This is a genomic window from Lacrimispora sp. (assembly GCF_047605665.1).
Lineage (GTDB): Bacteria > Bacillota > Clostridia > Lachnospirales > Lachnospiraceae > Lacrimispora.
The window spans coordinates 115,343-173,013 of sequence record NZ_JASGFH010000004.1; the positions used below are offsets into that span (position 1 = coordinate 115,343).

Sequence of the window (57,671 nt, forward strand, 5' to 3'; positions counted from 1 at the left end):
CATATGTACCTCCTGTTGTTCTCTGTAAAATATTATTGTCCTTTGGTTTAAAGCTGCTCCGTAAGTTGGCATCTAGTAACTTCTTTCAATCGAAAAAAAATGGGTTTTGCAACTATTTAAATTAATAAAAGAATAGAACCTTTCAGCAAATTCGTTTGGTTCACTTGATTCTGCAAATCTTTTTGCATCATCCATTGTTTCAAAAATCGTAGAGTCTGCCCATATATCACCGTCAACAAGCAGATCAAACGAAATATAGCCTTTTTGCTTAGAGATATGCTCGGTGCTTAACTTTTCTACCGCAAGTAAAAAATCTGAAACAGACACTCCCTTTTTTAGCTTGTAAGAATTGAAAAAGACTGTTTTAGACATCGTTAAATTTCCTCCCTCAAAATTGACGTTACATTCAACAAATCAGAGTATGAATTCGGCTCTGTCCGGTTGTTTGGCAATGGCAGCATTTAAGTACTTCATGGCAATCCTCCCTATCAGCACGATCAAATAGTGTATTAAATGCAGGATATCTGTCACGCAATCTGTATAATTCTGCATTGGCGGCAAAGGGGATAGTCTTCAATAAAACTGCTTATCCTGTTTTTCATTTTATCGAAGCTCTCTCCGTAGAAATAAAGTGCAGTTTCCGTGCTTCCTTCAAAATAACTGAACATTTCTCCACAGTCTGACAATATTTTTTCCAATTCTTCCATCACATAGTTTACATCACAAGATTCATACACCTCTTTTGGCAAATCGCTTCCGTTTAAATAAAGCGCAAGACCTTCCAGTTGACCTACATTTATTTTATCCCGCTGAAAGCGGTCTTTTTCTGACAAGGTGTCTTCATCAATCATTAAGTAACTTCCCTTGGGAATAGGGATACTGTTAACAAAGCCAATGAAATCCTCTATTAAATCTTCCTTCAGGCTGATTTCGATATCGCAATCTTCCACTTCTCCGTCTTTACCAAGCGCCGTGCCTCCGCCGACAATTTCGCCCATCCGATATTTCTTTAATGTTTTATCTAGGTCATATTCGTATACATCCCCTCTGTCTATCGGCTGAAGCCTTGCGTTCAAATGCAGTGTGATATGCACCATGCCTTCTGTCTTCTTTTGAACTGTCTTTTTTTGAACGGTCCTGCTGCCGGAAAACAAAACATAATCATCAGGATTAACCCCTGGGTGGCATAGCTCCATATCCCATGGAAGGTTAAACGGACTGTTCTCCAAATCCCGGACTTCATCGGTTGCTTTGATCCGATCCTCTAAACTCTGATCGACCTCCTTATACTGCCGGAGCCAATATTCGTAACCGGTCAAATAGCTTTCGTTCATTTCATCCCATGAGCGAAAGTGCTTCTGAAGCTTTTTGGCAATAACAATGGCCATTCCAATGGAGCGTTCAAAAGGTATATACCCACAGGCATACCCTCGTATACAGAGCATGATTGCACGGCAATAATCATATGCAATGATGGTGGGCCGTTTCTTTTCCTGTGACATCTCCCGGATTATCTGCATCTTTTGGATTATATTCTCTTGATACTCACTGTCCTCCTCATGAAGTTCCCTTTGAATCTCTTCATCAAATTTCTCTTTTGGCAGCTCCATAAGCTCCTTGCGCGACATCACTTCATCGAAAAAGCAATGCAGTCCGCCTTCCCCGGATTTATCTTCAATCTGCTCCAAAAGCTCTGCTGTACCTCTTATGCCCCACCATACTTTTAATGAAGTTCTCTCTAATTTCCTGTTAAATAGCTGAAAGGGCATCTTGCGGGCGCCGTAACTGAAAATATCCCCGCCGTTTTCCATGATAATTCCGGCGTATGTACCATTTAACCATAGCATTGTGTCTGTCATTTTAATTTTTTTGCTCATACTGTTCTTTCCCATACTCCTTGCATATTCTGTCAATGATTCAGTTGCAAAGTATAGCATAGATAAACAGCCACTGCATCACGTTTTCAATTTCTCGCATGATAACAGCAAAAACTCGAATGACGGTTCGTTTTTAGGGGTTAGACATTTTTTGAATTTATGTTAAAATAGGCATGAAGCTTAACTGGCTGTTTATGGCATATATGATTTTTCAGCCCAGCGGGAAATGTTTTTAAAGAGGGAATTGATTATGACGATGGCGAAAATTGCGATTTGTGATGATGAGCCCGTATTTGCGCATCAGATCAAAGAGCTGGTCGACAATATACTGACGGAAAGGAATATATCCTATTCAGTCAACAGCTTTCTTTCCGGAGAGGAATTATGTAGTGAGCTTGAAAACGGGGCTTCCTATGATATCGCTTTTCTGGATATAAAAATGGGAGGTATGAGCGGCATTGATACGGCAGATAAAATAAGGCATCATTTTCAGATAAAGCAAACCATTCTGATATTTATATCCTCTTATGACCAGCATGCCAAAGACGTATTTCGCTTCAACACATTCCGGTTTCTGTCAAAACCGATCTGCCCTGAGCTCTTTAAGGAAGGTTTGCTGGGTTCCATGGAATTGCTCCATGGGCAGCAGAAAAAAACGTACACTTTTAAAGATATTTCCACAGGACAGGTGAAGCTGCCCCTGGAAGAAATCTACTACTTTGAAATAGCCAAAGGCCATAAAATCAATGTGATCGCAGTGGATGAAACATACAGTTTCTATGGCAGATTAATCGATGTATGCGAACCTCTGGAACATTCCGGTTTTTTATTAATACACCACTCCTACCTGGTAAATTACGATCACATCCGCTGTATATCTTATAACGAGGTTATAATGGCGAATAAAAAGAAACTGTTAATCAGCGGGCCCAAAAGAAAAGAAGTCAGAAAGAAATATCTGGACCTAAGAAGCGAGGGGAATGAGTCCAAATGGCCATAATCATTATATATCTTGTGTCAAATATGATCAGGACCTATACAATTTATACTTTTATTGACACGTTTCTCAAAAAAAAGCGTGTTTCAAATCAGAGAGTATTCCTTGCTTATGCGGCCTATTACCTTATCGTCATTTCGTTTAATATAAGCGGAATGCTCTCTTCGTCAAATGCTGTCATTATTCCGGCTTTAAACATAGCGGTTAATTTAATTATGGGATTTTTAATGGGCTTCCTGTATAAAACACCGCTTTATAAAAAACTGATTGCGACTTCTTTTATCTACATACTGGGCATTGCCATCGAAGACTGTACAGCGGCATCCATCAGCCTTTTATTTAAGGCATCTGTTTTTACTGTAATCAGTGAAACTAATTTTATGATAATAGGAATTTCTTTTTCTACACTGCTGAATTTGATTCTCGTAACATTCATCAACCGTTCACTGTTTCAGCATTCAAATTCTGATGATGCGGAATTGCCTGCTTCTTATTGGCTTGCTATCTTCTTAGTTCCTACCGGGAGCACCTACATTTTACATGCCCTGAACACACAGATTTCCGGCAATCAAGCCAGCTTTTTAACCTTGAGCATCATAATCATACTGTTTGCAATCAATTTCCTGGTCTTTTATTTGTACAATAAACTGATGAAAGAAGAATCCTTAAGATATGAGAATATTCTGCTCGCCCAGCAAAATGACGCCTATCAGAACCAGGTAAAATTAATACAGGAATTTCAGACAAGCATACGCGAACAGCGCCATGATATGAACAACCACTTTTGCGCCATCAAAGGATTGGCCATGCAGCAGAAGGAAGAGGACTTGATGGAATATATCGACAGTCTCATTGATGCCACTCAAATGCCGAAGGCCGGGATAAACTGTAAAGACGCAGTCATTGATGCCATGATTAACAGCAAACTGTATCTGGCCGCACAGCAGCACACAAAAATGGAAGTCTCCGTCAATCTGCCCAGCACACTTCCTATCAATCAAATGGACTTAACCATCATCCTGGGCAATTTGCTCGATAATGCTTTGGAAGCCTGCATAAAGCTCCCTGCCAAAGAGCGTTTCGTACACATTGCGATCAACTCTAAACACGATGTGCTTACCATTGATGTTACGAATACTTACAATACACAGGATATTGACATACGTGACGGCAAAGTGTATTCCACGAAAAAAGATAAAATCTGGCATGGCATTGGTTTGAATAATGTAAAACGTGCAGTGGAAAAATATAACGGAATTCTGGAATATAATACGTATGAGAAAAATGAAAACGACTTCTTTTCTGCAAAAATAATGCTGTATTTATCATCAGGTTCATAAGATGATTTCGCTTTATCGATTAAAGCAGAATTCACGGGGCCTTTACAAAAAGCAGAGGATGCTACTCCATCACTTTATTTCCGTGATCTTTCAGCATCCTCTGCTTTTTTATTTTTTTCTTTATTCCAGATAAGCGATCAGCTTCTGGCCGTCTTCTGATACGTCAATGACGATCACATTTCCGGCCCGCACTTCATCTCCTAAGATGATTCTGGCTGCCAGGGTTTCCACATGCTTTTGTAAATAGCGCTTTAACGGCCGGGCGCCGTAAACCGGATCATAGCCGCGTTCCACTACAAATTCCTTAGCCTGGTCGGTCAGCTCTATTCTCAGCTCCCGATCTTCCACCCGTTTATTCAAGTCTGCAAGAAGCAGGTCAATGATTCCTGCAATGTTTTCTTTATCAAGGGGCTTGAACAGGATCATTTCATCAAGACGGTTTAAGAATTCCGGGCGGAAATGGTTTCTTAAATCATTCATGACCATCGCCTCCGCGTCTTCCCTGATGTTTCCTGCGTCATCAATTCCTGTCAGCAGGTATTGGGAGCCGATGTTGGAAGTCATAATGATGATAGTATTTTTAAAGTCAACGGTCTTTCCCGAAGAATCCGTAATACGTCCGTCGTCAAGAACCTGGAGCAGCACGTTAAACACATCGGGATGGGCCTTTTCCACCTCATCAAAAAGCACTACGGAATAGGGCTTTCTCCTGACTGCTTCCGTCAACTGGCCGCCCTCGTCATAGCCCACATATCCTGGAGGCGCTCCGATGAGCCTGGAGACAGAGTGTTTCTCCATATATTCGCTCATGTCGATTCTGACAATGTTATTTTCATCGTCAAAGAGGCTTTCTGCAAGAGCCTTGGCAAGCTCCGTCTTTCCCACACCAGTAGGCCCTAAAAACAGGAAGGAGCCGATGGGCTTTGTGGGGTCCTTGATTCCTGCCTTGGAGCGGATGATGGCTTCCGTCACCTTCTGCACCGCCTCATCCTGGCCGATAATCCGTTTATGAAGCTCTCCATCCAGGTGAAGGGTCTTATTTCTTTCCCCTTCCGTCAGCCTGGTGACAGGAATTCCCGTCCATTTGGACACGATTCTGGAAATCTCATCTTCTGTCACGCTTTCATGGACCAGGCTTAAATCCTGATTCTTAATCCGCTCCTCTTCCTCTGCCAGCTCCTTTTGAAGCTGGGGAAGCTTTCCGTATTGCAACTCTGCGGCACGGTTTAAATCGTACTTTTGCTGGGCCGCCTGGATTTCCCGGTTCATGGCTTCGATTTCTTCCCTCAGAGTGGATAAGCGGTCTACAGAAGCCTTTTCATTTTCCCACTGGGCTTTCTGGGAGGCGAATTCATCGTGAAGCTCTGCCAGCTCTTTTTGAAGCTCTGCCAGACGGTCCTGGCTTAAACGGTCCGTTTCTTTCTTCAAAGCGGCCTCTTCAATTTCCATCTGCATAATGCGTCTGGACATTTCATCCAGCTCCGCAGGCATGGAATCCAGCTCTGTCTTAATCATGGCGCAGGCCTCATCCACCAGGTCAATGGCCTTATCCGGCAGAAAACGCTCGCTGATGTAGCGGTCAGACAGGACAGCCGCCGATACTAAGGCGGAATCCGTGATTTTCACGCCGTGGTAGACTTCATACCTCTCTTTCAGTCCCCTCAATATAGAAATGGTGTCCTCCACAGAAGGTTCATCTACCATAACCGGCTGGAACCGCCGCTCCAAAGCCTGATCCTTTTCAATATACTGGCGGTACTCGTCAAGTGTGGTGGCACCGATGCAGTGAAGCTCGCCTCTTGCCAGCATGGGCTTTAACATATTTCCCGCATCCATGGACCCTTCTGTCTTGCCGGCTCCTACAATGGTGTGTAGCTCATCGATAAACAGGACGATCTGGCCGTCGCTTTTCTTCACTTCATCGAGAACCGCTTTCAGACGCTCTTCAAATTCACCCCGGTACTTGGCGCCTGCCAGCAGTGCACCCATGTCGAGTGCAAAGAGCTTTTTATCCTTTAATCCCTCCGGCACATCGCCCCGGACAATACGCTGGGCCAGACCTTCTACTACAGCAGTCTTACCCACTCCGGGCTCACCGATGAGAACCGGGTTGTTTTTCGTCTTTCTGGAAAGAATCCGGACTACATTGCGGATTTCACTGTCACGGCCAATGACCGGGTCCAGTTTCTGTTCCCTGGCCCGTTCCACCATGTCGTAGCCATACTTGGTCAGGGTGTCATAGGTGGCCTCCGGGTTGTCGTTTACCACACGCTGATTTCCCCTGACCGTAGACAATGCGGTCAGAAAGCTTTCCCTGGTAATGCCGTAAAGCCGAAACAATTCCTTCAAAGCCCTGGACGGCTGCTTTAGCATGGCAAGAAACAGATGCTCTACGGAAACGTACTCATCTCCCATGGCCTTTGCCTCATCTTCAGCGCTGATTAAGACCTTATTTAAATCATTGCTGATATAGAGGCTGCCTCCGCTCACCTTTGGCAGCTTTTCAATGGCACCTGTCACTTCATTGAGGAACTGCTCTTTTTGTATATTCATTTTAGTGATCAGTTTTAAAATCAGGCTGTCTTCAATGGTCAGAAGGCTGTAAAGCATGTGTTCCTGCTCGATCTGCTGGTTTCCGTACTCATAGGCAAGCTTCTCACACCTCTGGACGGCTTCCACAGACTTTTGCGTAAATTTATTGATATTCATGAGAGTACCCTCCTTTTTTCTGTTCCATGTACTTCCATTATTTTGTTTGTTCTATATGTAATATAACAAACATTTTTTCTTGTGTCAAGATAATTTTTAATAAATATTACGGTTCTCTTTTGTCAGCGATCTTCCGGTTTTCTACCGGTCAGATCGGCGGTGTATCTGCTGCCGCGGCATAAATTCAAGAAAAAAAGCCCGGCTGCTGGTAGTATACCAGTAACCTGGCACTTAAATCCCTTATTTCTGCATGATATGGATGGCAAAACCGCCAAACTCTCCGTCCAGGTAAACATTTTTCAAGCTTCCTTCATCGGTATAGGCGGCTGTGTCCATGTTGAAGGAAAAACCCTTCTCTTTCAATTCTTCTGCAGCAGCGGCCAGATCGGCTGTACGCATGGCAATATGGCCGTTTGTACCCAGGAAGGGAGCCTTCATGCATTCAAAATAGGGCCCGCCAAATTCCGACTTCTGTCCGTGGCGGGGTTCCAGATTAAACATCATGCTCAGAAGCTGTGCCAGCTTTTGCGCTTCCTCTGCATTTGGGGTATTGATACCGATATGTTCCAGCTCAAACTGATTCTTCATAATCATACCTCTTTCTCTATAATTCAAATCATGGTTTCATTTTTGCGCCAGTGACAAGCCGGACAAACATGCAGGCATGTTCTGTGGGCGACGGCCGCGGAAGCGAGGCGAAACCTGCAAAGCGCATTTCGTCCCGCTTTCCATGCACTTACATGGGGAACATAATCAGTGCACCGGCTGTCAAAGCGAGCAAACGGATGAAATACATGGGAATGGTGAATTTCCAAAATTCCGTGAGTTTGTAGTTTCCAACCCCCATGACCATGGCTGGCATACCGTCAATTGGCAGGAAATGACCGCACCAGCCGGAGATGACGATTGCAACCGCAGCAGCAACAGGGTTTAAGCCCAGGCTCGTGCAGGTGGCAATGGCGAGAGGTGCGAATACATAAACGGTGCCAATGGTGGAACCGGTAAGGGTTGCCAGGACACTGGTGAGGATGCAAAAGGAAAACACCAGAACAAAAGGATTGATACCGCTGCCCAGCATATTGGCTACTGTCTGACCCACAAGATTTGTCAGGCCGGTGTTTCCCAGGGCGTCGGCAATACCGATAACGCCTGCGGACATCAAGATAATGGGGGAACAGATCGCATCGCGGATCTCCTTGAAGTTCATCACGCCGATGATCAGCAAAACGGCAACAGACAGGCCGGGAATGGCATAACCGGCATCTCCGATGGTGCTTTGCAGAATCATTCCCACAACAGCCGCCACGAAGACAATATATGTAGTATGCTCTTTCCATTTGGGGAATGTGACAGCAGCAGTTCCCTGAGCCGCAGCATCCTCGCTGGCCTCTGCGATGGGATGGTCGGGCAGCGCTTTATAGGCAATCAGACACCTGAACAGAAAGCCCATGGAAAGGATGAAGTTGACCGCAGTGAATTTCACCATGGAGACCTCGGCAAGTGCGCCGGCGCTGTTAAGAACCGCCAGAACGATACCGTACTGCAAAGCCACATTCAAGGGAATCAAGGGATGATTGGCGGCAAATCCCGCGGTCATCACCACCTTGGAAGGAGGCAGCTTTTTATTATAGGGAAGGGTGGAGAGCAGGCCAATGGTCAAAACGTAGTATGCCGTGGAGCCGGTGCCAAACAGGCTGCATCCCAGCATGACGATCAGGATCAGCATCAAATAGGCCTTGAAACCGCCCTTACTCGCCATATTGTACATGGCGTTCTTGAAGGTGGCGATAAAACTGGTCTTTTGCAGAGCGGCCATGATCGCCATAAAGGATGCCAGCATGACGATGGTGGAGTTGGAAAAACCTGCAAAAGCGGTCTTAATATCAGCCACACCGAAAAGAACCAGAAGCAGACACGCGAGCAAAGGCGGCGCACCGAAAGGCAGTTTGTCTGTCATGACCAGAATGACCATGAATACAGTGATTGCAAGAGCAATAATCATTGGAAGTGTCATTTTTGTTTTCCTCCTTGTTTCTTAACAGTTAGTACTGCGTGCAGATCTTTGCCTTTTTGCACAATCCAGTACGGCTTTCACTTCTCTAAATTATATAGAAAGCTGTGTCGGGCAGCAAGAAAAGCAGCCGTCCCAGATGTTCTATTTAGAAACGGGTTCAAAATATTTTAAAAAGATTCGCAAAGATATGTTGATTTTTGAAACGTCACTGAGAAAATCGGGCAATTTTGTTTCAAATCAAAACACTCATAGAGAGCAAAGCCCTGATGCCGGAACCTTCTTGTTATATCGAAAAGGCGGGACAACAGCCCCGCCTGAAAGGGCCCGGCGGGTAGATTATGCCTTGCGGCCGTTCACCATGCGAACGGCGTAATCAACAGCATTGACAAGACTCAGTTCGTTGCTGGTGCCTTTTCCGGCCAGCGCAAAGCCGGTGCCGTGGTCCACACTGGTGCGGATGATCGGCAGTCCCAGTGTAACGTTGACCCCCTCGACGGCCTTCCACGCCTGTTTTTCGCGGTCATAGACGAAACCCACGGTTTTGAGGGGGATGTGGCCCTGATCATGGTACATGCAGACAACGATATCATACCAGCCGCCCAGCGCTTCGGAGAAAACACTGTCCGGCGGAATGGGACCGATCGCGTCGATGCCTTCGGCTCTGGCGGCCTCGATGGCGGGCTTTATTTCCTCCTTCTCCTCGGTGCCGAAAAGGCCGTTTTCACCGCAGTGAGGGTTTAAACCGGCGACAGCCACTTTGGGATTTTCGATGCCCATATTTTTGCAGGCCTTATGGGCAATCTCAATGACTTCGAAAACCCTGGCTTTTTTGACGCGTTCACAGGCTTCACGCAGGGAAACATGGGTGGAAACATGCACGACGCGCAGATCATGGTGGGCCAGCATCATGGTGTACTTTTTGGTGTTCGTATAGGCGGCATAGATTTCTGTGTGGCCGTCAAAGTGGGTGTGTCCGTCAGACATTTCACCGCGGTAGAATTCCAGCGCCTTGTTCATAGCCTCTTTGTTCAGCGCATTGGTACAGGTGGCGTCCACCTCACCGGACAGTGCCAGTTCGATGACTTTTTTAACGCACTGGAATGCGGCGTTTCCCCCTTCGATGCTGACCTGCCCTATGGAAAATGCCTTGACATCGGAAATTAAGTCCAGGTGCAGCACGTCAATGGTGCCGGGAATGAACAATGCTTCACTGACCGTTTCACAGCGGTGGATTTTCATATCGGGACGGCCAACGAAATGGGCGGCCTGTTCGATCATTTTGACGTCACCGGCCACAATGGGGCGGCAGCGGTCATAGACATCGGCATGAGCCAGAGCCTTGACGGTGATCTCAGGCCCGTTGCCGGCGGGATCGCCCATTGTAATACCGACAATCGGCTTTTCGTTCATGGTCGTACCTCCTCTTTCTCAGTGCATTCCTTTTGCTTCGTTTTCATCCAGAACCTTCTTTAAAGCCTTAATGCCTTCCTCAGGCACCTGGTTAAACGGGGCGCGGCAGGGGCCCACATCGTGGCCCAGCATGCGGGTTGCAGTCTTTACAATGGTGTTGGGGTTGCCGTATTTAAAGCAGGCCCGGAAGCTCTGGATGCTCTCGTTGGCTTCCCTGGCCTCCTCGATCCTTCCCTCCATAAAGAGGTCATAGATAGAGGCCATGGTGTGCGGGTAGACATTGGCGCAGCCCGCAATACCGCCGGTGCCCCCTGCCAGCAGCGTCCAGATGATCAACTGGTCGTTGCCGGACAGGTTGTAAAACTTTCCGTTGGTTTTCTTTTTACCGGCATCGATGTAGCCCAAAATGTTGGTGAAGTTGCCGCTGGAATCCTTTACGCCCACAATGTTTTCAATCTCGGCCAGGCGGCCTGCGGTGGCAGGAGCCAGGGCATTGCCGGTGCGGGCAGGGATATTGTACAGCACAATGGGCATATCAACCGCTTCAGCGACAGCTTTGTAGTGGGTGTACAATTCATCCTGGCTGGCGGCGGCAAAGCTGGGTGTGATAATGGAAAGCACGTCTGCGCCTGCGGCCTGTGCCATCCTGCTCTGCTCAATCGTCTCCCTGGTGGAAATACAGCCGGTGCCTGCGTAGACGGGGACACGGCCGTTGCACTGCTCGATGACGGTTTCCAGTACAAGCTGCTTTTCTTTTCCGCTTAAGATGTAGCCTTCGCCGTTGGTGCCAAAGGGGAACAGCGCATGGACGCCGTTCTCGATCATGCGGTCAACCTGACGGCGCAGCTCAGCCACATTGATGCTCTCGTCCTCGTACATGGGTGTGATAATCGGCGGGATAATGCCTTTCAGTTCAATCGGTTTCATGAGATTCCTCCTCATTTTTATAAAATATTTTTACAGAATCTGTTTGTAGAGCGCACGGGCGTCTTCAGGAGTGACAGGGCGCGGATTGTTGACCAGCAGGCGCTGCACCTGCATCCCGGACTCGACCAAACTGTCCAGGTCACTTTCCGGCACGTTGAATTCCTTAAGGCTGGCGGGAATGTCAAGATGCCTCACAATCTGTTCCAGGCGGGTGATGATCCAGGCGGATTTTTCGGCTGCGGTCTTGCAGGTCCTGATCTCATCGCGGCAGCAGCGGTCATAGGCAATGGCAAAGCGTTCCCGGCAGGCGGGCTCATTAAAACGCATCACCGGCGCCAGCAGGATGGCATTGGAAATGCCGTGGGCGATGTGGTATTTGCCGCCCAGAGGATAGCTGAGGGCATGCACAGCGGTTGTGCCGCTGGCGGTGATGGCCAGACCGCCGTAGTAGGCTGCAATCTGCATACGGTTCTTTTCCTGCATGGCTTCGGGATCGTCGCAGGCCTTTTCAATGTTATTGAGAATTAAGTCCAGGCCTTCCAGCGCGTAGAGATCGCTGAACGGGTTAGCCTTATTGCTGGTGAAGCATTCGATACAGTGCGCCAGCGCATCGACGCCGGTTGCAGCGGCAATCTTGCGCGGCAGATTCTTGATCATGCGGGCATCGAGGATGACGTAATCGGCAATCATATTCTCATTGACAATGCCGACCTTGAGCTCTTTTTCGGGCACGGCCACAATGGCGTTGGGCGTGACTTCGGCACCTGTACCGGCAGTCGTGGGGATCAGGATGACCGGCACGCACTTTCTGGCGCGTCCCGGATCATCAAGCAGCTCCCTGACACCGTACTCGTCAGTGACCAGAATGCTGGCCAGCTTGGCTGCGTCCATAACGCTGCCCCCGCCGCAGGCCACGATCATATCGGCTCCGCTTTCCTTAAACTGATCGACCAGCTTCTGCACTGCCATGTAGCTGGGCTCCGCCGGAAGGTCATCGAGCACATAATAATCAGCACCGGATGCCTTGACTGTCTCTTCGGGCAGGGTGAACAGGCCGGCTCCCTCGATGCCCTTATCGGTGAACATCGCCACACGTTTGGCACCGTTGGTTTTTAAAATTGCGGTGATGTTTTCCATGGCGTTTTGGCCGCCATAAACGGCGTGGGGCATTTTTAAGTTGTAGGTGGTAAGCATAGGAAAGGCCTCCTTGGTTTGTGCTGTATATGTATATGTTGCGGGTGAAGCCTGACAGAGGCTCAGCGGCTCTGGGCTGCGGTGGGATTGTATACGCCCACACGCTCACGTTTCTCGCCCAGGATGTCCTGTTCGCTGAAGCGGACGTATTTGACTCCCTGGCGGGTGCGTGCGGCATAGGCCAGATGCAGCATGCCGTCGCGGCTCTGCATGATGTACGGGTATTCATACTGTTTATTGTTGGTCTTGTTCTCGTCACCCACAAACCCTTCGCCGCGCTCCATCCAGCGGATGACCGGGAAGGTCAGGCCGCCGTCTTCGGACAGGGCGACTGCCACGGGGCAGCGCAGGCCGGGCCATGCTGCTTTGCCGGGCTGAGGATTGGGTGTGCAGGTGGGATTGTGCGCAATGGCAATACGTCCGCTCTGCAGCCTGACGGCGCTGATGCTGGAGTTGTTGTTGGGCAGCGGAGTCGGTGCCGGTTCACTCCATGTCTCGCCCCAGTCAAAGGATTCGCTGCGGTGGATGCGGTAGGCCTCGCGGTTGCGCATAAAAGCAACCAGATGACCCGGTTCCAGTTCAATGACGTTGGCATGGACATGGCCGTTGCTCTTAGGCATCATGACCATGCGCCACGTTTTTCCCCCGTCATCTGAGATGCGAAACGCAGTGGGATCACCGGAAAGGCCGTCGGCAGAATCCGTGCAAAGCCAGTTGGAGAATATCCAGCGGCCGTTGGAAAGAATCTGGATAGGCTGGCGGCAGAAGGTTCCCTCTTCCGGAAAAACCGTCTCATAGGGGCCCCACGTCCTGCCTCCGTCCGTGCTCTTCTGGCAGCGGACGACTGCAGTGAACTGCATGTTGTCCTTGTCCTCCTGGCGGTCTAACTGGGCGGTATACATTGCCCAGACAGCATGGTCGGGGCCATAGAACAGGGAAGGATTCTGCTCGCTGCGGGTCTGGTCATTGGAAATATCGACGGGAGGCAGCCATGCCGGGCCGTCTTTTGGAAGGACCGAGCAGATGATGTGGATGTCAGCGCTGCCCTCGTATGTACCGGCGAACCAGCAGCACAGCAGATCGCCGTCAGGAAGTTCTACCATAGCGGAAGCGTGTGCGGTGGGGTAGCCGCCGGTAGGAAGCAGTGCTTCACACGTGCCCATCTCTTCATTTTCGTAAACGGTTCCATCCCAGGTCAGGCCGGGAAGTTTTGCGTATGCCATATTTTTTCCTCCAATTTTATGCGGCTGCAATGGAAGCAGCGTTACTCAGTGTCTCAGTGCCGGGCGATGCGCGCCGCCAGATCGGTCAGAAGGCTTTCCTGTCCGAAGCCGCCTGATTTGGTGATGACGTGGCGGGTGCAGCCGTTGTGGGTAAAGCTGGCCAGCACAACGCCATTTTCCAGCTCACAGAGCGGTTCCAGTTCCCTGACGCCGACGCAGCTCATGCATTGCAGCAGAGTATCCCCGCCGGTCAACAGCAGCGTTCCCAGGGACGGACTTGGGAAAATTTCTCCGACCAGATGGCCCAGACTGCCGGCAATGCGCACACGCAGAGTCTCGCGGTCAATGCCCAGTCTGGCGGCGTAATCCGCAGTGGGCCGGTTGCCGCCGGGGTCGTTGGTGTCAATGATGCAGTGAGGGTTGGCGGCCAGCATTTCCCCGATGCGGGTCAGCTCTTCTCTGCCCTCTTTGCTCTGCCAGTAGCCGGGCTCCAGCTTTTGATCCGGGGTCAGCCGCAGGCGGGTGAATCCGGCGTTTTCGGCCCTGTCAAGCTGTGCCAGGGTGATGGGGTTGACGCTGCCGCAGACGACTAAGAGGCGCGGATCAAGCTTTGGCAGCGTACGGTGGGTTTCTGCCGCAATGCCCAGCAATTCGGGCAGCACAGCGCCAAAGCCTGCACAGCCTGCCATGATGTGCAGCCCGCCATGATCCAGCAGTTGACATCCCGTACTGTAGAGGTCGGCGTCGTCAGATGCATCAAACACCATAATTCCTTCGTCCTGGGGCACCCTGTCCCCTGCTGCCAGTGCAGGGAAACTTCTGACCGGCAGATCGCACTGTTGGGCAATCAGATCGGTCACGACTGAGTGCTTTACCGGATCAAATGGGTCAATGCCGAAGGGACTTTCAGTCACCGGCACGCCGTCTACATAGTGTACGCCGCCGCGGGTGATGCGCCCTGTCTGCGGGAAGGCCGGCAGAAACGGCAGATACCTGCATCCGCTGGCTCTCAGCAAGGCAGACAGCTCAGCTCCGATGTTTCCTCGCAGCGCTGAGTCAGTCTTTTTATAAATATAGCTGACTCCGGCACTCTGGGCGCGTCCGGTCAGTTTTGCAACCACGCCATAGGCCTGGCTGGCCGGCAAATGACGGGTCTCGGTATCCACAACAAGCACCTTTGCCTCGTGGGCGTTAAAATCCACATCCGGCTCCACGACTACCCGTGTCCGGATTCCGTGAGCAGCGAACTGCACACCTGTATCCAGCGCTCCGGTGAAATCATCCGCGATAATCAAAAGAAAGACCATGCGCTCCCCCCTACCTGTTTTTACTGCCGGGCATCTGGCCGCCGGGGCAGTTGCTTTTGTTCTGTGCTATTATTATGCCTGATCCGGCAGGGCTTCGCATCGGAAAAAAGCAGCAAACACGTTCCATCTTTGAACGATTCGGAAAAATTAATCAAGTTTATTTACAAAGCGTTCCAAAACGAAACTCACCTATGATGCTTTTTGTTCAGCCCTCTGCTATAATAGTCTCAAAAGTAAACGGAGGTACCCGCTATGGTCGAAACACGCACCCGCATCCTGGGGATTGCCCCCTACGAGGGTATGCATACCGCTATGGAGCGTGCAGCACAGGCTTATCCTAATATACAACTGGATGTTTATACCGGAGACCTTGATGAGGGCGTCGCCATTGTCAAGCGCATGCCGCCTAACGCTTACGACTGCATCATCTCCCGCGGAGGCACTGCGGAGCGTATCCGCCAGGTGACCGATCTGCCGGTGGTCGAGATTCGCCTTTCGGTCTACGATGTGCTGCGCGCCATGAAACTGGCTGAAAACTATTCCAATCTGTACGCCATTGTCGGCTTTCCAAGCATTACGGAACCGGCACACACGCTCTGCGATTTGCTGGGCTGCAATCTGGATATCGTAACGGTGCACAGCGCCGATGATGTCACCCGCACATTGGAACGGCTCAAGCAGGGCGGCTACCGCATGGTTGTCTGCGACATGGTCACTCACACCATCGCCCGCCAGATGGAGCTGGACGCCTTCCTGATCACATCGGGTGTAGAGAGCCTGCATGCCGCCATCGATCAGGCGCTGGACATCAGCCTGTGGTTTGGCCGCCTGCGGCAGGAAAATATGTTCCTGCGCAGCATTACGCAGGATCAAAACGGCTGTGTGGTGGTGCTGGATACCAGCGGGACCGTATTCTACAGCAGCCCGGCCGAGCTCTCCGCCGGGCTGTCCGAGGCTCTGCGCACCCATTTGCGGGAAGTACCCGCCAGCGGTTCGCTGAAATTCTACCGCATCGAGCGGGACCAGTTGTACAGCATCACGGCTCAGACGCTGCTGATGGATACCGAAAGGTACTATTTGTTCTATTGTGTACCGTCGCGTATTCCGCTGCACTCTCACTGGGTGGGGCTTCGCTCCATGAATAAGGGAGAATGTGAATACCTGTTCATGAACAGTTTCTACAGTATCAGCGGCGCTATGGGGACCCTGGATACGGAAATTCAGATGCTGGCCGCTGTGCGCCAGCCGGTTATGATCAGAGGCGAACCCGGAACCGGAAAGGAACAGATTGCCCGGTTTCTGTACCTGCATAGTCCTCTGGCAAACAAGCCCTTTGTGCTGGTCAACTGCGAACTGATGAACGATAAGAGCTGGGATTTCCTGCTCAGCCATTATAATTCTCCGCTCAATGCAACCGGCAACACAATTTACTTCCAGAACTTTGAATCTCTGCCCGAAGGACGCGCCCCTGAGCTGCTGGCCGCCATTCAGGAGACCGGCCTTGCCCGCCGGGTGCGGCTGCTGTTTTCCAGTGTCTGCCGTGACAGCGAACCGGTTCCCGATGTGGTGCGCCTCTTTAGCACCAGGCTGGGCTGCCTGACGCTGAATCTGCCGTCACTGCGAAGCCGTTCCGATGAAATTTCCTCCCTGGCGAGTCTCTATCTGGGCAGTCTGAACCTTGAGCTTGGCAAGCAGATTTCCGGCTTTGAACCGCGTGCCATCGAGATGCTTCGCCAGTACGACTGGCCGAACAATTATACTCAGTTCAAACATATATTGCAGACCCTGGCCACCCTGACGGTCTCGACTTACATACGCAGCAGTGTGGTGGCGGAGCTGCTGGCCAAAGAGCGCTCCATGCGCCGAAGTGCTGTTCCCGCTGCTGCCTCGGTGAATACTGACCGCACACTGGAGGAGATCATCAGCGAAGTGGTACAGCAGACAGTCACCTCCAACAGCGGTAACCGCGCCGCCGCGGCTCGCCAGTTGGGCATCAGCCGAACGACTTTATGGCGCTATTTGAACAAAAATGAGGATGCTCAGTAGAGGGGCGCAGAAAAGGCCTATTATGAAAATTTATATGCAGCATCGTTGTTTACAGGCTAAAAAATAGAAGTTGTCCATTTTGGGCGGGAAAGAAGCTTGAAATATCGAAATCTACGGTATATGTATAGTCGGAACATAGCACTTTCATTCACCTGCTTATAAGCGTCCCGATAAAGTTCTTTCTACAAATACAAAAGCCCTCCGATTTTACTTCGGAGGGCTTTTGATATCTTATGGCAGTTCTTTATTCTTAATCCTCAAAAGGATACTTGATTCCCCACTGCCTTCTCAATTCATCCATAACCTTCATCACATTTAAAGTAGTCTGATGAGGCATCTGAGGGCACTCTGTCCAGCCATTTCTTATGGCCTCTGCACTGGCCTGAATCTGATATTCGTATCCTGAAATCTGTTCCGGCTTGATGTGGGTTTCAACCAGGTTTCGGTCCTTATCATACACATGAATGGCTTCAAAATTATTTACATTTTCAACAATAACGTATCCTTCTGTCCCGTAAATAACGCCCTGACGGTCAGAGAGCACACGGAGAGAGCTGTTGAGTATAGCCATTTTCCCGCCCGGATAGCACAGGGTAATGCTGTTTTGCGCGTCCACTCCTGTATCTGTTTTAATTACAGTGGAATGAATCTCTGAAATGTCATCCCCAAAAACAATCGAAGCGAAGGTGAGGGCATAAACTCCTACATCCAGGAGGGCCCCTCCTGCCAGTTCCGGCATCATAAGCCTGGGCTTATGGGAGATCAGATAGCAGAGATTTCCCGTAAGGGTCATGGGTTCTCCGATAATGCCTGAGTCCAGCACGTTTTTCAAGGTTTCAGCCATAGGCATGTAGTGCACCCACATGGCTTCTGTAATCATAAGGTTCTTACTTTCTGCCAGAGAAATCATTTCCTCAGCCTGAGAAGCGTTGGCAGCAAAGGCTTTTTCACAAAGAACATGCTTCCCATTCTCCAGGCATAATTTGGCATTGCTGCAATGCTCTGAATGAGGGGTAGCAATATAAATCAACTGAATTTCCGGGTCCTGCACGAGTTCTTCATAGGTTCCATACGCCTTTTTTATAGAAAAACGCTTTGCAAACTCCTCCGCCTTTTGAAGGCTTCTGGAGGCAACTCCGTACAATTCTACCTGCGGCATCTGTACCATAGTACTGGCCAGCGTTGAGGCAATTCCGCCTGCTCCCATAATTCCTATCTTTAATGGCTCCATGTTTTATACCTCCATATACGTCTCTTATTTATTCAGTATAGCACACCAAAGCTGCCTGTACAATCATTCTTTCAGAGCTTCCATAGCAGGTTGATAAGGTAATAATTGAGGCCTGGTCTGGAAGGGAGATGGGGATGGTGTAGAGGGAGGAAGCTTTCATGTGGTTAATAAATTCATGTTTTTGTGTTGGGGTGGAAAATTCGGTCTGATAGCATTCCAGCTCTTCCTCACTCCTTATCTGGCAGGAAAAAATGACTCCTTCATGTCTTTTTCCTTCGTGATAGATGTAGAGGGTTTTATGGTCTTCGTAAAAGTCCTTATTTTTGTAGTGTTTTAAATCGGCAAACATGGAGCCGTTTTTCATATTGTGGCCAAAGATGACCGTATTGCCTTCATTTATTGGGTCCGTTTCTTCCTGCATAAACAGGCTGCCGCAGGGATTTTCATTTCCCTGAAAGGTATGGTTTAAATAGTATCCTGGCTGGAGGCTTTTTGCCACTGGATAGTCTACAGAGGTACCAGGGATGGAAAGCCAGAATATATAGTCAGGATTTATTTGCTTCAGGCTGTCTTCAAATAAAATATTCCGGTCCACATTTTTGCCTGTCTCAGTCTGGCTTTTCCACAAAATGCGGTTAAGTTCCTGATACTCTTTGCTTCCTTCCCTGTATTCATGCATGTGAGTTAACAAAAGCAGGCTAAATCCTAAAAATCCGGATAGCCAGAAGATTGACAGGAGATGGTTTGTTTTTTTGTATTTTGATCTTGTGTTCATTTTTGATTTTCCTGTGGTTATTTATGTTGCATGTATTTCTTGTTTATGTGGTTTTTGCTTTGAGTGGTTCTTTTGCTTTGTGTAGTTCTTTTTGCTTTGTATAGTTCTTTTGCTTTATGCTGTTCTTCTGCTTTGTGTACCTCTTCTGCTTTGTGTACCTCTTCTGCTTTGTGTACCTCTTCTGCTTTGTGTAGTTCTCTCCGCTTTGTATAGCTCTTCTGCTTTATGTAGCTCTTCCACTTTATACAGCTCTTCCGCTTTGTGTAGTACTCTCTGCTTTATATAGCTCTTCCGCTTTATGCTGTTCTTCTGCTTTACGTAGTTCTTCTGCTTTATACAGTTCTTCTGCTTTATACAGTTCTTCTGCTTTATGCTGTTCTTCCGCTTTATGCTGTTCTTCTGCTTTATGTAGCTCTTCCGCTTTATGTAGCGCTTCGATTTATGCTGTTCTTCTACTTTATGTAGCTCTTTTTCTTTGTGCCTCTCCTTTCTGCTTTATAGCATTTTCACTTATTCCCCTTTTTTCTGTTCACCCGCATGGTTAAAAGGAATCCTAAAAAGCAAATAGCCATTCCGGATATCCAGAAACCTACGGGAGCCGTATCTCCAGTTTTCTCTCCCCGCCTTCCTGTCAGCTTTCCATAAGCCATTTCCAGCCACGCAGGATTAAGGGGAGATTTGCTGTAACGGACCGTTATGATGCCTTCCTTTTGGGATTCCTCTGGAGTATGAATTTCTGGTTTTGGCTTAGGTGCTGGCTCCGGCTTCTCCAAATCAGGTTCCTCTAAATCCGTCATAACCACATCTAAAATTCCAGCATCTTTTAGAACGGTAAATTTTACATCAGCAGCAAGAAGATATCCTTTTGGAGCTTTTACTTCTTTTAAAAAATAGCTTTTTCCAGCCTCTAAAACCCCAGTTATGTCAACAGCTTCACCATTTGTTTCAAAATTCTGTATAACCACATTTCCCCATTTATCCAAAACTCTGAGTATGGCACCCTTTACTGGATTTCCTTCTGAATCCACCTTGTGAATCCTCACCTTTGTGATATCATTTCTCATCTCAACCATATCAATAGTTCCATTTTTACTTACCGAAAATGGAACTAAATCAGAATAAGCATATCCAGCCCTTGGCCTTTCTTCACAAAAGTAATAGGTTTCACCGGCTTTCAGCTTTGCTCGGATTTGACGAGGCTGATCAGAGGATGCCCATTTCTCCATTATCTTTCCTGACCTATCTTTTATACTCATTCGGTTTCCAGGAAGTTCATCCTGACCTGTCATTGCCTTTTTTGACAAAATGACGTGGGTTGGCTCGTCTATCATAATCACCATATCCCTATCACCATTTTTGCTGACCGAAAAAGGAATATCTTCTGCATAGGCGTAGCCATCTGCCGGATGGATCTCATGAAGCCAGTAATTCTTTCCGGCAACTAACTGGCCTTTCAGAGTTTCAAATTGGCTTCCTGTTGTGAAAATTAAGTCCTCTCCAGCTTTTAAGCCATTTCCATCACACAAAGCCTTTGCCGGGGTCTTATCTTCATTTAATATCTGAAGCGTACTCCCCGTTAACTGACGTTCCGCTTCTGATGGGGTTCCAATCGGAGAACCGGCCAGCTTCCTGATTTCGACTTCTGTCTTTTTATCTTCCATGGTAACGGTAACTGTTCCAGGTTCTTCCGGTACAGTAAAGGTGATCGGATCATGATAGGCATATCCAGCCGGTGGCTCTTCTTCTACGAGTTCATAGGTTCTTCCAGCAACCAAAAGTCCGGTTAAAACCACATGCTTTCCATCTGGGGTAAATTCTTTAATCATGTCCCCTGAATCCTTATCCCGTACTTGGAAACGGCCACCTTTTAAGATTTCTCCAGTTTCTGCATCTACCTTTAAAATCTCCACTTTTGTTTTTTCATCCTGCATGACGATGACTGATCGTATCCCGCTATCTTCCAAAGTAAAGCGGATATCCTGTTCATAGGAATAGCCAGCCGGGGACTGGTCTTCCCGGATAATGTATTCCTTCCCTGGGGTGATCAGCTTGGCTGGAATAAGTACCTCCTCTCCTTCCTTGGTAAATTCATAAATAACGTCTTCTGTCTCTGCATCAATCAGTCGGTAATTCCCGCCTGCAAGCTCCGTGACCGTGTCCTTATCAACTTTCGAGAAATATAGGCTGATTGGCCGGTCCTCCATATCAACGTTGTCAACCGTTCCGGAAGCATTGACGCTGAAACGGTAGATTCCACTTATCAGGCTTCCCCCATCACTGTAAGCTGTGGTTTCTGTCAGCCGGTAGTTTCCTCCTGCTGTTAAAATTTCCCGGATTGTTTCATCGTTTAAGTTGTTTTTAAACACTGCACTCTGGGGCGTTCTTGCGATTTCCCCAGTTATTGTACCTTCCTCTGACTCATAGCCAGCTCCTGACTCCTGAAGGATCTCATAGACGGTTCCATAGGGCAGACCGGTAAAGATAATAAATCCGTCACCAGCCAGGGTTATGCTTCCCTCGCCCTTAATCCGCCCTGCTTTTGATCCGCTGTAAGCCTGGTATCCAGTTATGGTATTTCCAGTCTGGTCTGTAAATCTCACCTGGTAGGTAAATTCATCTGCCTGATTCTTTCCGGTTCCAGTCAGTTTATTTATGATGGTAAAGGAACCGTCCGGGACAATAGGATTTGTCAGCGTGGTCTGTTTGGTAACGGCTTCCACCCTTGTCTCAAAATAAGCCTTGGTCTGCCCTCCCTCATCACCCTCTGCAACGGCCACTACATCAACGGTACCACTTTCATGCGCTGCTACATCGGTTAGGCTCCAGAGGATCGTTCCATTTAATTCTCTGCCGTAGTCCGTGGACCGTAAATATTCCAGCCCGTCTTCAAGGACAGCCTTGATCCGGATATCTGTCGGATGGCTGTAAGGATTATGATAGGTAATGGTATACTTTATGACGCTGCCTTTCTTGACAGCATGATCCTCTTCCCCTGCGCTGCTTGTTACTTTTGCAATGGGGATTTCCCTTGTCACTGGGTTTTGAATGGTATAATCATGGGTTACTTCATTAACTGTCCAGCTTGCAAGGGTATTTCCAACATCGTCCGTCAACTCCTGCCTGGTTTCCAAATAGGTCCTGGAAGGAATTTCATAAGACCCAGTTTCATCAAGATATATCCGCTTTGTTTCTTTTCGGGATGTTTCTGTTCTGCCATCGGAATATCTGGTGTACTCCGCAATCTCATACAAGTGGCCGTCTATGATACCGTCCTCTGCGGTTACTCTCTGTCTGCTTCCTGATCCGATGAGCGGAGGAAGTTCTGTGCCGGTATCCAGATCCCGTAACACGATATAGACCTTGACAGGAACCCTTCCGGTCACGGTAAGTGCTTCGATTGTGCCGTTTTCACTTGCCAGCTTTAAGATGCTAAAGCTGTTTGAAACATTCCGGATACCGGTTCCTGACTGATTTACGGTAAATATCACCGGCTCTGAAAGAGCATAGCCAGCCGGGGCCTTTAATTCCTCCATGATATAGACCCTATTGGCGGACAGTTTCTTGGTCAGGGTAAAACCGTTGGGGCCGGAAACTGCCTCTTCAATGGCCTCCCCCTGCTTTTGATACTCTCCGTCAACGGCTACCGCTTCATATACGGCTATTTCTGCCCCCTCCACGGCCATTCCTGTATCAAAGTTTGTTTTCTTAAACTGAATCTTCGTAGGATCATTCCATACCTCATGCGTGTGAAGTACCTCATTGGAGCCTGCTTCTCCGTTAAATTGGAACTTACTCTTTCCTCCGCCGATCTGGTATAAATCCGGCGGGGATATTTCTTCAATGATATAAGTGTGCGGTTTTATGGTTCCATTTGTCTGAACCTGACCCACCGGCAGCCCTGCAAGCTCCGCTCTCCCTTCCGCTCCGGTTGTCATATACCAAACGGCTCCAGTATCCCAATTAACTACTTTAAATCTCGCATGTTCCAGCCCCTCCCCGGTATCGGAAGCTCTCTTTATGATCTCCAGCCTGCCAACCGTAGGAAGGTTTACAATCCGGTAAACGGGAACCTTTTCTGCTCCCACAACAATCTTCACCGGTGTGATTTTTTGCATGTAGTCTGGTGGTGTAATCTCTACCACGTAATAAGTGCCATAAGGGATCTTATCAATCCTGTGAGGCTTTAAATCCCCTACCGATAATCCTTCCGGGATGTCCCCGTTAAACCGGTCCTGCGCTGTATATCTTCCGTCTGACCCGGATATCCAGCGCTCTACCATGTGGCTTTCATCTTCCACAAGGTTTCCGGATTCATCGGCCCGGTAAAGGGCCAGCTCTGCTCCTTCTGCCGCATATTCCCTGACTCCGTCTGAGACTACCTTTAAGATGTTGATATACTTTTCCTCATTTTTAAAGCTGATTCTCTGCACATCTCCGGTTTCTTTCAGGACAATGGCCTTGGGATCTGGTGTTTCAAACCCATGGGGGACCGCCTCTTCCACCAGAACGTAATTCCCTATCCGTTTTCCGTCTTTTTCTGCATTGAGCGGTAGGTAATCAATCCGATGCAAGCCCTCTAACGTATCATAGCTTTTGATTCCTCCTGATTCCTCATAGTTGAACTGGTACTCAAAGATCAAGGGCAGCTTGCCATCGGTATCCAGAGAGCCGTTTGTTACGTTCCGGTAAATGGTGATCCGGATCGTCTTTCCGGAATTGGTGTTCCAGATCTGGGTAACTCCTTCTCCATTTGTGGTCCGGAGACTTTCCATGCGCTGCGCTGTCCTCTCTCCGTTTTTTGTGTACCAGGTAAGGGAGGTAAGCAAGTCCCCTTTCTCCCGGTAGGCTGCCTCAAAGTCCATGATAAAGCTGGACTGATTCTCTGCAAATCCAAAGAAATCCTTTAAACGGTCCCAAAAGCCGTTACTTTTCAAGGTCCTTTCTGTATACTCCGATAGATCATCGGTAGTCCAGGCTGCCACCTTCTTTTGTTCCTCATAAGCCGGCTTTCCATCTTCCATCATGATGTTCCCGTTGCTGTCTGTTCTTGCCTCATAAAGTGCCAGACCGGCCCGGTGGCTGTTTGGGAGCTGAATCTTGTTTCCGGCGCTGTCCTCGTAATACTTATAGATCTCCAGCTTCGTATGGTCATTTTTCAGGTTGATGGTCTGTACTTCTCCAGTTGCCCGGATAGTAACTTCCATGGAGCTGCGGATATAGCCGCCGGGAGCCTCCTTTTCTTCCATGATATAATCTCCAGCCGGGATTCCCTCAAAATATTTCGGGGTTCCGTCCGTGATCCAGTCAGCCGTTACTCTTATCGGTGCATTATCAGCCGTATTCTCCACGGTCCATTCTGCCGGGGTCGTTTCTGTTTTTACCAGATAATACCCCTTGGGATAAGTTTCGCTGTCAGTGGTGTAGACTCTTTTTGCTTTATATAGAGCCACATAAGCCCCGGAAACCTGACTGTAGCTATAGGCTCCCTTTGGCTCCGTAACCGTAAGACCCTCCTGGTAATCACTGATCACATTAAGTTTGTACCGGTCCGGCGCATCGGTCTTTACAATCTCTGCCTTGATCTTTTTATCTTCCATGCCGGTCCGCTGTACTTCCCTGGTTTCGGAAACGGTGACACCCTCCGGGAAGCCCTTGGCATAACCGGCTGGAGGTTTGACCTCCTCCATGATGTAGGTCCCTGGGATCACCCGTTTTAGCATATCTGCCTGTCCCACGGTCATATCTGCCTGAAATGGGTCATTTGGATAGGCCTCCCCGGTGATCCAGGTATTTTCCATGATCCAGGACTCTCCCTGGCGGTGGTAAAGCTTTGGATCGTCTGTCAAGTTCTCTTCTGCTCCAACATCTTGCATACCGGTCTGATCATTGATCCGGTATGCTGCCTCATTATAGGCTGGAAGAAGATCATCGTATTTGTAACGGACGTAATCTCCGTCAATGTCATAGATCGGTGTTCCTTTTTTATAGGTTTCAGCGGATCTCTGGTAATACTCCGGGAGGCCGTGGTGGTCAAGAACGGGATTCAACCGTTTAGCCAGGCTGTTTCCATCATAGGTCCCCGTCATGTATTCCTGATCCTTGTCTGCATTTATGGAAGCAATCCGGGAAGTTCTGATCTTTTCCCTGGCAATGACCGCCCCGGTTTCTGTCTTGGAAACCTTTACAGACCACACCAGGAGTTTTTCTCCTTCTTTGGCATAGGCCATACCGGTGGTTGGATTGACATATGCATCCCGGTTTCCATTGCTGTCCAAGTGATACATGATGGTTCCAGAACTTAGGGAAAATATTTTATCCCCGGCCAAATATCTTGATGCTGTCAAATCCCCTCCGGTCAACTCAAAGACAGGCTGCCCGGCTCTCAGTACATAGATGGACTCCTGATCTTTCACCTGTACCTTGTTCCCATTCCGGTCATAGCCATACAGCTTCCCATCGATTCCGGTTTCCGTCACCTTCAGCCCTCCAAGGGAGTAAAACAGGATATCCGTATCTTCCCGGTCTATGGTTTCATAGGTCCAGGTCCCGTCCCCAGCTTCTCCCTTTAAGCTTCCTTCTGGATCTTCCTTGCGGATAAATTCCACGGTATTTCCAGCGTGGCCCTTTAATACTTTGATGGACTGGACATTGTTATTCCGATCCCTGACCACTTCCACGCCGTCATAACTGTAATCCCCGCTGTCGCCGTTTTCCTTAATCTCTATGGCATCGTAAAGCGCCATCTGCGCCCCGGACACGTAGCGGTTTTGATCATCAGCCGTATCAAGCGGTCTGGATACCAGGCCGTAACCGGCAAATACGCCGTCTATGTAGACTGGCTCTGCATCTTCTCCGGCTTTCTTCCTGGACTCTAAACATTCAAGAGTTCCTTTGTACCAGGCATAACCTAAGTAGGTTCCGTTTTTATAGGCGAATTCCAGGTTGTCAGCACCATAACTTTGTTTTAACTCCAGCTCCGCTCCCGTCAGCCTGGTATCGGTCCGGTAGGTAACGGTACTGTTCGAATCTTTAATCTTTGATACCTCTAACCGAACCGGGGTATTTCCTATGTAGATCCTGGCCGTATCAGTAACTCCCTGGGGGCCTGGTCCCTCCTGATCTTCATAAATGGCTGCTGCCACCCGGTGGTCCCGGCTCCCCTCCAGATAGTAGGATATCTGATCCGAATAAATTTCAATAGCCACCGGCTTTGTTCTCACATACCCGGCTGGCGGTTTGATCTCAACAAGGACGTAGGTCCCAGCTCCAAGAGGCTGGGGAGTGATCAAATATCCCGTGTTCTGATCCTGATCGGAAGTATTGGCTAACGCCTCCTCTCTGGCCTGCAGGTTGTCCCTGGCCGTTGTAAACGCCTCAAACTGCCCTGTTCTTCTTCCTTCCTGATCCATAAGGATGACCTGCTCTGATTCTTTGCAGACAGGCGTTCCCTCCGGGACAACTCCGCTAATGATTTCTCCGGCCTGGGTGATACTTCTGGCTCCCATGGCTTCTAAAAATTCCCTGGAGCCCTCGATCCAGGTATCCGCTTCATAAAACTTCACCAGGCCATCGGTATTTTCTCCATCTTCCCTGGAGGCTGCATAAAGGGCAAACAAGGCTCCGTCATGAAGGATATTTTCTCCTGTCTCGGAATCCAGTTTTTCAATTCTTAAGTGGCTGGTATAAAAGGTGTTCCGGTACTTGCGGTAAGTGTAGCCTTTATAGCTTGATGTCCCATCCCCGTTTTGTATGGTATCCGCTGCTTCACTTGCTGGCTCCGTCACCGTCCAAGGCACCAGCATGGGAGCGTATTTCCCGTCATAGGCCGTCTGCATTCCTTCCATGGCTGCCACGCCATCCCGGTAAACCTCACCGGCTCCGGAGGGAAAGGAAACGTTGTTATAGGTCTGTTTGTCTTCAGAAACAGAGCCGTACCGGTATATCTTCTCCACCCCATTGGTTTCATAGGTGGAGCCATTGGCGGTCCTTTTACCGGCATTTCCATCGTCAGCCAGGTAATGGCTGCCTGGATTTCCTCCGGCTTCTACCGGGTCGACCAAGGTATTGTAATAGTCCTTTACCGGGTCAGTTGCTCCCTGGGTAATGGTAAAGTGTCCACGGCCAGACGAATCACCAGGAACTGTCCCGGAAAGCTTATCAAGGTCTAAGCCATAAGGATAAATCTCATAGTTACCTAAACGGCTGTGCGCCCGGATCACGTACTTCCTTAAATCATCCCCGCCTTCTCCCGGCCACTCCTCGTTAAACCGGATATGATACTTTGCTGAAAGCTGGGCAACGGTATTGGCTGCGCTGTAACGGTAATAACCGGCCAGCTCTTCCGGGGTCTTGTCTGCTCCTGCTTTTCCTCCTTCATAAACGGATGGAAGCTCAATCTCCTTTGGAGCATCGGTTTTATAATGCTTGTTATAGAGATCCCCCAAGTTTTTATTAAATGGCTGCTGTTCTACCGCCACATAGGTTCCATAGGGAAGGTATTCCGATATCCCGTAGGTATAACCCGCCCCTGAATCTTCCTGATCGGCACTTAAGGTGGTTGTATCCTGATCCTTTCCACCGTCTGCCTCACTGTCCCAGGCAATAGCATATATCTCATCAAAATCATAACTGAAGAACGGTTTTAAGTAGTTTTCTGCCTTTTTAATCGCTTCTGAAAGAGCCTTGTCATAAATTTCATCCGGATAAACTTCTCCTCCTGAAGCACTTTCTGTCTCGTCGGCCTGGTTATTTCTCACCAGATTTTTCACTTCATCATTCAAGTACCAGGTGATTGCAAACTGACGGACATGATCGGAGCGGAGAGCATTATCTTTAGCTGCAGCCGATGTATTCACGCTGTTTTCAATCTGTAGGTTATTATGTACAGCAGGATATTCCTTTTCTCCCCCATTCCTCCCAAACAGAAGTCCCTTGATAAAAGCAAAGGGTTTAAAAGAGGAGCTTTGATTATCGGCCCGGTCCCATTTATCGTTGTTGGCCACTTTGATGGCATCAAAGAACTTTTCATAATTGTAGCCCAGGATCTCCCGGTCATTTCCGGATTCATCTTTCACTTTTTGTGCCGATTTTTCCAGGACTGCCGTATAGCCGGGGTTCTGACCGGCATTGATCAGGCCATTGGTATAGCCATAAAGGGACTCATTGGCAATGGCCGCCTGATTGGAGTTTCTGGCCAAAGGGCTGGCCTGGTAGTCTACCCTGGTAAATATCTTTTGGACCTTTTCCGGATACGCAGCCCGGTATGCCTGGATATCCACCAGATTTCCATTCCGATCCTGCCAGCTTACAGCCCCGTTCTCTCCCCGGTAGAGCCGTTCTAAGTTGGATTTTAAGTAAACTTTAAAGCGGAAGTTTTTTAGGTATTTGGCATTGTCCTCCGCTCCTCCCCCGTTCTGAGTATAGCGATCCTCATGCCCGGTCCCTGCATAGGTATTGTTCTCATAGGTTCCATTCTCATTTAAGGAAATATCCTTTGTGATCTTAGCTTTTTGCATGATGGGACGTTCTACTACGGAAATCTTATTTACACGAGTCCCACCGTCTGTATAGGTTTGATTCCGGTTATAATGGAGGGTCACCGGTTCAATATAAGTTCCTGCTCCTGCCATGTTGGGGAATACAGAGATATTCCCATAACTTCCGGCATATTCCTCTGGAGTGGTATAAGTTCCTCCTACAAAGTCATCCCGGTAAGTGATTTTAAAGTCTACAGAAGAGGTCCCTTCCTCTCCTTCCATGTCAATGGTATAGCCTTTTCCGTCATAAACGGCGGTCACTGGCACGTCCACATCTTTTAATTCATAGCCTGGTGCGACCTGGATTTCTCCTTCCACCATGATTTTCTTTACGCTGCCGTCATTGTTTCTAAGCGGTTCACCCAGGCTGTATATCCAGTAGGTGCGCTCCGGGCTTTCTATCACGGCAATGGCAGATAAATCCTCCGGATAAATCGCTGTTTTCTTTGCCAGCTCCCCGACTTTTACCTTTGCATATGTTACAAAGCCGGTTCCGTTTTCCTTATACTCTTCAAGTTGGTCCTGGGTATAGGCTGCATAGAGATAACCGTTCACAGTAGTTCCGTTTAGATCGTACTCCATGTCTCTTTTTACATAAAGAATCCTGGCTGCTTCATCATAAACACCTGCGGACACCAGGCTTCCTACCCGGTAGGAATAGCGGATGATAGCTTTCCCACCCGTGATCTCCTGTACCCTTAAGCAGTTAAAGATGGAAAGCCCGGCGGCTTCCATTCCTTCATAAAGGCTGGCTGCCTGTTCTGCAAAGGTGGTTCCTGTAAGGGGTATCTGCATCCAGGGAGCACCCACATCCGGCTCTTTAAAAGAAGCCTTCATCAGTGCTGCATTGGCATCCTCTGTTAAGTCCCCGGAAACTTCCTTATCCTGAAAGGTCGGGATGGCATAGCGGAGGCCGTTATCTGGCCGGATGGCGGTGTAATCATACCCCGAAGATGATACTTTATTGACAGCAGCATTCTCTCCGTTTGGCAGGGAAATAATGTCTCCAACCTTTGCTGGCACTGGCAATCCACCAATGATCACCCGCACCCCTTCCTCTCCTGCTAGGGCGGTTTCCTCTCTGGTCACGTGCTCCGTATGAGTCCCGTCTGGATCTTCCACCACCTCACTTTTGATGATGAAAAATGAAGCTCCCTCCGGTATGTCCTTCGCATAAATCCGGTATCCGTTGACGGTTCCGCTGCTTGTTACAGTAAAGGTATTGGCTTTCTTGATCCAATCTGTTTCTATTATTCCAGCAGAGGCACTTCCTTCTGCTGATGGATTTCCACCGGCCTTAAATGCCTCCCGGTTGCTTATGGCTGCGTTTTTTCCATAAACCGAAAGCTCATAGCCTTCAGACCGGGTCAGCTCCTTAATGTAATACTGGGTTCCGTCCCCATTGACGATCAGTGGCCGTCCAATCCAGGTGTTTCCGTTTAAGGCTTCGTTGTTTTCAATGGGATAGGAATGGCTTCCCGCCCCGGTCCCATCTCTTCCCTGGTTAGAGGAAAGTTTTTCATAGCCGGAGGCGGTTTCATTGCGGCTGTCTGTGATAGAAATGCTGTTTCCACGGTTTGTGTGGCCGGTAAAGCGTTCCGCATCCCGTTCTTTTCCTATGGCCTTTCCCATGGAGGTATAAAGGTTTGTTGGGGCCTGATTGGCCCAGCCGTTAGGTGTTTTCTCGATTATTCCGGTCTGGTAGTTAAAGGTGTAACCGGGAGCCTGGGTAATGGCTAAGAAGCTGCCATCTCCGTTCCGGTCCGTAGCTGCCACGGAAACCAGGTTGTCTTTTTGAAAGAGGACTCCGGAATGTCCGTCCGGATGGGGAATATTCGTTGCTGCAAACAGACCGTAAACAGCCCCTTCTAAAGTCCCATCCCCCTGGGAATCGCCATAAGCTCCATAATTTCCGGCCTCCCCAGCCTTTAGAGCCATGTCTTTCTTATTAAAGTGGATCTCCCCTTCCATCCGGTGATCATAGACGATAAAGGTCCAGTCAGTCGCGGAAGAACTTAAGGGGTCTAAACGGCTCATTTCCGTGGATTCCGGAAGGGAGTCCAAGGAGCCTCCAGATTCATAATCATCATCATCCCCAAATCCAAAGAACGAGATCAGTCTATTTGCTGCAAACCGGAATCCCGAAATAAGAGACTCTAACAGTCCTGTGAAAGTAATTCCTCCACGGACTCCCTCTGCTTCAGAGTCTGTAGCCGTTTTTATGCTGTCTTTGACCGCATCGGAAGGTGTTCCCTCCCTTTCTGCCCTGGATTCCAGCGTTTCTTTTTGGGATTCTTTTGTATGGACAGTTTCCGGCTCTTCCTCTGCTCCTTCAGCCGGTTCCTTCATAGCTTCCTGATCCGCTTCTTCCATCAGCGTTTCTTCCACTGTTTCTGCTTCTGGAGCTTTGGATTCTTCCGGGATTATTTCTTCCTCCTCTTCCAGTTCGGCCCCGCTTTCTGTCTCTGCTTCAGTTTCTTCTACACCAGATTCGGTTTCTTCTGCATCACCTTCCGGATCAGCTTCCAGTACAGCCTCAAAACCTTCTACATTATTAGAAACTCCAAAGCTGGTAAACATCACGGCTTCTGGCTCTTCTATTGCTTCCTCCGGCTCCGGACGTTCTGCCGCCGGTTCTTCCCGTTCCAAATCTATTTCAGCACCAAAGCCACCAGCCATACGGCCAAGGCCATGAGCCCGGTAATCTTTATATTCACTGGATGTCACGGTGCGCCATTCCATGGGAATATCATCAGGATGGCTTCCATGGAGAGAATAGCCAGGAGCCGGTATGGTTTCCTTAGCAGAATATTCATAGGTCAAGGAAATGAAGTCTTCATAAAACCGGTCCCGGTCCGCTTCTAAGGCTTCCCGCTGTGACTGTCCGCTTAAATCAATGGCATGGAAAAAACCGCCCTCTTCAATCAGCCTCTCACACTCTTCTACTCCGGAAAGCCACTCTTCCCATGCACTGTCATGAAGCTCCTGGTTGTATTCCTCCACCGCCTCGATATCATCGGCATTGGTCTGTTCTCCGGTCAGTTCATCATACACCGGCTCCGGAACTTCCTCATACTCCACCTCTGGAGCCGGGTGCCCGCTGCAATAGCCCTTTTGATAGAGATAGCTTCTGGCATCGGAATGGGCAGTCTTGCTGTGGATTTTTCCCTGAGAATCAACGTAATGAAGGGTTCCATCGGAAGCAGTGATATGATCATCGGCATTACAGGGATCTCTTTCCGGATCAGACCAGCGCTTAAACTGGGAGCCGGAGGAATTGGCCTGGTTATAGAGATTTGCTTCTGAATCATTTAAGCCCATGTCTCCGCTGTAATTGGTGGATATCCTATCCTCATCACTTCCTGCATCCTCCTCCCAGGAAGCCCCGGTTAAAGAGCCTGCATTGGAGGAATATCCTCCAGGACCATCTAAGTCCAGATCGGTGCTGTCAAGCTGGGAATCGTCAAACGCCTCCAGGATATCCCAGCGGGAACCAGCCAGGGGCTTTCCTGTTTCGGAATCGTATTTAATAAGGCCAACGTTATAACTGGATCCAAAGCCTTCTGTATGTTTAAAACGCTGGACCTTTCCGGTTCTTCCTGAGCCAACACGGACATGAACCTCTAAATCCTTATCCATCTTAGCTGCAAAGTAAGTTTGGGAAGTGTCAAAAGCATATTCGCTATTACTATTAGGTCTTTTTGTATAAAACTTGAAAGTTGCAAGCTGGGCAGAACCGATATCCTTTGCCAAAACTGCACCCAGTTGGCTTTGATTTGCCCAGTAAAGAGTTCCAATTCCCTGTCCGTCAGATGGCACCTCACCGGATAAGGAAGTGAACACAAGTCCAGCCTCCGTTGGCCCGGTGTAGGTCCAATCACCATAAAGATCCTTTGCAGAAAGGCGCTGATAGTAGCCTTTCACAACGTTATTCGGATAAGGAATCGTAATTGTATAAGCATCTGTAGAATGATCCATTTTGGCAAAGTAAACGGTTTCTCCATTGTACTCTACAAATTCGCTTGTGATCGTAGCTGCATCCCACACATTTCCCAACATCCACTCAGCCCAGTTCTTACACCCTCTTGCCGCATACTCAGAAGGTATTTGTGTACTCGTAAGCTGATTATAAACAGAGCGATCTCCTACAGCATTAGGATTCATCTGCTTTAAAACAGATCTGTAATCCGCACTTTGACGAAATATATTTAAGTCTGTTTGCCAATCAGTGGTAAATTCACAGTTATTGGCAGCAATCCAGTTGATGACGGCTGCTACAATATATTTGGCGGTCCCAGCATTGGCATCATTACATGCAACTACGCTATCATTGCTCCCTAAATGACTGGCATAAACATTTATGAGAAAGTTAAATCTCTTTAATGTAATATTTTTTGCATTATCACCTGCTGGAAATTCACTTGGCATGTTATTGTTTCTTGCACTCCAATACCGTTGCAGGAACGCCTGGCTTCCAAGTCCAATCCTGGAACTTTCTGTATGCATTGCCACACAGTAAATGAAATTTTTATCAAACTCCCTAAAGGTGCCGTCACTATGCTGTTTATTTTCTACCAGGTATTGTTTGGCCCCTGCCGGGAAATTCCCATCCGCTACAGGCGCCCCCAAATAAAAATCCTTAGTTTCATACATTAACCCTGTAGGAGTATAGCTTTTGCTACTTGCTTCAGCCCCGTATTGGCTGGAATCCCATGTAATCCAGGAGGATGGCTCAATAATCTGTGCGTAATCTGCAAAGGATATCATACTCTCCGGAAAATAAGGCAAAAATGCCATTACCGCAAGGATCAAGGCCATAAACCCCGCTATTTTTCTTTTAATATCAAGCCTTTGTAACTGTTTTTTCATTCTCTCTTCCTCTATTTGTAACAAAAAAAGACTACCGATCATGTAAGAACCGATAGTCTTTAAAATTTATTTATTCGTTATGAAATTGCCTTAAAAAAATGGATTGGGCCTATCATTTTTATGCTGGTCGCTGGTTACAGGATCATAAACAAGAAAACCTATCGCATAGCTTGAATACCCATGCCATGGGGTAAAATCGTTGACTTCTTTTGTCTTTACCTTTCCCTCAATCATGAGCTGGCCAAGTTCATTGACCTGATATCCATCTGGGGTAATGGTATTAGTGTAAAGAAATCCATACTCATTGAAACAGTAAGCGTATTTCAGGCCATCTTGTTTACCATCAGGGGATATCATGAGCCATCTCCAGTTGCTATGCTCAAAATCAACCGTATTTCCATACCAATAATTGCTGATACCATTTTCATTTAATGCCCTTGTGGCATCCTGTCTCCATACCATTTTCTCATATGGTTTATTACTAAAATATTCAATTTGTGACTGTTCTGTTCCATAAGAACACATATGGCCATTTGCATCTATTGCAATTCCTTCAACATTTGTTGTAGAACCATTAGCAAATACCGCATTTTTCATAAAGTTTCCATGCAGATCTTTTACATAGTAGGTATAAGTATCTCTCTTAACAGCATTCCCTGAATAGAAACTAAAGTCCTTATTCTCCCACTCATTTGTGGTATACCCTGCCGGAAGCTTATCCGGGGTCCAGATAATCTCCGCAAATGCGGGTGTAGCCATAGCCATGGTTAATACCGCCGATAAAATTGCTCCTAACAACTTCTTTTTCATACTGATTTCCTCCCTTATAACCTATTTTTTTTAATCTCTGATTTGATAACTCCATGAATCCATGCTATTCTATGGATACAAAAGGGGCGTTTTCTTCAAAGAGGCGTTTCTTTAAAATAATAACTGTTTAAAAATAATCACCCACAGCTTTGGTCGGCAGGGTGGTTATTTTTTTATCTGCTTATGCTGCCTCGTCCTCTCGGAGATGGCAGCCTGCAGACGAATTCTCTTGTTTCATATTATATCATGTTTTTGTTTCTTTTACAAACTTTATCACCATTACTTATCTCGGTAGCGTGTACCGCATTGGACAATTTTTATTATCTCACCATCAATTCGGTATACAATGCAGTTTTTATCATCAATCCGCCTGCTCCAATATGCGGATAAATCTCCGCTGAGACGTTCCGGTCTGCCAATACCTTCATATCCATTCCGGTCAATATCCTTGATCAACTCTAAAATACGTTTCAGCGTTTTCCTGTCCTACCGTGTCCAATATTCAAACTCTTCCCAAGCCTGATCCGACCATGCCTTAATCATCTAAAGGAACCTCATGAACCGTACCGCCAGTGGATTCCATCTGAGTAATGGATTTCTGTAAACGTTCCAGATTTTCTTTTGAATAGAAAGGATCTCTCTCTGTTCTGGTTGTAACTGCAAAAGGAAGACCGCCTTCCCGCACTGCCTGACTAAGGAATATATTGACTGCGGAAGAAAAAGTCAATCCTAATGAACTAAACAATGCTTCTCCTTTTTCCTTCAAGTCATCATCAACCCTTATATTTACCTGTGCCATACTCAATACTCCTTTCAATATATATTTCTTAATATCATTATATAGCATTATGTGTTATTTGTTAATCAATATATATATCAATAAATAGCATTTAGTATTTTCACTTATTAATTGCAGAAATTTTATTCTATCGGTTAACATATTCGGTTGTCAATGTACATGTTTATTTTCAGGTGAATGGCAAACTCAAATTGTATCGCCTTACATTCTTCCCCTGCCAGTTTTATGGCAGGGGATAGCTTTATCGTTATTATACTTTTCAATTACCTTCATTGAGTCTTTAAGCTCTTCTTTCTGAATCCATAAAACAATCAAGGATACGATGAACATCCCAACGCTTAAACCGATTGCACCTACCGCCCATTTCCCCTGCCCTTCCCCTAAGATGAGCGTAAGGAAAAACAATAGTTCAAATATAATCACCATCACATGAATCAAAAACAGCGCCTTATCGTATTTTCTCATGAGATCCACTGGCCTTTCTCGTTTATCACATACCCATCTGATGTAACGGTATTGGTTATCAATTTTCCTCTGGTTCCGTCTGAAGCTGGATTAAAGAAATACCAGGCTCCTTCTATGTATTGCCATCCGGTAAGCATCTGCCCCTGGGTTCCATCGGAAGCGGACTTTAAGTAATAGGTATTCCCATCCAGGTCCGTCTGCCAGCCTGTCATCATAAAGCCGTCCTGATCAAAGCGGAACCAGGAAGCCTTTTCCTGCCCATCCGCTGCGTATGGATTGCTGATATAGGCCCATTCATTGGTATAGGTCCGGTCTGAAGCAAAAATCCATTTCCCATTTGCTGTCTGCATCCAGGTTCCTGTGACAGCGCCTGCCGGAGCTGCCGCACCCTGCGTGTTGCCTGTGATCGTTACTCCTACGGAACGGCCACCGCCGCCTCCGCCTGAAGAGCCTTTCCCACCCCCGCCTCCGGAAGAGCCTCCGGACGTTGTGTTGTCAATGACTTTAAAATTAATGGTTACCGTAACCGGATCAGACTGCTTCCCATCACTTGTTGCTGCGTAAATGGTCACTGTACGGGCTCCGCTGTATGGATACCTCGCCATGGCCTCCTTAATCCAACCGGCCACAACTTCCTGCTTTTCATTGAAAACAACCGGAGCCGCTGTCCCAGCCGGATTTACTGTGAGGATTCCGGAATCAGAGGAATGCCATAAAACACCCTTTTTATCCTGATTTGTAGAATAGATGGATGCATTAAACCGTTTCCCTTCAAGCCCTTTCCAGGTAATATCCGGTGCATTTCTCCTTCCAGTCTTAGTCAGAATTATGTCAAAGCTCTCGCTTTCCCGGTCTGCCTCGATGCAATCCGCCTGGAAGGTTAAGGTGACCCAGCAAGAAGCCGCCTTTTGACCGTCCTTTGTTGTGGCCATGATCTCCACACGCTTTTCTGCCCGGTATGGAGCCTTTAAAAGTGCTTCCTTAATCCAGGGAGCTCCATCAACCGGCGTCACATTTCCTCCCTGATCCACTTTAACTGCTCCGGGATCGGAAGAGGTCCATATCACGCTGCGGTCATAAGGCTTATGTTCTGCCCCATCGTCAAGATCAGGAAAAACCGTTGCTGACAGCTTCCTTGCTTCAAATCCGGTCCTTTTCACTGTCTCAGACCGGATATCCCCTGCTTTTTCATATCCCAGACTGTAGGAAAGGGTGGTCTGATTTAGGGTGACTCCCTCCGGCACCACTCTTGTCTGGTCATTGGTGATGAAGTTTACCGTTACCTGGCAGACAGCGGAGGCCTGGTTGCCCAGCTTGTCCCTTCCGTTTACCGTAACCGTCACTTCCCGGCTCCCGCTTCCGGAAACCTTTGCATACGCATCACTTTCCCGGATTCCGTCATCCGTAGCCATGATGTTACGTATCCACGGAGAATCTTTCATAGCGGATATGGAGGCTTCCCTGTATGCCTGGCTGTCCTGAGCCACCTGAATCACTGCCGGATCGGAGCTTGTCCAGGTCACTTCATCCCTGGAAAAGAAGTCCGGGGTAAAGGTTGCTGTCAAGGACTGAGGGGCTGTTACCGTTATCTTTTCCACCGGAGCCCTCCGGTCCCCAGTCAAAGTCCTTGTTACCGTGTATGTAAGGGCCTGCTTATCAAGTGCTGCTCCCTCTGTCGCCACAAGGGTATTGTCAATGATCTGGAACGTGACGTTTACCCGGCTGTTGGCCGTACAGGGCTTTCCTTCAAAGGAAGCCGCCGGCCTGGTCTGCGCTGTTAAGACTGCAATCCCGCCATTTTGATGCCCGGCCCCGTAGATTGTATTAGGGATCTTATATTGATAATTCCCTTCTGCCTGTACCCGTTCTGCTTCCTGAATAATGCTGGTAAAGAAGGAAGCAGAAAGATTAACCGAAAGGCTGGCGGATTGGGCGGTATAACCGTCTGTCCCCTCATCGCTGTTTGTGGCAAGATGGATCAGCTCCGGATCGTCAATGCTCCATTTTACCCGGTTATCCTCCACGTCATTGTTGGCATCTATAATGGCAGCGATATTCACCGGCTGCACCTGGGTTCCCTGCTCCAGCACACCGTTGATGTAACGGGCAATGAGCTTTCCTTCCTTATTCCGGATTTCCGTGATCTTAACCGGATTCTTCCGGTTCCCGGTCCTGGTCTGCGTTACGGCAAAGGAATAGCTTTCCGGCTCCACCTTAATGGACACGGCCACCTTTTTGTAAAGTGCGGACACGGCCAAATCTTCCTGGGGCATGGCAAAGGTATAGGAGCGGCTGCCTTCTGAATAAGTGGTATTTTTTCTTATCCCTTTCCCATTTGTATAATAGGGGGAACCTTCCATCTGATACTTTTCCGTATCCGTGTTCTTTGGCGCCGTGGTAATGCTCACCGTTGTTCCGGCTGCAATGGCTCCCCGGACTTCTTTATTAAGAGTTTTGGAATACTGGGAGCTTCCCCTTACCTCCAAAGCTGCAATATCGTAAAAGTTCTGGCCGTTTGCCACGGTGTCGATCTGATTAACCGTCAGCAGATATCCTCTCACCGGACGGCCCAGGGAATTGGGGGCAACATGATCTAAGGTATAGTCTCCACTTTCCTGATCCATGATTGTCAGGATTCCACTTTCCAGCTCCTCATAAAAATACCGGTCTGAAATGGTCTTCTTGGCCCCTCCCTGCACCAGGGTGTAATACAGGTCCCCGGTATGCCAGTAGCCTACATGGGCTGCATAAGTGTAATCGTTGTCATCACCGATCTCTGAGCCGCATACATTGGCGCTGATCTTGCTCTCTGAGTCTGCAAATAAATAAGCTACATCTTCTATATAATTAAAGTTTGTGGCTGCTCCCTGCCTGGTTCCGATAAAGGTTCCTTCCCTTGCCAGGGAACCAAGCTGGGAGTTTCCGATGGTCCCGGAAAAGCGGGCCACCTTTATTTTACCGGCTGCATATCTGCCGGTGATGCCGCCAATGGATTTGGAGTGGTATCCTCCGATGGTTCCGCTGACATGAGTATTATAAATATCCGCTGCATTCTGGTAGCCTACGATCCCGCCGATATAGCCGGTCCCCTGGATTCTGGCCGTAGTTCCATCACCGGTGGAAACCTCGCAGTCTACAATATAGGAATCCGATGCAATCCCGGCGATTCCTCCAGCATAGATGACATCCACGCCTCCGGCTGCGTCAATCATGACCTTTTCGCAGATGGCATTTTCAATGACCGTACCGCTGATCTCTCCTGCAATTCCTCCGGAAATGCCAGTAGAACGGATATAGGCGTTTTTTACAGTGACATTCCGGATATCGGAATCCTTTGCATACCCGGCCACCACTCCGATCCGGTCCTTTCCCCGGATCTCACTGCTGTCCGGGATAATGGTCACATCGTGGATCTGGGCATCTTCTACTGCTCCAAAGAGTCCCACGTTGTTATAACCGGCAAAGGAAGCGAGTTTTAAGTTTCTGATGGTATAACCATTTCCGTTAAAATATCCGCCAAAGGGGTAAGGAACTTCCCCGGCACTTTCCGATGAATCCCGATAAAAGCCTATGGGAATCCAGTCCACTCCCTGTAAATCAATGTTTCCGCCCAGGGCAAAGTAACATCCGGAATAATCCCCGGTATAATGCGATCCTTCCGCCTCCGGGACCGTCATGCCCATGGCTGCCAGCTCCGATAGACCCATAAGCTGCTCCCGGTTCTTGATCACATAGGGGCGCGCCTCTGTCCCTTCTCCCTGGCTTCCATTTAAGAATTCAAAGCTTGTCTTCCCGGACCAGGCATCCCAGATATCTCCCAGGGAACTGGAAAAGGATGTTACACCCATCTTGGCAGCCGGGGGAGCTGCCGTTGGAAGTTCTTTTGGCATTTCCTCCGCATCGGAAGGTGTTGCTTTTTGGGGAACCTCCTCTTCCAATTCCGCTTCCGGTTCCAGATCGGTTTCTGTCTCTTTAGCAGCTTCCTCCTCCGGATCAGTACCGTCTTCCCGGCTGGCCTCAGAAGGTGTTGCCAGGCTTACCGGCTTTTCCTGGTCTTCCTGGGACTCTCCATGATACCCATACGCTATCCCAGCCGGTGCCGCCGATGTGATTACCAGGGCGGCACACAAAGCGTATGCCGTCCCTCTGATTAGTTTTCTTCTCATTCTTTCTCCTCTGTTTCAATGTTCTCATACTGCACCATGGCAATGACTTGATCAGTCCAGATAACCTGTTGCAAGGTTTCTGCTACCTGAACACACATGACCCATAAAAGCGACTCTGATATCACCAGGAGGGTACACAATACACATGCTGCGTCTTTGCTTCCTTTTCTCATTCTCTCTCCCTTTATTGAATCCAGGCTCCGTTTTCATCTACCAGGTATCCATCTGGAGTTTTTTCACCCTGGAATAACGCTCCATAAGGTCTGTCCAACACCCCTAACGGGCTATCCAGTACATCAGGATCAACTTCCCAGCCTTGATCATTGCCTCCATAATAGGTCTGACGTTTATTTTCTGGAGTAAAAAAGTACCACTTATTATCAATATACTGCCATCCTGTAAGCATTTTTGTAGTACTCGGATCGAAGAAATATCTCTTTTTGTCCATTGGCTCATAGTTCCAGCCGATTAATGCAGCACCAAATTTGTCTCCTGGTTCCTTATTAAGTTTATACCAGGTCCTTTCTCCCTCTAAATACCAGTCATAGTTTAATTTGCCATCAGGATTGACATGATACCAGTCTTCACCATCTCCAATCCACTCATCCCTTGCTGGCGTACCATCCGGCTTGTTATAGGAAACATCATAAGGATTATCCGGATTTACCACGAATGTCCCTCCGCTATCCGGAACCTCTGGTTTTGCTTTGCTGTCAATTGGAGGTGAAACAGGACTTGTTTTTATCGTTTCCTTTTCGTTATCCTCTCCAGAATCATCTAAGGGTTTCGGATTAGGCTCTGTCGACTTTGGTTTGGTTGGCTCTGTCGGCTCTTCTGGAGTTTCCCAGCGGGCATATATTGTTACATCATTTGCAGGCATGGTATTTCCTGTTTCCAAATATTGGTTTCCTCCTGCCTGGGCCGTATACCAACCTACTAAGATGTATCCCGGATAGCTGATTGCATTCTTGCCATCTGCAAGGATCTGATCTATGGAATCTCGGTATGAAATGGTAAATTCCTTTACTTCTTCCCCTTCCATTGTTCCGCCGTTTCCATCTAAAATCAGCTTATAGGTATTAATCAAATACTGAGCGGATATGACTGTATGATCCTGAATGTTGGAAGAAGGCTTGTCCCAGCCGATGAAGGTATATCCGGGTCTGGTCGGGGCTGCCGGTGGTGTTGCATTTCCTCCAATGACAATCTCCTGCTTATCAACTTCTCTGCCAGCCCAGTCTTGATAAATCACCTGACTGGAGCTGCGGCCCCAGTGAGCATATACGGTCACGTTACTGTTCGGCATCGTGTTTCCGCTGTCAGAATACTTGCTTCCACCGATTGATGCTGTGTACCACCCACCAAAGGTATAAAACTTTCGGCTGGCTTTTTCTGCTCCATCTGTAAGAACCTGATCAAAGGATTCTCCATAAGCAACTGCCTGGTTTGCAATAGGATTTTCACCTATCATTCCGCCGTTTCCGTTCAGGGTAAGCGTATATCCATTTTTGCTATACTGAGCGGAAATAACCGTGTGATCGTGAATGTTATCAGAGGGTTTGTCCCAGCCGGTGAAGGTATATCCTGATCTGGCCGGAGCTGTCGGCGCTACTGCATCCGCTCCGATGGCCACCACCTGGGTTTTCAACACATTTCCATTCCAGTCTTGATAAGTAACCAGGCTGGAGCTGCGCATCCACTGTGCATACAGGGTAAGGTCAGAGTTTGACATTGTATTTCCTGTTTCCGGATACTGGCTTCCTCCTATTGGTGCTGTAAACCAACCAGCAAAGGTATAATAGGTACGGGCAGCGCTGTTCTTTCCATCGGCTAAAGCCTGATCAAAGGATTCCCCAAAGGAAAAGCCCTGTTCCATGCTTGTATGTCCCTCCAGTGTTCCTCCATTTCCGTCCAAGGTCAGCTTGTAGCCATTTATGCTGTACTGAGCCGTAATAACCGTGTGAGTCTGAATGTTTATAGAGGGCTGATCCCAGCCAGTAAAGGTATATCCCGATCTGATAGGATTAACCGGAGGTGTTGCATCCGCTCCAATGGCTACTACCTGGGTTTTCAGCACATTTCCATTCCAGTCTTGATAAGTAACCAGACTGGAATTATGAGTCCAGTGTGCATATACGGTCACGTTGGAATCCGGCATGGTATTTCCTGTTTCTGAATACGGGCTTCCTCCTATCGGTAATGTATACCAGCCAGCAAAGGTGTAATAGGTACGGGCAGCACCGTTTTTTCCATTGGTCAGGATCTGATCAAACGATTCGCCGTAGGAAATTTCATGCTCCTTGCTTAATTCTCCCTCCAGGGTTCCTCCGTTTCCGTATAAGGTCAGCTTGTAATTATTTTTACTGTACTGAGCGGTAATGACCAGGTGATCCTGGATATTGGTAGAGGACTGATCCCAGCCGGTGAAGGTATATCCTGGTCTGGCCGGGTCTGCCGGTGGTGTTGCATCCGCTCCAATAGCTACCTCCTGAGTCTTTAATATATTTCCATTCCAACCTTTATAAGTGACCAGGCTTGAAGTTCGGGTCCAATGAGCATACAGAGTCATATTTGTATCGGGCATCGTATTTCCTGTTTCCGGATACTGGCTTCCTCCTATTGGTGCCGTATACCAACCAGCAAAGGTATAATAGGTACGGGCAGCACTATTTTTTCCGTCTGTAAGAGCCTGATCAAAGGACTCTCCATAAGAAAAGCCGTGCTCTTTGCTTGCTTCTCCCTCCAGGGTTCCTCCATTTCCGTCCAAGGTCAGCTTGTAACCATTTACGCTGTATTGAGCCGTAATAACCGTATGATTTTGAATATTGGCAGAGGACTGATCCCAGCCAGTAAAGGTAAATCCCGGTCTGCTTGGGTCTGTCGGTGGTTCTGCATCAGCTCCTATGGCTACCTCCTGAGTCTTTAATACCCCACCATTCCAATTTTTATAAGTGACAAGGCTGGAGCTGCGCATCCAATGAGCATAAATAGTCAGGTTGGCATCCGGCATGATATTACCTGTTTCCGGATACTGACTTCCTCCTATTGGTTCTGTAAACCAACCAACAAAGGTATGGTACTGCCGGGAAGCACTGTCTGCCCCATCTGTCAGAACCTGATCAAAGGAGCTTTCATAAGAAATATTTTTTGCATCGGAACTTTTACCGTCAATCAGGCCACCATTTCCATCAAGAGTTAAAGAATAGCTGTTAACTTCGTATCTGGCCGTAATGATCGTGTGATCCTGGATTCCGGTGGAATTTGTATCCCAGCCGATAAATGTGTAACCTTTCTTTTCAGGAGCCTCCGGAGGGGTGGCACTCTCTCCGTTTCGCACTTCCTGGGTTATTATGATGTTCCCGTCTGCATCCTTATAGGTAACTAGGCTGGAGCTGCGTATCCAGTGAGCATATACAGTCAGACTGGAATCCGGCATGGTGTTTCCTGTTTCCGGATACTCGCTTCCTCCTAACGGTGCTGTATACCAACCAGCAAAGGTATGGTACTGCCGGGAAGCACTGTCCGCTCCATCTGCCAGTGCCTGATCAAAGGAGCTTTCATAGGAAATGTTTCTTACTTCAGAACTTTTACCGTCTATCAAGCCACCATTTCCATCAAGAGTTAAAGAATAGCTGTTAACTTCGTATCTGGCCGTAATGGTCGTGTGATCCTGGATTCCAGTGGAATTTTTATCCCAGCCAATAAAGGTATAGCCTTTTTTAATCGGGGCCTCCGGAGGGGTGGCACTCTCTCCGATTCGTACCTCCTGGGTTTTTATAATATTGCCGTCTGCATCCCAAAAAGTAACAAGGCTGGAAGTACGTGTCCAGCGAGCATATACGGTTACATTGGAATCCGGCATGGTATTTCCGACCATCGGATATTTACTTCCGCCTACTAAAGCTGTGTACCAACCATCAAACGAATGATACTGCCTGATAATCAAATCTTTCCCGTCTGTCAACGCCTGATCGAAGGAAGTACCGTATGAAAGAATATGTTCTTTACTGGTTTCTCCTTCCAGTAGCCCTCCATTTCCATCCAGAGTCAGCTTATAGCTATTTATTGTGTAATGGGCTGTGATAACGGTATGATCTTCTATGTTTTCAGATGGTTGACTCCATCCGGTAAATGTGTAGCCCAGCCGGTCCGGGGCTTCGGGCGGCGTAGCATCCGCTCCTATGGCCACTACCTGGGTCTTTAATGTGTCTCCGTTCCAGTCTTTATAGGTGACAAGGCTGGAGCTTCGGGTCCACTGAGCGTATATAGTCAAGTTAGAGTCAGGCATAGTATTTCCTGCTTCCGGATACTTGCTTCCTCCCACCGGAGCTGTGTACCAGCCCGCAAAGGTGTAATAAGTCCTGGATACTTCAGCAGCTCCATCTAATAACACTTGATCTATGGATTCGCCGGGTTCAAAAAGCTGATCCTTTGTTGCGTTTCCAACGAATAATCCTCCATTACCGTCAAGTGTCAAAACTGATGTCTCCTTTTCCCATATGCAATACAAAGAAGTAGGTACATTTTCGGGAATAATATCGTCAACCGTAAAAACTCGGCCACTCCCATCCCTATTCTCTGCAAAGCCAACCATTCTCCGGCCTTTTTTTTCGATTTTACTAATATTAGCTATAGATGTATTATCACCAAATATCAATAAATGGCCTAAGCTTACATTTCCGGCTGAATCTCCAGTGATTGGATCTCCTGGAACATTCCAGTATATATAAGTAGTGGTGTAATTTTGAACAAATTGGGGGTATAGAGTTATATCGCTCGTTGGTTTTACTGATGAATTTAATGCCGTCTTGAATTCCGGGTCCGTATAATAACTTGTAAATCTATAGCCTGGACGCCTTAAACTATTTTTAATTTCTGCACTATTTGCCTGCCCCCAAATTGATGCATCGGCTCTGATAGGAATGGTATATGTACTTTCATCATTTATCGTTCCTCCCCCATTGCCAGCATCAATGGTTAAGTTCCATAACTTTACATATTGGGCCATTGTTGTTATGTCGGCTGTGATTGACGATATGCTAGGAAGCCATCCTGTAAAAATATAACCATCTCTTTTTGGAACTTCTGGCGCAACAAGATTTGCATTATCATATTGCCCGACCACAACATTTGCCAATGTAAAATAATCATAATTTCTAAATCTTACAGTAAACGGCTTTTTCCATATAGGATATAAACTTATTGGAAATGTCATATTATCATTGGTTAGTGGTGAAATCGAAGAACCTGCATATTCTCCTAACCTAAAACCAAAAATCTTTTTTGATTCCGTGTTTGTCATGGATTGCTCTAAACTTTCAAGAAATCCATTGGCCTGTTCCACTGCTTCATCAATGTTTTCATAATTTAACCTTAAATATTTAAATTCACTTAAATCATTGCCTTCAAATCTTCCGTAATAAGTCCTGTATACATATATGGCATCATCAAATTTTTTGTATTGTGCTGTAAAAGTTTCGCTATTATAAAATTCTGTATTTTCGCTTACCTCTTTATCCCATCCAATAAATTCATACCCATATCTTTCAGGATTCGGTGGTATTACAGCTTTATTGCCATCTTCTATTTCCTGATCGCTTATGATCGAATTATTCCAGTCTAAAAATTTTACTTTATTCCAAAGTTTAGTGTATTCTGGAGATATAAAATAAACATTTTCATTAGATAGACCTCCAGACATAGATGTTGTTCCAGGATTCTCTATCTTATAATCAATTGGAACACTTTCTTCAGTACCGTCATGGTACTGAATTGTCCATCCACTTAAAACATGGCCCTCTTTATTTTCATACCATTGTCTATAACTATATAAATCTATAGACCCTCCAGGAGATTTATATGTAAGCGCATATTGGTAGGGTTTTTGATCTTTGGGATCGTAGGTTCCACCTAAAGATTTTGTTCCATTTGATATGCTTGATCTATCTACTTTTATTGCTGTTGAAATTATGGTTCTATATTCATAAGGTCTCCAAATTGCATAATAACTATTTTCATGATCATCACCAATATCTTTTTTGTATCCAGGAGCATAAATAGGCATGGATGGACTATTTACCCCAGCTATACTATGTATCATTAAGCCTCCGGTAGATTGAGTCGGATTATAATTATTAGTTTGCCCTACAATTTGTTCCATCCACCCCAAAAAATTAGACCTATTTGGAAAATAAGTTTCATTTGTTTTTGGATCTTTATAATGCGTTGCGCTATCTGAAACTGCAGTAAAAGTATATATAGAACCTTCCTTTACAGTTTCTTTTTTACTTGGATATGCGTTAGCAGCGACTCCTGGAATACGATAATGAAAATTAAAATTTAGATTGTCGCCTAAAGCCATTGGCATAATAGACATAAATAATGGCAAACGTATATTGCCATCTTTACCAGAATCTTTCCAACCCAATTCTGAATTTAATTCATTTTTAGCCTTTCCATAGAACATGTAATATTCTACTTTTATAGGTTCTTTTAAATCATCTTCATCTTCAAATTCCATTTCTTCAGAATATTCTTCATATTCTATCTGATTTCCCGAAACAAGCCAAATATCATACTCGGATAAATCCCAGTTCGTAAATTGCAATTTTTCCTTATTTTTGATATCTATCTGATACTGTAATTCAAGCTCTTCCCAATTTTCATAGCTTGGGTCTTGGCTTTCCCATATGTAAGGTGCAAGATCGTAATATTCATCATCTAAGTTTATGGAGATAAATTCTTCTTTTACAATTCCATCTTTGTCAGCTTCATACCAGAGAGGAAATTCAGCCTCCCCATTGGTATAGCCAAAGTCCCTATAATGCTCATTACCGTACCTATCCTCAAATTTCCAGAACTTTCTACCGGATACAGAGGCCCTTTTATAATATTCCGGAATTTCATCTGGTTCTTCCCTTACAAATTCCTTTTCTGCTTCAGAAGGCGTTGATTTTTCTTCCGGAGGCTCTGCTTCAGAAGGCGTTGCCTTTTCATCGGGACGTACAGCCTCGGAGGGCGTTGCTGCATATTCTTCAGACATAACTGTGGGATAAGTCTCCCAGGCTCCTGCCGCCGGCGGTGCATACCCTATGGAGGTTGCCACAATAACAACTGCAAGCAATGAGCTGATGATCCTTTTTACTTTTTTCATGTTCCTTTTAATTATTTTCATCTTTAACCTTTAACCTCCCTGGGGTATTGCCATCACTGGCCGGATTCCCATACTCATATCGCCTACATTCACCGGCTGGATATTCCCGTTTACGAGGCTGACACTGTAAATCCCATCCCCATACCATAAATCATCCAATCCATTATCCTGTGGCGTCCGCAAATAATATCCTTTTGAATATGCAGAAAGCTGCGATTCCGGATTATTTGTTTCACTCCCATTAAACTTCCAAAGGTAGTCCCTGTATTCAAGGGCCTCATCCACTGACAGAATAAAAACCCTGTCCTGGAGAAGCTGAAAACCACGGTCAAATCCGATCAGATCATTTTCATTGAGTTGTTCATACATTCCTTTTCCCGTTACTCCCTGGAAAGACCTTGTAACTCCTATGTAAGTCTCATGGACAAAGTCAGCATCGGCCTGATCCGTAAGCCATTGACGTACTTTGGAATGCTTATAATTATTATTAGGACCAAAATTCATTTTCTTTTCCGGCCCCTCAACATCAGACCGGATTACGCTGTCACAAAGAAACAGTGCCGTTTTCTGGCTATTTCCCATGACATCCTCATAATCATCATCAATGCAGCGGAATAAGTAAATCCCGCCTCCTATGGTTCGGGCCACCACATCACCAATGCTGTAATGCACTGTCTCTTGTACCTCTTTTACCGGTTCATAGCAGATATCGCAAACACCATCATGATCTCCATCCTTATGCCCCGTCACCGGAAGAATGATGGTTTCTTCTTTCCCGCATTTAAGGCACTTTACAGTTTTATGACCGCTTTCCGCACACCCTGCACTTACTTCATCCGTAACCTCATAATCATGGCTGCAAGTGCTTTCCTCATATGTTTTTTCAAATCCTATCCGCAAAACCACGTAGGGAGCGCCCAGTATAGTAAACTCCTCCCGAACCAGCTCCGATATATTCCGGATATCAGGAAATGTCTGGCTCAAAATCAGGGAATTGGGCACGTGTCCTTTTGCAATCAAGTAAATTTCCTGGCGTCCTGTTCCATCAGCCATAGAAGCCATGTTAAGAAGCCTTTCATTGCTTTCCTGAATATTTTCTGTAATAATTTGATGATAGGACGACCAATCACCAGTGATTTTAAAATCTGATTCCCGGATAATATCCAGCCAGCTATTTAATTTATTTCTGGCTTCCTGATCCGGATCAGCCTCTTCCGGCAAACGCTCTCCTCTCTTAAATTTAATATAATACTTTTGCACCCCACTACCGTTTACGATCACACTCCATGGGCTGGAAACAAGAGCATGATAATAATACCGATCCGCACCCAGAATCGTTTCCGGAAAATTAATTAAAAGTTCCTTTCCCTCTTCCGTCTTCCCTTTCTGCGGCTTTAATATTTCATGTCTGGGATTACCTTCTTCCACAAAGTATAAATTCCAATCTACTTTGCAAGCCTCAGACGGAGAAGCCGGAATCATTTTCTCATAATAAACACTGATAACCATATTATTAGAAGATAACCAAAATTCCCCTTTCTGCCCGCCACACAGTTGATACCCCTCAATATCAGGCCATTTGACTACAACGCTTTCTCCTTTTACCCCCACCCCTGCCGCCAATTGAAGCACTACCCTATCAACAATATCCACATACCTGACCGTATACTCACACTCCTCTTTCTGAACCTCTGACTCTTCCCCTTCTCCCAAAGTTTCCTCAGGCTCCCCCTCCGGTATCTGCCCCCCTGTTTCAGAATTTCCTCCCCCACTATCACCCCCAGGCCTTTTTCCTCCCCCGCCAGCCCCAGTTCGCTTCCCGCCTCCTCCTGAAGCCTTTTTCGAAGCAGACATTTCTCCCTGAAGAGAAACCGTCCGAATCCCTTTTCCATAAACCTCAACAACACCATCGTCCTGAAACCAGGCCCCCGAATCATTCACCAAAAAACCATCTGGAGTAACCCCATTCCGATACATAGCCCCTTCCGGATAATCAACTCCCGCTCCTTCCGCCAAATAATAACACCGCCCATCAATCCACTGCCACCCCGCCATCATCCGTCCATATGAACCACCAACATCAGGATTTAAAAAATACCAATACCCACCGGACCATACCCATCCGCTGACTGCCAGACCCCTTTCATCAAAAAAATACCAGCCCCCTTCATCCTTACTCCACCTTCCTCCCTCTTGCATAACCTCTCCACTTCCTTCTATAACCAGCAAATGAAACATCAATGCCGCGCACATAAAAATGCGCCATACTCCCTTGACCTTATATAAAGTCCCTTTCATTTCCAAACTCCCTTCTTCTTTCGAAACATCTTCACTCCCCCGCTAATGAGTAAAGCCAGCAAAGTTACAATCAATAAAACTGATATCGTTACCACAACGCTGTCCCGAATTATCAGCCATTTTCCCTTTTTCTCCTTATCTCCCAAAGAGAAATCTCCCGGCTCCATATTATCCTCCTCTGCCACTCCCCAGCCATCTGTCACCGAATCAAATCCCCTGTAAACAGCGACGCACTTAATCCCTTCCGTCTCCCGGAACAAAGCTTCCCCTCCATAAATCACATGATACTCAGACACTTTCTTTTCCCCTGTAACCAAAGCATCCCTGCAAATAACCCCTCTCTCATCAGAATAAGGCTCCCCCTGCCACACGAAGTCAAGAATCCGGTATCGCTCCGGGTCCGCCCCAATCTCTGCCAAAAGCTCCCTGCTGCAATCTTTAAGTTCCGGCTTGCTGCCGTTAAATGGAATCTTCTTTTCCCCCAGCCAATAATAATCCGCATCATAAGAATGAAACACCGCCGTAAAACGAAAGTCAGCAATCCACCTCTCCCCCTTCTGACTTATCCGCAGAATTGGATATTCCTCCCGAACCTGCCTTCCCCCGGCATCATCCCGTAAATCAATAACCGCCTTCCTGGGAATCTGATCCTCCCATTCCACCTCCTCATAAACTACCGTCCTCTCCACCATTTCCAGGCGCTCCGGAATCATATAAGACTCCAGTCTCCACTCCTTAAGCCAATACTGTTTCCCTTCCTGGTCCACATACTCCCCCGGCGGCACATATCCTTCCCTCTCATCCGGCGGGATTTCCGTTTCTACAACCACCTCTCTTTTATCACCTGCCCCATCCACACTTCTCTCAGCCTCTGCCGCCATAATCCCATCACCCCAATACATCCCCTGCCCGGCAGAGAAAATCAAGGCAATAAAAACCACAGCAAACACAGGCAGCTTCCGCTTCCTTTGCCTCATAACACCCTCCTCAATCTCAGGAATTACAAATATAAAGCAAACACAATCGTCTATTTGCTTATTTCAAAATAATGGAATAATTAAAAGAACTTAAAGAATTGAAACAATAAAAACACAAGAAACTACAGATATAAATATCAAAAATACTTATAAACAATTAATTTAAAAATGGGATAATTTTGAACTTAAAAACTATAAAAAAGAATTTCCAAGATAATCCCGCAGAAGAAATCTGCAAGACAAAAGATAAAATCGTTGCAATGAGTATACCTGATTTTTCCAAAATAATCAATAGCCTTTTCCCAATCCACCCAATAAATCCCCTTATCAGGCCAAAACCCTCCCCAGCCGCGCCGCCGGGAAGGGTTTACCATGTCCAATCCTAATTCTCCTCTTTGCCCTGTTCCACTGTCTGAACCAGTTCAATAAAAGCTTTCATCTCCCTGCTGACCCATTTATCCTTATGATAAACGACCTGTCTCCAGTTCTGCAAATGAAAATCCTCCACATCCAGAACCGCCAGAGTCCCCTCAGCCACATCTTTCCCCACAGTAAATTCCGGGAGAAAAGAGATTCCCGCGTTATTGCGAAGCAGCTTAATAATAAATTCCGTACTCCCGATTTCCAGAAAGGGATACACCTTTTTCCCCTTTGCCGCCAGATACTGCTCCAGACTGAACCGGTAGCTGGCATCCTTTTCCGTGAGGATCATCGGCTGTCCAATGACCTGATCCAGCTTAAGCCCTCTCACCCCTGCACAAGGATGCTCCCCGGAGGCGGTAAAAACAATATTCTCCGGCTCTTCCAGCACCTTGATCCACTTTGTATCGTAAATCTGCTGATCAAGAAAATAAACCACATCAACGGTATTTTCCTCCATCATAGCAAGAAGCTCTCCCGGAGAATCAATGACCATGCTCACATTAACCCTTGGATAAAGCCTGTGAAACTCTTGTATCAAAGAAGGAAACAAGGAAGCACAGATGGATTCAATGGTTCCAATCACCAGCTTTCCTGTAAGCTGGTCTGACTCAGATAAAATGTTTTTCACATGATCCACATCACCAAGAATTTCCGAAGCATACTGGTAAAAAACCTCACCTGCATGGGTCAGGGTGGTCTGTTTCCCGATCCGGTCAAACAAATGAACCTTCAACTCCCGTTCCAGTTGTTTGATCTGTATGGTAACCGCTGCCTGAGAATATCCCAGCTTCCCCGCTGCCTTACAAAAGCTCTTTAAATTTGCCACCTCTAAAAATGTTTTGATCTCCCGAAGCTCCATCCCGCCTTCCTCCTTTCTATCATTTAAAAATTTTAAACATTATCATAAAAACATTAAATTTTACATGCATATGCTTTTATGGTACATTAAAAATACTTATAAATCAATGACATTTTAAAATCCCCTTCAAAAGATCAATGGCATTTAGAAAGGATATGACCTCATCATGGAAAAAACAAGCCAGAAATACAACACTTACGTGCAGATTTTAAAAGAAGAGCTTCTTCCCGCCATGGGCTGTACCGAACCCATTGCTCTGGCCTATGCAGCCGCTGTTGCAAGAAATATACTGGGAGACATACCGGACAGGGTTGTGGCAGGGGCCAGCGGGAGCATCATTAAAAATGCGAAATCCGTAATCGTCCCCCAGACCGGCCATTTAAAAGGAATTCCCGCCGCAGTGACAGCCGGAATCATTGCAGGGGACCCGGAAAAGAAACTGGAAGTCATTGCAAATGCCTCACCCCGGCAGATTGAACAGATGAAGCATTTCCTGGAAGAAACAGAAATCACCGTAGAACATTTAAACAGCGGAATTACCTTTGATATCCTGGTCACTTTATATAAAGGCACTTCCTACAGCAAAGTGCGCATTGCAGGCCACCACACCAACATTATTCTCATTGAAAAAGACGGAAACGTATTGAAACAGCAGGAGCCAGACTTAAAAGAACAGCCCCTGGCCGGCCGGGAGCTGCTCAATATAGAAGATATCTGGGATTTCATCAATACGGTGGATATCAACGATATCAAAGAAGTTCTGGACCGTCAGATGGAATATAACTGGGCCATTGCCGAAGAAGGGCTGAAAAAAAGCTACGGAGCCAATATCGGCAAAGTACTCCTTGGAATGTCAGGAAATGACCTGGCCGTAAAAGCAAAGGCCATGGCAGCCGCAGCCTCTGATGCACGTATGAATGGATGCGAACTGCCCGTCATCATCAATTCGGGAAGCGGCAACCAGGGAATCACCGTTTCCATACCGGTTATGGTATACGCAGACGAATTAAACTCCAGTAAAGAACAGCTATACCGTGCCCTGGCCCTCTCCAATTTAACCGCAATCCACCAAAAAACTTCCTTGGGCCGCTTATCCGCCTATTGCGGAGCCGTAAATGCAGGTGCCGGAGCCGGAGCTGGCATCGCCTATCTCCTGGGCGGCAGCTATGAAGATATCGCACACACAATCGTCAACTCCCTGGCCATTGTATCAGGCATTGTATGTGACGGCGCAAAAGCTTCCTGCGCAGCAAAAATAGCTTCTTCTGTAGAAGCCGGAATTTTCGGCTATCACATGTACCGCCAGGGACAGCAGTTTTTTGATGGAGACGGCATCGTCACCAAAGGCGTGGAAGCCACGATTAAAAACGTAGGCAGGCTGGGAAAAGAGGGGATGAGAGAAACCAACGAAGAAATCATTAAAATTATGCTGGGAAAATAAAAGCTGCATATCAAAATAACAAATATCCAAATCAAAAAACAACATAAGAAAACAACAAACGAGCGATGTCCCTCCCTCTCAGGAAGCCCATCGCTCGCACTACACTACATTTCCATTATTCCCACGATCCGTCAAAACCGCAAATCATCACTTTTTACCCTTCTTCATTCAGCTTACTCAAACGCATCGCCTGATCCGCCGCAATGAGAGAATCCAAAAGCTCATGAATATCCCCATTCATAACAGCGTCAATCTTATAAAGAGTCAGCTTAATCCTATGATCCGTCACCCGTCCCTGAGGGAAGTTATAAGTCCTGATCTTTTCAGAACGGTCTCCCGTACCGATCTGGCTCCTTCTCTCCTCAGCCTCTGAGCTCTGCCTTTTCTCCAATTCGATATCATACAGCTTGGAACGAAGGAGCCTGAAAGCCTTTTCCTTATTCTGAAGCTGGGATTTCTCCGTCTGGCTGTAAATGACGATTCCCGTAGGCATATGAGTCAGACGAACAGCGGAATCCGTGGTATTTACGCACTGTCCGCCGTTTCCGGAGGCGCGCATAACATCGATTCTCACGTCCTTATCCTCAATGACCACGTCCACCTCTTCCGCCTCCGGCATAACTGCAACCGTAGCCGTAGAAGTATGAATCCTGCCGCCGCTTTCCGTTTCCGGAACGCGCTGCACACGGTGAACCCCGCTTTCATATTTCATCTTGGAATAAGCGCCCTTGCCTGTAATCATGGCAACGACTTCTTTAGAACCGCCGATTCCATTTTCATTGACACTGATCAGTTCCACCTTCCAGCGCTGTCCCTCTGCATAGTTGACATACATGCGGTACAGCTCAGAAGCAAACAAAGCAGCCTCATCGCCGCCAGCTCCGGCCCGGATTTCCAAAATAATGTTCTTATCGTCATTAGGGTCCTTAGGCAGAAGAAGAATCTTAAGCTCCTGCTCCAGCACCTCGATCTGCTTTTTGGAGCCGGATAACTCTTCCTTTACCATTTCCCGCATTTCTTCATCGCTTTCCTCTTCCAAAAGGGCCAGACTGTCCTGTACGTTCTGTTTTTCCTTCTTGTACTGGGTGTAAGCTTCAACCAGAGGCGCTAAATCCGCCTGTTCCTTCATCAGCTTGCGGAAACGGTTCTGATCCTCCGCCACAGAAGGATTGTTAAGTTCCTGCATCAGCTCCTCATAATGAATTAAAATATCATCCAATCGATCAAACATCGATAACCTCCTACTTATATAAGGTGAATTTGCCCGAAGGGCAAAGAAGCCCCATTCATATGAAAGGCTGCTCCCTGAATATCCTTCCGGGCAGAACTCAGCCCGCAGTATTCTTTCTTAAGTACTCCTGCCAATAAACAATATCTACGAGACTGCACACACCACACGGTCCAGGCCCGCTGCATCCTTTATCACACGGATTTCGCCAAATCCCTGATTCTTTAAAAGCCCACTCACCGGCTCTCCCTGGTCGTAGCCAATTTCAAAATAAACCGCCCCGCCGGGATTTAAATATTGTCCGCACTCTGCCGCCAGCCTTCTGTAAAAATACAGCCCATCTTCCTTACCGTCAAGAGCCAGCATCGGTTCATGGTCCTTCACCTCCGGCTCCAGCCCCCTGATCACCTCAGTCGGGATATAGGGCGGATTTGACACGATCACATCAAACTTCCGGCCTTTGTCCAGTGCAGAAAACAAATCGCTCTCCACCAGCTCAATCCTGTCTTTTCCCGCAAGCCTGTCTGCATTCCTCCCCGCCACCTTAAGGGCTTCCGAAGAAATGTCAACCGCCGTCACACAGTCAAAGTCTCCAAGCACGGCCAAACTGACTGCAATACAGCCGCTTCCGGTACACATATCCAGCACTCTGATTTTTTTTCCCTTATGCTCCTTCAAAACCAGTTCCACAAGGGTTTCCGTATCCTGTCTGGGAATCAGCACGGATTCATTGACATAAAACTCCAGCCCCATAAACTCCCGGCTTCCCGTAATCTGCTGGAGAGGAATCCGTTTTGACCGCATTTCCACCATAGACCGGTATTCTAAGGCAGCCTTCTCCGTAAACTCATCCTCCGAGAGCTTCCTGCTCCGGTCAAGGAGAAAATGGGTCATATCCGTATGAAAGGCTTCCAAAAGTAGGTATCTGGCATCGAGCTCTGCTTCGCCAATCCCCGCTTTTGAAAGCGCCGAAATTCCTTCCTCCAGCAAAAGCTGCAGCGTCACGTTCATGCCTGTTTCTCCGGAAAATTCTTCTTTAAAAACTCTCTCCAGTCAAACACAGCCTCCACGGAAGCAATGCTGACCTCGATCATATCGTCGTCAGGTTCCTTCGTGGTAAGCTCCTGCATCCACATGCCTGGACGGCTGAGTAAATTCACCAGCTTGGAATCGCTTCGTCCGGCCAGACGCAAAAACTCATAGGAAACCCCTGCGATCACCGGAATCAGCACGATTCTGCTCACAACCCTCATGGGAAGAGTCTCCACCCTGATGACCATAAAAAACAGAATGCTGATAATCATAACAATGATAAGAAAACTGGTGCCGCAGCGTTTATGTTCCTTGGAACTGTTCCTCACATTTTCCACGTTCAGTTCCAGCCCATGCTCCAGGCAGTTGATGCACTTATGCTCTGCCCCATGATACATGAACGTCCTCTGGATATCCCTCATACGGGAAACCAGCTTGATGTAAGCGATAAAAATACTGAGCCTGAGAACTCCTTCCAAAAGAGCCATCACAGTCTGTGACTTTATAAACTGCCGGAACACATTGGCAATGAACATGGGCAGCACCATAAAAATGCAGATCGCCATGATCACGGAAAATACCATGACAATGCTCATCACCGCCTTTTCCATCTTTTCTCCAAATATCCGCTCCAGAAACTTTTCAAACCTGGAAGGCTCCGGGCTTTCTTCATCATCTTCAAAAAAGCTGGCGGAAAACGTCAGCGACCTCATTCCTAAAATCATGGAATCCGCAAAGCTGAAAACTCCTCTGATGAAAGGAAGGGAAAATAACTTCACCCGTTCTCCCATGCTGACATACGTATCCTTTTTCACCTCAATGACTCCATCCGGCTTGCGGACAGCAGTGGCATACTCATCCCCGTTTTTCATCATAACGCCTTCGATCACGGCCTGGCCGCCAATTCCTGAATACTTCATACGCCTTCCTCCTTTCTATTTTTAATCCAAAAAAGGCTGAGCTAAAGTGTTTCCACCAAACTCAACCTTTTCTTTGCTCCTGATATAATAAGGATGTCTGGTACGCCTTGCGGCAGCCAGACGGCTGATTCCCTGATTCAGACCGTACTTTGTCTTCCTTAAGAAAATTATGCCTCAGCCTTAACGCCATATTTACGATTGAATTTATCAATACGTCCACGAGCAGCAGCAGCTTTCTGCTGACCTGTGTAGAATGAATGGCACTTAGAACAGATTTCCACATGGATATCTTCCTTTGTAGAACCTGTTACGAATTCATTCCCGCAGTTGCAGGTAACCTTTGCCTGGTAGTAATTTGGATGGATTCCCTCTCTCATGACTTTCACCTCGCATACTCTGATTTCTATTTTTCCAATCGACGGTATTGAAACCGCAAACCGATTTTGTCTAATAAACAGCTTGTATAGTATAACATAGAATATTTTTTAATGCAAGCACTTATTTTTTATAAATGAAGGGCTCTAAATCCCCGTCTTCTTAATAGAATCGCATCTTCTTAGAGCCTTCCACAAACTCCCGGTTGTTTCTGGTTCTTGCAAACAAATCCAGTATTTTTTCTACTGCATCCTCCGGTTTTAAGCTGCCTGTGGCCTTTCTCACGATTTCAACCGCTTCCGATTCTTCTCTCGTAAGAAGCAGGTCATCCCTTCTGGTGCTGGATTTTAAGATGTCAATGGCAGGGAAAATCCGCTTCTCAGACAGTTTCCTGTCAAGAACCACCTCCATGTTTCCGGTGCCCTTAAACTCCTCGTAAATGACGTCATCCATACGGCTTCCCGTATCCACAAGAGCCGTCGCCAGAATAGTCAGACTTCCCGCCTCTCTCATATTTCTGGCAGCGCCGAAAAAGCGTTTAGGCATATGAAGGGCAGCCGGGTCCAGACCGCCGGACAGGGTGCGTCCGCTTGGCGCTACCGTCAAGTTGTAAGCCCTGGCCAGACGGGTGATGCTGTCTAAAAGGATGACCACATCCCTTCCGTGCTCCACAAGCCGCTTTGCCCGTTCAATCACCATCTCAGACACCCTCTTATGGCGGTCCGGAAGCTCATCAAAGGTGGAATAAAGGACTTCCACGTTATTTCCCACAATGGATTCCTTGATATCCGTAACCTCCTCAGGCCGCTCATCGATCAGAAGGATCATCAGATGAACCTCCGGATGGTTGATGGTGATGGCCTTTGCCACGTCCTTAAGAAGAGTGGTCTTACCTGCCTTTGGCGGGGATACGATCATACCCCTCTGCCCCTTACCGATGGGAGCTAAAAGGTCTAAAACCCGCATAGCCATGGTGCTTCTTCCTCCCGCCGACTCCATATGAAGCCGTTTATCCGGGAATATGGGGGTCATGTTTTCAAAATTGGGACGGCGCTCTGCAACGCTCGCAGGATAGCCGTTAATATTCTTCACGTAGAGCAGAGCGGCAAACTTCTCTGTCGGCGCTTTCACTCTGCGGCTTCCGTGGATGATATCCCCTGTTTTCATATTAAAGCGGCGAATCTGGGAAGGCGCCACATAGACGTCATTTTCACCAGGAAGATAATTTTCACAGCGGATGAAGCCAAAGCCGTCAGGCATGACCTCTAAT

Annotated in this window: 35 protein-coding genes (2 of these 35 running past the window's edge); 5 read left to right on the forward strand and 30 right to left on the reverse strand. The window is 47.2% G+C overall.

Going from position 1 to position 57,671, the window contains the following annotated elements; genetic code table 11:
- The 3 genes from QM657_RS04370 to QM657_RS04380 form a co-directional block, all read right to left on the reverse strand.
- On the reverse strand, positions 1-3 hold the 5' end (the start) of the coding sequence (locus QM657_RS04370) for a class I SAM-dependent methyltransferase (protein WP_415065328.1). It extends 786 nt beyond the left edge of the window; only the first 3 of its 789 coding nucleotides appear in the window; its start codon is at positions 1-3; its stop codon lies beyond the left edge, outside the window.
- Between the two features lie 69 nt (positions 4-72).
- The gene (locus QM657_RS04375; protein ID WP_415065329.1) at positions 73-372 is read right to left on the reverse strand and encodes a hypothetical protein; all 300 of its coding nucleotides are present in this window, start codon (positions 370-372) and stop codon (positions 73-75) included.
- A gap of 155 nt (positions 373-527) precedes the next feature.
- Positions 528-1,877, reverse strand: coding sequence for a DUF1266 domain-containing protein (locus tag QM657_RS04380; RefSeq protein WP_415065330.1), 1,350 nt, complete (start codon positions 1,875-1,877; stop codon positions 528-530).
- Positions 1,878-2,127: 250 nt separating this feature from the next.
- Here QM657_RS04380 and QM657_RS04385 point away from each other — a divergent pair, with 250 nt between their 5' ends.
- Positions 2,128-2,877 (forward strand): LytR/AlgR family response regulator transcription factor, encoded by a 750-nt coding sequence (locus QM657_RS04385; RefSeq protein ID WP_415065331.1) that lies wholly within the window; start codon positions 2,128-2,130, stop codon positions 2,875-2,877.
- Between the two features lie 212 nt (positions 2,878-3,089).
- Complete coding sequence (locus tag QM657_RS04390; RefSeq protein WP_415065332.1) at positions 3,090-4,214, forward strand: GHKL domain-containing protein; 1,125 nt, start codon at positions 3,090-3,092, stop codon at positions 4,212-4,214.
- A gap of 120 nt (positions 4,215-4,334) precedes the next feature.
- Here the strand turns inward: QM657_RS04390 and clpB are convergent, their stop codons facing one another.
- The 3 genes from clpB to QM657_RS04405 all read right to left on the reverse strand — a co-directional run bounded on the left by clpB (position 4,335) and on the right by QM657_RS04405 (position 8,937).
- On the reverse strand, positions 4,335-6,923 hold the full coding sequence (gene clpB, locus QM657_RS04395) for an ATP-dependent chaperone ClpB (RefSeq protein WP_415065333.1): 2,589 nt from the start codon (positions 6,921-6,923) through the stop codon (positions 4,335-4,337).
- Between the two features lie 240 nt (positions 6,924-7,163).
- A complete protein-coding gene (locus tag QM657_RS04400; protein WP_415065334.1) occupies positions 7,164-7,511 on the reverse strand; it encodes a 2-dehydro-3-deoxyphosphogluconate aldolase in 348 nt (115 codons plus the stop codon).
- A 148-nt stretch (positions 7,512-7,659) separates the two neighbouring features.
- Complete coding sequence (locus QM657_RS04405; RefSeq protein WP_415065335.1) at positions 7,660-8,937, reverse strand: SLC13 family permease; 1,278 nt, start codon at positions 8,935-8,937, stop codon at positions 7,660-7,662.
- A gap of 136 nt (positions 8,938-9,073) precedes the next feature.
- Between QM657_RS04405 and QM657_RS04410 the strand changes: the two genes are divergently transcribed.
- The gene (locus tag QM657_RS04410) at positions 9,074-9,310 is read left to right on the forward strand and encodes a hypothetical protein (RefSeq protein WP_415065336.1); all 237 of its coding nucleotides are present in this window, start codon (positions 9,074-9,076) and stop codon (positions 9,308-9,310) included.
- Here QM657_RS04410 and pdxA read toward each other — a convergent pair.
- From pdxA to QM657_RS04435, 5 genes are all read right to left on the reverse strand, one after another.
- Positions 9,274-10,347, reverse strand: coding sequence for a 4-hydroxythreonine-4-phosphate dehydrogenase PdxA (pdxA, locus tag QM657_RS04415; RefSeq protein ID WP_415065337.1), 1,074 nt, complete (start codon positions 10,345-10,347; stop codon positions 9,274-9,276). The two genes, QM657_RS04410 and pdxA, sit on opposite strands and share 37 nt — an antisense overlap.
- Positions 10,348-10,365: 18 nt before the next feature.
- The gene (gene dapA / locus QM657_RS04420) at positions 10,366-11,274 is read right to left on the reverse strand and encodes a 4-hydroxy-tetrahydrodipicolinate synthase (RefSeq protein WP_415065338.1); all 909 of its coding nucleotides are present in this window, start codon (positions 11,272-11,274) and stop codon (positions 10,366-10,368) included.
- 30 nt (positions 11,275-11,304) lie between these two features.
- Complete coding sequence (locus tag QM657_RS04425) at positions 11,305-12,468, reverse strand: iron-containing alcohol dehydrogenase (RefSeq protein WP_415065339.1); 1,164 nt, start codon at positions 12,466-12,468, stop codon at positions 11,305-11,307.
- A gap of 62 nt (positions 12,469-12,530) precedes the next feature.
- Entirely contained in the window at positions 12,531-13,691 is a 1,161-nt protein-coding gene (locus tag QM657_RS04430; protein ID WP_415065340.1) for a sialidase family protein, read from the reverse strand.
- A gap of 53 nt (positions 13,692-13,744) precedes the next feature.
- Entirely contained in the window at positions 13,745-14,998 is a 1,254-nt protein-coding gene (locus QM657_RS04435; RefSeq protein WP_415065341.1) for a four-carbon acid sugar kinase family protein, read from the reverse strand.
- A 252-nt stretch (positions 14,999-15,250) separates the two neighbouring features.
- Here QM657_RS04435 and QM657_RS04440 point away from each other — a divergent pair, with 252 nt between their 5' ends.
- The gene (locus QM657_RS04440) at positions 15,251-17,044 is read left to right on the forward strand and encodes a PrpR N-terminal domain-containing protein (protein ID WP_415065342.1); all 1,794 of its coding nucleotides are present in this window, start codon (positions 15,251-15,253) and stop codon (positions 17,042-17,044) included.
- 250 nt (positions 17,045-17,294) lie between these two features.
- Here the strand turns inward: QM657_RS04440 and QM657_RS04445 are convergent, their stop codons facing one another.
- The 14 genes from QM657_RS04445 to QM657_RS04510 all read right to left on the reverse strand — a co-directional run bounded on the left by QM657_RS04445 (position 17,295) and on the right by QM657_RS04510 (position 51,405).
- Positions 17,295-18,275 carry a Gfo/Idh/MocA family protein gene (locus tag QM657_RS04445; protein ID WP_415065343.1) on the reverse strand — a complete coding sequence of 327 codons (981 nt, stop codon included), beginning with the start codon at positions 18,273-18,275 and terminating at the stop codon, positions 17,295-17,297.
- A 28-nt stretch (positions 18,276-18,303) separates the two neighbouring features.
- Positions 18,304-18,966 carry a class B sortase gene (gene srtB, locus QM657_RS04450; protein ID WP_415065344.1) on the reverse strand — a complete coding sequence of 221 codons (663 nt, stop codon included), beginning with the start codon at positions 18,964-18,966 and terminating at the stop codon, positions 18,304-18,306.
- 590 nt (positions 18,967-19,556) lie between these two features.
- Positions 19,557-33,455: a SpaA isopeptide-forming pilin-related protein gene (locus QM657_RS04455; protein WP_415065345.1), complete on the reverse strand. Its 13,899-nt coding sequence runs from the start codon at positions 33,453-33,455 to the stop codon at positions 19,557-19,559.
- Positions 33,456-33,545: 90 nt separating this feature from the next.
- A complete protein-coding gene (locus QM657_RS04460) occupies positions 33,546-34,265 on the reverse strand; it encodes a hypothetical protein (RefSeq protein ID WP_415065346.1) in 720 nt (239 codons plus the stop codon).
- A gap of 279 nt (positions 34,266-34,544) precedes the next feature.
- Positions 34,545-34,739, reverse strand: coding sequence for a Txe/YoeB family addiction module toxin (locus QM657_RS04465; protein ID WP_415065438.1), 195 nt, complete (start codon positions 34,737-34,739; stop codon positions 34,545-34,547).
- Between the two features lie 61 nt (positions 34,740-34,800).
- Positions 34,801-35,064 carry a type II toxin-antitoxin system RelB/DinJ family antitoxin gene (locus QM657_RS04470; protein ID WP_415065347.1) on the reverse strand — a complete coding sequence of 88 codons (264 nt, stop codon included), beginning with the start codon at positions 35,062-35,064 and terminating at the stop codon, positions 34,801-34,803.
- 201 nt (positions 35,065-35,265) lie between these two features.
- Positions 35,266-35,529, reverse strand: coding sequence for a hypothetical protein (locus QM657_RS04475; protein ID WP_415065348.1), 264 nt, complete (start codon positions 35,527-35,529; stop codon positions 35,266-35,268).
- The gene (locus QM657_RS04480; RefSeq protein ID WP_415065349.1) at positions 35,526-39,695 is read right to left on the reverse strand and encodes an N-acetylmuramoyl-L-alanine amidase family protein; all 4,170 of its coding nucleotides are present in this window, start codon (positions 39,693-39,695) and stop codon (positions 35,526-35,528) included. Before QM657_RS04480 ends, QM657_RS04475 begins: the two co-directional genes overlap by 4 nt.
- The gene (locus QM657_RS04485; RefSeq protein WP_415065350.1) at positions 39,692-39,868 is read right to left on the reverse strand and encodes a hypothetical protein; all 177 of its coding nucleotides are present in this window, start codon (positions 39,866-39,868) and stop codon (positions 39,692-39,694) included. Before QM657_RS04485 ends, QM657_RS04480 begins: the two co-directional genes overlap by 4 nt.
- A gap of 11 nt (positions 39,869-39,879) precedes the next feature.
- Positions 39,880-46,869: an InlB B-repeat-containing protein gene (locus QM657_RS04490; protein WP_415065351.1), complete on the reverse strand. Its 6,990-nt coding sequence runs from the start codon at positions 46,867-46,869 to the stop codon at positions 39,880-39,882.
- A gap of 9 nt (positions 46,870-46,878) precedes the next feature.
- A complete protein-coding gene (locus tag QM657_RS04495; RefSeq protein ID WP_415065352.1) occupies positions 46,879-49,146 on the reverse strand; it encodes a DUF6273 domain-containing protein in 2,268 nt (755 codons plus the stop codon).
- Positions 49,143-50,123: a hypothetical protein gene (locus QM657_RS04500; protein WP_415065354.1), complete on the reverse strand. Its 981-nt coding sequence runs from the start codon at positions 50,121-50,123 to the stop codon at positions 49,143-49,145. The genes QM657_RS04495 and QM657_RS04500 overlap by 4 nt, the downstream gene beginning before the upstream one ends.
- Before the next feature lie 185 nt (positions 50,124-50,308).
- Positions 50,309-50,503 (reverse strand): hypothetical protein, encoded by a 195-nt coding sequence (locus QM657_RS04505; RefSeq protein ID WP_415065355.1) that lies wholly within the window; start codon positions 50,501-50,503, stop codon positions 50,309-50,311.
- A gap of 2 nt (positions 50,504-50,505) precedes the next feature.
- Entirely contained in the window at positions 50,506-51,405 is a 900-nt protein-coding gene (locus tag QM657_RS04510; protein ID WP_415065356.1) for a LysR family transcriptional regulator, read from the reverse strand.
- Between the two features lie 166 nt (positions 51,406-51,571).
- Here QM657_RS04510 and QM657_RS04515 point away from each other — a divergent pair, with 166 nt between their 5' ends.
- A complete protein-coding gene (locus tag QM657_RS04515; RefSeq protein ID WP_415065357.1) occupies positions 51,572-52,846 on the forward strand; it encodes a serine dehydratase subunit alpha family protein in 1,275 nt (424 codons plus the stop codon).
- Positions 52,847-53,000: 154 nt separating this feature from the next.
- Here QM657_RS04515 and prfA read toward each other — a convergent pair whose 3' ends face one another.
- From prfA to rho, 5 genes are all read right to left on the reverse strand, one after another.
- Positions 53,001-54,077 carry a peptide chain release factor 1 gene (gene prfA, locus QM657_RS04520; protein ID WP_415065358.1) on the reverse strand — a complete coding sequence of 359 codons (1,077 nt, stop codon included), beginning with the start codon at positions 54,075-54,077 and terminating at the stop codon, positions 53,001-53,003.
- A gap of 144 nt (positions 54,078-54,221) precedes the next feature.
- Positions 54,222-55,079 (reverse strand): peptide chain release factor N(5)-glutamine methyltransferase, encoded by an 858-nt coding sequence (gene prmC, locus QM657_RS04525; RefSeq protein WP_415065439.1) that lies wholly within the window; start codon positions 55,077-55,079, stop codon positions 54,222-54,224.
- A gap of 2 nt (positions 55,080-55,081) precedes the next feature.
- Complete coding sequence (locus QM657_RS04530) at positions 55,082-56,026, reverse strand: DUF1385 domain-containing protein (protein ID WP_415065359.1); 945 nt, start codon at positions 56,024-56,026, stop codon at positions 55,082-55,084.
- A gap of 167 nt (positions 56,027-56,193) precedes the next feature.
- Positions 56,194-56,403, reverse strand: coding sequence for a 50S ribosomal protein L31 (rpmE, locus tag QM657_RS04535; protein WP_158377515.1), 210 nt, complete (start codon positions 56,401-56,403; stop codon positions 56,194-56,196).
- A gap of 160 nt (positions 56,404-56,563) precedes the next feature.
- Positions 56,564-57,671, reverse strand: the 3' portion of a protein-coding gene (gene rho, locus QM657_RS04540) for a transcription termination factor Rho (RefSeq protein ID WP_415065360.1). 485 nt of this gene lie beyond the right edge of the window; only the last 1,108 of its 1,593 coding nucleotides appear in the window; its start codon lies off the right edge, out of view; its stop codon occupies positions 56,564-56,566.

What these genes read in the sequence shown, in the direction of transcription:
- QM657_RS04375 (WP_415065329.1), bottom strand. Translation starts at nt 372, where the DNA reads ATGTCTAAAACAGTCTTTTTCAATTCTTACAAGCTAAAAAAGGGAGTG.
- QM657_RS04380 (WP_415065330.1), bottom strand. Translation starts at nt 1,877, where the DNA reads ATGAGCAAAAAAATTAAAATGACAGACACAATGCTATGGTTAAATGGT.
- QM657_RS04385 (WP_415065331.1), top strand. Translation starts at nt 2,128, where the DNA reads ATGACGATGGCGAAAATTGCGATTTGTGATGATGAGCCCGTATTTGCG.
- QM657_RS04390 (WP_415065332.1), top strand. Translation starts at nt 3,090, where the DNA reads ATGGGATTTTTAATGGGCTTCCTGTATAAAACACCGCTTTATAAAAAA.
- clpB (WP_415065333.1), bottom strand. Translation starts at nt 6,923, where the DNA reads ATGAATATCAATAAATTTACGCAAAAGTCTGTGGAAGCCGTCCAGAGG.
- QM657_RS04400 (WP_415065334.1), bottom strand. Translation starts at nt 7,511, where the DNA reads ATGAAGAATCAGTTTGAGCTGGAACATATCGGTATCAATACCCCAAAT.
- QM657_RS04405 (WP_415065335.1), bottom strand. Translation starts at nt 8,937, where the DNA reads ATGACACTTCCAATGATTATTGCTCTTGCAATCACTGTATTCATGGTC.
- QM657_RS04410 (WP_415065336.1), top strand. Translation starts at nt 9,074, where the DNA reads ATGTTCTATTTAGAAACGGGTTCAAAATATTTTAAAAAGATTCGCAAA.
- pdxA (WP_415065337.1), bottom strand. Translation starts at nt 10,347, where the DNA reads ATGAACGAAAAGCCGATTGTCGGTATTACAATGGGCGATCCCGCCGGC.
- dapA (WP_415065338.1), bottom strand. Translation starts at nt 11,274, where the DNA reads ATGAAACCGATTGAACTGAAAGGCATTATCCCGCCGATTATCACACCC.
- QM657_RS04425 (WP_415065339.1), bottom strand. Translation starts at nt 12,468, where the DNA reads ATGCTTACCACCTACAACTTAAAAATGCCCCACGCCGTTTATGGCGGC.
- QM657_RS04430 (WP_415065340.1), bottom strand. Translation starts at nt 13,691, where the DNA reads ATGGCATACGCAAAACTTCCCGGCCTGACCTGGGATGGAACCGTTTAC.
- QM657_RS04435 (WP_415065341.1), bottom strand. Translation starts at nt 14,998, where the DNA reads ATGGTCTTTCTTTTGATTATCGCGGATGATTTCACCGGAGCGCTGGAT.
- QM657_RS04440 (WP_415065342.1), top strand. Translation starts at nt 15,251, where the DNA reads ATGGTCGAAACACGCACCCGCATCCTGGGGATTGCCCCCTACGAGGGT.
- QM657_RS04445 (WP_415065343.1), bottom strand. Translation starts at nt 18,275, where the DNA reads ATGGAGCCATTAAAGATAGGAATTATGGGAGCAGGCGGAATTGCCTCA.
- QM657_RS04455 (WP_415065345.1), bottom strand. Translation starts at nt 33,455, where the DNA reads ATGAAAAAACAGTTACAAAGGCTTGATATTAAAAGAAAAATAGCGGGG.
- QM657_RS04460 (WP_415065346.1), bottom strand. Translation starts at nt 34,265, where the DNA reads ATGAAAAAGAAGTTGTTAGGAGCAATTTTATCGGCGGTATTAACCATG.
- QM657_RS04470 (WP_415065347.1), bottom strand. Translation starts at nt 35,064, where the DNA reads ATGGCACAGGTAAATATAAGGGTTGATGATGACTTGAAGGAAAAAGGA.
- QM657_RS04475 (WP_415065348.1), bottom strand. Translation starts at nt 35,529, where the DNA reads ATGAGAAAATACGATAAGGCGCTGTTTTTGATTCATGTGATGGTGATT.
- QM657_RS04480 (WP_415065349.1), bottom strand. Translation starts at nt 39,695, where the DNA reads ATGAGAAGAAAACTAATCAGAGGGACGGCATACGCTTTGTGTGCCGCC.
- QM657_RS04485 (WP_415065350.1), bottom strand. Translation starts at nt 39,868, where the DNA reads ATGAGAAAAGGAAGCAAAGACGCAGCATGTGTATTGTGTACCCTCCTG.
- QM657_RS04490 (WP_415065351.1), bottom strand. Translation starts at nt 46,869, where the DNA reads ATGAAAATAATTAAAAGGAACATGAAAAAAGTAAAAAGGATCATCAGC.
- QM657_RS04495 (WP_415065352.1), bottom strand. Translation starts at nt 49,146, where the DNA reads ATGAAAGGGACTTTATATAAGGTCAAGGGAGTATGGCGCATTTTTATG.
- QM657_RS04500 (WP_415065354.1), bottom strand. Translation starts at nt 50,123, where the DNA reads ATGAGGCAAAGGAAGCGGAAGCTGCCTGTGTTTGCTGTGGTTTTTATT.
- QM657_RS04510 (WP_415065356.1), bottom strand. Translation starts at nt 51,405, where the DNA reads ATGGAGCTTCGGGAGATCAAAACATTTTTAGAGGTGGCAAATTTAAAG.
- QM657_RS04515 (WP_415065357.1), top strand. Translation starts at nt 51,572, where the DNA reads ATGGAAAAAACAAGCCAGAAATACAACACTTACGTGCAGATTTTAAAA.
- prfA (WP_415065358.1), bottom strand. Translation starts at nt 54,077, where the DNA reads ATGTTTGATCGATTGGATGATATTTTAATTCATTATGAGGAGCTGATG.
- QM657_RS04530 (WP_415065359.1), bottom strand. Translation starts at nt 56,026, where the DNA reads ATGAAGTATTCAGGAATTGGCGGCCAGGCCGTGATCGAAGGCGTTATG.
- rpmE (WP_158377515.1), bottom strand. Translation starts at nt 56,403, where the DNA reads ATGAGAGAGGGAATCCATCCAAATTACTACCAGGCAAAGGTTACCTGC.